The organism is Azospirillum sp. A26, assembly GCF_042604635.1.
GTDB classification, from domain to species: domain Bacteria; phylum Pseudomonadota; class Alphaproteobacteria; order Azospirillales; family Azospirillaceae; genus Azospirillum; species Azospirillum palustre.
The window spans coordinates 348,297-405,967 of record NZ_CP170473.1 but is presented as its reverse complement, the minus strand read 5'-3'; the positions used below and the strand labels follow the sequence as shown (position 1 = coordinate 405,967).

At 68.2% G+C, this 57,671-nt stretch carries 44 protein-coding genes (2 of these 44 cut by a window edge); 31 read left to right on the top strand and 13 right to left on the bottom strand.

All coding sequences use genetic code 11. From position 1 onward, the window contains the following. A protein-coding gene (locus tag ABNQ39_RS16370) for an aldehyde dehydrogenase family protein (RefSeq protein ID WP_376961699.1) crosses the window boundary here: on the top strand, positions 1 to 536 show its 3' portion. Its footprint begins 937 nt before the window's first position; 536 of the gene's 1,473 nt are visible here — the last part of the coding sequence; its start codon lies beyond the left edge, outside the window; its stop codon occupies positions 534 to 536. Positions 537 to 600: 64 nt separating this feature from the next. Then, a complete protein-coding gene (locus ABNQ39_RS16365) occupies positions 601 to 1,062 on the top strand; it encodes a DUF4126 family protein (RefSeq protein WP_376961697.1) in 462 nt (153 codons plus the stop codon). 7 nt (positions 1,063 to 1,069) lie between these two features. Here the strand turns inward: ABNQ39_RS16365 and ABNQ39_RS16360 are convergent, their stop codons facing one another. Both ABNQ39_RS16360 and ABNQ39_RS16355 read right to left on the bottom strand, forming a co-directional pair. Further along, positions 1,070 to 2,836 carry an acyl-CoA dehydrogenase gene (locus ABNQ39_RS16360; protein WP_376961695.1) on the bottom strand — a complete coding sequence of 589 codons (1,767 nt, stop codon included), beginning with the start codon at positions 2,834 to 2,836 and terminating at the stop codon, positions 1,070 to 1,072. Positions 2,837 to 2,846: 10 nt separating this feature from the next. Continuing rightward, positions 2,847 to 4,415, bottom strand: a complete 1,569-nt coding sequence (locus ABNQ39_RS16355) for a fatty acyl-CoA synthetase (RefSeq protein WP_376961693.1) — start codon at positions 4,413 to 4,415, stop codon at positions 2,847 to 2,849. Between the two features lie 218 nt (positions 4,416 to 4,633). On the opposite strand from ABNQ39_RS16355, the gene ABNQ39_RS16350 reads away from it, so the two are divergent. From ABNQ39_RS16350 to ABNQ39_RS16310, 9 genes are all read left to right on the top strand, one after another. Beyond that, positions 4,634 to 5,257 (top strand): TetR/AcrR family transcriptional regulator, encoded by a 624-nt coding sequence (locus ABNQ39_RS16350; protein ID WP_376961691.1) that lies wholly within the window; start codon positions 4,634 to 4,636, stop codon positions 5,255 to 5,257. A gap of 210 nt (positions 5,258 to 5,467) precedes the next feature. Continuing rightward, the gene (locus ABNQ39_RS16345; protein ID WP_376961689.1) at positions 5,468 to 6,829 is read left to right on the top strand and encodes a methyl-accepting chemotaxis protein; all 1,362 of its coding nucleotides are present in this window, start codon (positions 5,468 to 5,470) and stop codon (positions 6,827 to 6,829) included. A 252-nt stretch (positions 6,830 to 7,081) separates the two neighbouring features. After that, the gene (locus tag ABNQ39_RS16340; protein ID WP_376961687.1) at positions 7,082 to 8,062 is read left to right on the top strand and encodes an AbrB family transcriptional regulator; all 981 of its coding nucleotides are present in this window, start codon (positions 7,082 to 7,084) and stop codon (positions 8,060 to 8,062) included. Positions 8,063 to 8,149: 87 nt separating this feature from the next. After that, on the top strand, positions 8,150 to 9,295 hold the full coding sequence (locus tag ABNQ39_RS16335) for a trans-sulfuration enzyme family protein (protein ID WP_376961685.1): 1,146 nt from the start codon (positions 8,150 to 8,152) through the stop codon (positions 9,293 to 9,295). Between the two features lie 191 nt (positions 9,296 to 9,486). Further along, positions 9,487 to 10,761 (top strand): imelysin family protein, encoded by a 1,275-nt coding sequence (locus ABNQ39_RS16330; RefSeq protein ID WP_376961683.1) that lies wholly within the window; start codon positions 9,487 to 9,489, stop codon positions 10,759 to 10,761. A gap of 140 nt (positions 10,762 to 10,901) precedes the next feature. Further along, complete coding sequence (locus ABNQ39_RS16325; RefSeq protein ID WP_376961681.1) at positions 10,902 to 12,386, top strand: multicopper oxidase family protein; 1,485 nt, start codon at positions 10,902 to 10,904, stop codon at positions 12,384 to 12,386. Then, the gene (locus tag ABNQ39_RS16320) at positions 12,379 to 13,665 is read left to right on the top strand and encodes a di-heme oxidoredictase family protein (protein WP_376961679.1); all 1,287 of its coding nucleotides are present in this window, start codon (positions 12,379 to 12,381) and stop codon (positions 13,663 to 13,665) included. The genes ABNQ39_RS16325 and ABNQ39_RS16320 overlap by 8 nt, the downstream gene beginning before the upstream one ends. 49 nt (positions 13,666 to 13,714) lie before the next feature. Continuing rightward, a complete protein-coding gene (locus ABNQ39_RS16315) occupies positions 13,715 to 14,830 on the top strand; it encodes an imelysin family protein (RefSeq protein WP_376961677.1) in 1,116 nt (371 codons plus the stop codon). Between the two features lie 2 nt (positions 14,831 to 14,832). Continuing rightward, a complete protein-coding gene (locus ABNQ39_RS16310; RefSeq protein ID WP_376961675.1) occupies positions 14,833 to 15,993 on the top strand; it encodes a DUF1513 domain-containing protein in 1,161 nt (386 codons plus the stop codon). Between the two features lie 48 nt (positions 15,994 to 16,041). Here the strand turns inward: ABNQ39_RS16310 and fghA are convergent, their stop codons facing one another. Beyond that, entirely contained in the window at positions 16,042 to 16,893 is an 852-nt protein-coding gene (gene fghA, locus ABNQ39_RS16305) for an S-formylglutathione hydrolase (protein ID WP_376961673.1), read from the bottom strand. 84 nt (positions 16,894 to 16,977) lie between these two features. Further along, positions 16,978 to 18,096: an S-(hydroxymethyl)glutathione dehydrogenase/class III alcohol dehydrogenase gene (locus ABNQ39_RS16300; RefSeq protein WP_376961671.1), complete on the bottom strand. Its 1,119-nt coding sequence runs from the start codon at positions 18,094 to 18,096 to the stop codon at positions 16,978 to 16,980. A 180-nt stretch (positions 18,097 to 18,276) separates the two neighbouring features. On the opposite strand from ABNQ39_RS16300, the gene ABNQ39_RS16295 reads away from it, so the two are divergent. Then, the gene (locus ABNQ39_RS16295; RefSeq protein WP_376961669.1) at positions 18,277 to 19,182 is read left to right on the top strand and encodes a LysR substrate-binding domain-containing protein; all 906 of its coding nucleotides are present in this window, start codon (positions 18,277 to 18,279) and stop codon (positions 19,180 to 19,182) included. Positions 19,183 to 19,188: 6 nt separating this feature from the next. Here ABNQ39_RS16295 and ABNQ39_RS16290 read toward each other — a convergent pair whose 3' ends face one another. The 5 genes from ABNQ39_RS16290 to ABNQ39_RS16270 form a co-directional block, all read right to left on the bottom strand. Then, on the bottom strand, positions 19,189 to 19,506 hold the full coding sequence (locus tag ABNQ39_RS16290; protein WP_109049076.1) for a hypothetical protein: 318 nt from the start codon (positions 19,504 to 19,506) through the stop codon (positions 19,189 to 19,191). Positions 19,507 to 19,663: 157 nt separating this feature from the next. Beyond that, positions 19,664 to 21,442 carry a fructose-specific PTS transporter subunit EIIC gene (locus ABNQ39_RS16285; RefSeq protein ID WP_376961667.1) on the bottom strand — a complete coding sequence of 593 codons (1,779 nt, stop codon included), beginning with the start codon at positions 21,440 to 21,442 and terminating at the stop codon, positions 19,664 to 19,666. Positions 21,443 to 21,511: 69 nt separating this feature from the next. Beyond that, complete coding sequence (gene pfkB, locus ABNQ39_RS16280) at positions 21,512 to 22,480, bottom strand: 1-phosphofructokinase (RefSeq protein ID WP_376961665.1); 969 nt, start codon at positions 22,478 to 22,480, stop codon at positions 21,512 to 21,514. Further along, positions 22,477 to 25,017 (bottom strand): phosphoenolpyruvate--protein phosphotransferase, encoded by a 2,541-nt coding sequence (gene ptsP / locus ABNQ39_RS16275; RefSeq protein ID WP_376961663.1) that lies wholly within the window; start codon positions 25,015 to 25,017, stop codon positions 22,477 to 22,479. The genes pfkB and ptsP overlap by 4 nt, the downstream gene beginning before the upstream one ends. A 69-nt stretch (positions 25,018 to 25,086) precedes the next feature. Beyond that, positions 25,087 to 25,278 (bottom strand): hypothetical protein, encoded by a 192-nt coding sequence (locus ABNQ39_RS16270; protein WP_376961661.1) that lies wholly within the window; start codon positions 25,276 to 25,278, stop codon positions 25,087 to 25,089. On the opposite strand from ABNQ39_RS16270, the gene ABNQ39_RS16265 reads away from it, so the two are divergent. The 11 genes from ABNQ39_RS16265 (at position 25,277) to ABNQ39_RS16215 (ending at position 42,486) form a co-directional block, all read left to right on the top strand. Beyond that, positions 25,277 to 26,290, top strand: a complete 1,014-nt coding sequence (locus tag ABNQ39_RS16265; RefSeq protein ID WP_376961659.1) for a LacI family DNA-binding transcriptional regulator — start codon at positions 25,277 to 25,279, stop codon at positions 26,288 to 26,290. The two genes, ABNQ39_RS16270 and ABNQ39_RS16265, sit on opposite strands and share 2 nt — an antisense overlap. A gap of 519 nt (positions 26,291 to 26,809) precedes the next feature. Then, complete coding sequence (locus tag ABNQ39_RS16260; RefSeq protein WP_376961657.1) at positions 26,810 to 28,171, top strand: oligosaccharide flippase family protein; 1,362 nt, start codon at positions 26,810 to 26,812, stop codon at positions 28,169 to 28,171. A 41-nt stretch (positions 28,172 to 28,212) separates the two neighbouring features. Beyond that, a complete protein-coding gene (locus ABNQ39_RS16255; RefSeq protein WP_376961655.1) occupies positions 28,213 to 30,066 on the top strand; it encodes a glycosyltransferase in 1,854 nt (617 codons plus the stop codon). Continuing rightward, positions 30,063 to 32,231, top strand: coding sequence for a hypothetical protein (locus tag ABNQ39_RS16250; RefSeq protein WP_376961653.1), 2,169 nt, complete (start codon positions 30,063 to 30,065; stop codon positions 32,229 to 32,231). The genes ABNQ39_RS16255 and ABNQ39_RS16250 overlap by 4 nt, the downstream gene beginning before the upstream one ends. 60 nt (positions 32,232 to 32,291) lie before the next feature. Then, entirely contained in the window at positions 32,292 to 34,610 is a 2,319-nt protein-coding gene (locus ABNQ39_RS16245) for a GumC family protein (protein WP_376961651.1), read from the top strand. Positions 34,611 to 34,662: 52 nt separating this feature from the next. Further along, on the top strand, positions 34,663 to 35,835 hold the full coding sequence (locus tag ABNQ39_RS16240) for a glycosyltransferase (RefSeq protein ID WP_376961649.1): 1,173 nt from the start codon (positions 34,663 to 34,665) through the stop codon (positions 35,833 to 35,835). A gap of 44 nt (positions 35,836 to 35,879) precedes the next feature. Then, positions 35,880 to 36,842: a glycosyltransferase family 2 protein gene (locus tag ABNQ39_RS16235; RefSeq protein WP_376961647.1), complete on the top strand. Its 963-nt coding sequence runs from the start codon at positions 35,880 to 35,882 to the stop codon at positions 36,840 to 36,842. Then, positions 36,839 to 38,356 (top strand): O-antigen ligase family protein, encoded by a 1,518-nt coding sequence (locus tag ABNQ39_RS16230; protein WP_376961645.1) that lies wholly within the window; start codon positions 36,839 to 36,841, stop codon positions 38,354 to 38,356. The genes ABNQ39_RS16235 and ABNQ39_RS16230 overlap by 4 nt, the downstream gene beginning before the upstream one ends. Beyond that, the gene (locus ABNQ39_RS16225; RefSeq protein ID WP_376961643.1) at positions 38,341 to 39,528 is read left to right on the top strand and encodes a glycosyltransferase family 4 protein; all 1,188 of its coding nucleotides are present in this window, start codon (positions 38,341 to 38,343) and stop codon (positions 39,526 to 39,528) included. Before ABNQ39_RS16230 ends, ABNQ39_RS16225 begins: the two co-directional genes overlap by 16 nt. Positions 39,529 to 39,538: 10 nt before the next feature. Then, on the top strand, positions 39,539 to 40,798 hold the full coding sequence (locus ABNQ39_RS16220; RefSeq protein WP_376961641.1) for a glycosyltransferase family 4 protein: 1,260 nt from the start codon (positions 39,539 to 39,541) through the stop codon (positions 40,796 to 40,798). After that, the gene (locus tag ABNQ39_RS16215) at positions 40,795 to 42,486 is read left to right on the top strand and encodes a hypothetical protein (RefSeq protein ID WP_376961639.1); all 1,692 of its coding nucleotides are present in this window, start codon (positions 40,795 to 40,797) and stop codon (positions 42,484 to 42,486) included. The genes ABNQ39_RS16220 and ABNQ39_RS16215 overlap by 4 nt, the downstream gene beginning before the upstream one ends. A 10-nt stretch (positions 42,487 to 42,496) precedes the next feature. Here ABNQ39_RS16215 and ABNQ39_RS16210 read toward each other — a convergent pair whose 3' ends face one another. After that, positions 42,497 to 43,714 carry a glycosyltransferase family 4 protein gene (locus tag ABNQ39_RS16210; protein WP_376961637.1) on the bottom strand — a complete coding sequence of 406 codons (1,218 nt, stop codon included), beginning with the start codon at positions 43,712 to 43,714 and terminating at the stop codon, positions 42,497 to 42,499. 342 nt (positions 43,715 to 44,056) lie between these two features. Between ABNQ39_RS16210 and ABNQ39_RS16205 the strand changes: the two genes are divergently transcribed. Together ABNQ39_RS16205 and ABNQ39_RS16200 are read left to right on the top strand one after the other, a co-directional pair. Continuing rightward, positions 44,057 to 46,834, top strand: a complete 2,778-nt coding sequence (locus tag ABNQ39_RS16205) for a carbohydrate-binding domain-containing protein (protein ID WP_376961635.1) — start codon at positions 44,057 to 44,059, stop codon at positions 46,832 to 46,834. Between the two features lie 721 nt (positions 46,835 to 47,555). Next, positions 47,556 to 48,365, top strand: a complete 810-nt coding sequence (locus ABNQ39_RS16200) for a LuxR C-terminal-related transcriptional regulator (RefSeq protein ID WP_376961633.1) — start codon at positions 47,556 to 47,558, stop codon at positions 48,363 to 48,365. A 42-nt stretch (positions 48,366 to 48,407) separates the two neighbouring features. On the opposite strand, the gene ABNQ39_RS16195 is transcribed toward ABNQ39_RS16200, so the two are convergent. After that, positions 48,408 to 50,465 (bottom strand): sensor domain-containing protein, encoded by a 2,058-nt coding sequence (locus tag ABNQ39_RS16195; protein ID WP_376961631.1) that lies wholly within the window; start codon positions 50,463 to 50,465, stop codon positions 48,408 to 48,410. 662 nt (positions 50,466 to 51,127) lie between these two features. On the opposite strand from ABNQ39_RS16195, the gene ABNQ39_RS16190 reads away from it, so the two are divergent. Both ABNQ39_RS16190 and ABNQ39_RS16185 read left to right on the top strand, forming a co-directional pair. Next, positions 51,128 to 51,964, top strand: coding sequence for a formate/nitrite transporter family protein (locus tag ABNQ39_RS16190; protein ID WP_174469265.1), 837 nt, complete (start codon positions 51,128 to 51,130; stop codon positions 51,962 to 51,964). A gap of 63 nt (positions 51,965 to 52,027) precedes the next feature. Next, entirely contained in the window at positions 52,028 to 53,794 is a 1,767-nt protein-coding gene (locus ABNQ39_RS16185) for a protein kinase domain-containing protein (protein WP_376961628.1), read from the top strand. A 28-nt stretch (positions 53,795 to 53,822) separates the two neighbouring features. Here ABNQ39_RS16185 and ABNQ39_RS16180 read toward each other — a convergent pair whose 3' ends face one another. Beyond that, positions 53,823 to 54,011, bottom strand: coding sequence for a zinc-finger domain-containing protein (locus tag ABNQ39_RS16180; RefSeq protein ID WP_109049093.1), 189 nt, complete (start codon positions 54,009 to 54,011; stop codon positions 53,823 to 53,825). A 179-nt stretch (positions 54,012 to 54,190) separates the two neighbouring features. Here ABNQ39_RS16180 and ABNQ39_RS16175 point away from each other — a divergent pair, with 179 nt between their 5' ends. From ABNQ39_RS16175 to ABNQ39_RS16160, 4 genes are all read left to right on the top strand, one after another. Continuing rightward, on the top strand, positions 54,191 to 55,189 hold the full coding sequence (locus ABNQ39_RS16175; protein ID WP_376961626.1) for an ABC transporter ATP-binding protein: 999 nt from the start codon (positions 54,191 to 54,193) through the stop codon (positions 55,187 to 55,189). Between the two features lie 4 nt (positions 55,190 to 55,193). Continuing rightward, complete coding sequence (locus tag ABNQ39_RS16170) at positions 55,194 to 56,171, top strand: alpha/beta hydrolase (RefSeq protein ID WP_376961624.1); 978 nt, start codon at positions 55,194 to 55,196, stop codon at positions 56,169 to 56,171. 98 nt (positions 56,172 to 56,269) lie between these two features. Next, complete coding sequence (locus tag ABNQ39_RS16165; protein WP_146255431.1) at positions 56,270 to 56,449, top strand: hypothetical protein; 180 nt, start codon at positions 56,270 to 56,272, stop codon at positions 56,447 to 56,449. Positions 56,450 to 56,599: 150 nt separating this feature from the next. Continuing rightward, a complete protein-coding gene (locus ABNQ39_RS16160; RefSeq protein ID WP_246306903.1) occupies positions 56,600 to 56,839 on the top strand; it encodes a hypothetical protein in 240 nt (79 codons plus the stop codon). A 114-nt stretch (positions 56,840 to 56,953) separates the two neighbouring features. Here ABNQ39_RS16160 and ABNQ39_RS16155 read toward each other — a convergent pair whose 3' ends face one another. Next, positions 56,954 to 57,671 carry the final stretch of a maltotransferase domain-containing protein gene (locus ABNQ39_RS16155; RefSeq protein ID WP_376961621.1) on the bottom strand. Its footprint extends 2,603 nt past the window's final position, so only the last 718 of its 3,321 coding nucleotides appear in the window; its start codon lies off the right edge, out of view; the stop codon is at positions 56,954 to 56,956.

Genomic DNA, 57,671 nt, shown 5'->3' with positions numbered 1-57,671 from the left:
GCGCGCTGGGGGCTTTGCCGGGGGATGAAGGTTCTGCGATGGCACCGCTGATACTTGCCGACGCGAGATCCGACATGGCGCTGCTGCGTGAGGAGATCTTCGCCCCAGTATTGTCTCTGGTGCCGGTGCGGGACATGGAGGAGGCGCTGACGGTTGCGGCCGGCAGTCCCTATGCGCTGGGGGCGTCCGTGTTCGGGCCGGAGGCGCAGGCCCGGGAATTGGCTGGGCGGATCGATGCCGGGACCGTGACGATCAATGACCTCATCGTGCCGACCGCCGACCCGCGCCTGCCCTTCGGTGGGCGGCATGCCAGCGGCTGGGGCGTCACCCGTGGCGCCGAGGGACTGCTGGAGATGACACAGGTGAAGACCGTCTCGGTCCGCAAGGGGCGGCTACGCCCCCATTTCGACCAACCGCGCGCCGGTGACGAGGCGCTGATGCTGGCGGCGCTGCGCCTGTTCCATGGCGGGCCCGGCACCCGCGGCGGGGCGCTGCGGCGGCTGGTGCAGGCGGTGCGCGGACGGTCCGCCGGATGACCGTGGGCCTCACCCGACTGTGGCTCACGACTGACTTTGACCCCAACGAAACACGGATGACCGGATGTTTGCCCTGGCCCTTGCCTTTCTGATCGGCGCCGTCGCCGGCTCACGCACCCTGATCGCCCCGGCGGCCGTCAGCTGGGCCGCTTACGGCGGCTGGCTCGACCTGTCGGGAAGCTGGCTGTTCTTCCTCGGCCACCCGGTGTCGCCCTGGGTCTTCACCGCCATGGCGGTGGCGGAACTGGTCGTCGACAAGCTGCCGACCACTCCCAGCCGCAAGCTGCCCTTTCCCTTCGCCAGCCGCATCGGCAGCGGCGCCATCGCCGGTGCGGCCATCGGGGCAAATGCCGGATTCTGGATCGGCGGTCTGGTGGCCGGCGGCATTGGCGCCGTGGTGGGCACGCTGGTCGGCTATGCCGCCCGCATGCGCATGGCCACCGCCTTCGGTCGCGACCGCCCTGCCGCCCTGCTGGAGGATGCGGTGGCGCTGGTCGCGGCTCTGCTGATCGTCTCCGCCGCGTGAGGAGTGGCTACCCCTCGACACCGTCCAGCCAGCCTGACAGTCTCGCCTCCAGCCCGGCGTAGCCGCTGCGGATGCGGGCCTCCAGCATGGTAGTCTCCGGCAGCAGGCGGGTCATGAAGAAGCGGGCCAGCCCGATGCGCGCGTCGAGGAACGCCGGGTCGTATCCAGCTGGCCGCCGGGCCGCGGCGCCGGCGGTCAGTCCCCACATCCAGCCATAGGCGACCAGCGCCGTCAGCCGCAGCAGGTCGGTCGCCCCCGCCGCGCCGTCGCGTGGGTCGCGATCCTCCTGCCGCAGCCAGTCGGTGAGACCGTGCAGACGGCCGGCGGCAATGCGCAGGGGGGCCGCCAGATCCGCGGTCGCCGGATCGTCGGCCAGAGCCTGCGCCGCATCCTCCACCGCAGCCAGCATCCGCGCCAGCGGCCGGCCGCCATGCAGGCCCAGCTTGCGCTGCACGAGGTCGAGCGCCTGGACGCCGTTGGTGCCCTCGTAGATCTGCGTCGCCCGCACGTCGCGGACCAGCTGCTCGACGCCATTGTCGCGGATATAGCCGTGGCCGCCCATCACCTGCTGGGCCAGCACCGCCGACTCGAAACCGAAATCGGTGCCGGCGGCCTTCACGACCGGGGTCAGCAGCGCCGCCCAATCCTCCGCCTCGTCGGCCAGCGACGGATCCCCGGCGGCGCGGTCGAGCCACAGCGCCACCCATCCCGCAAGCGCCCGCCCGGCATCGGTCAGCACGCGGGCGGTCAGCACCATCCGCCGCACGTCGGGATGATGCAGGATCGGGTCGCCTGCTTCACCGCTGCCGCCGGGCGCCCTGCCCTGCACACGGTCGCGGGCATAGGAGAGCGCCGCCTGCGCCGCGCGTTCCCCCACCCCGATGCCCTGGATACCGACGAACAGCCGTTCATGGTTCATCATCGTGAACATGGCGGCGAGCCCGCGGTGCGGCGCCCCCACCATCCAGCCGACGGCCCCCTCATAGGACACCACGCAGGTGGGCGAGGCGTGCAGCCCCATCTTGCGTTCCACCGACAGCACCGACCAGCCGTTGCGGGCGCCGTCCGGCAGGTGCTTCGGCACCACGAACAGGCTGACGCCGCGGGTGCCCTCCGGGGCGTCGGGCAGGCGGGCCAGCACCAGATGGACGAGGTTGTCGCTCAGGTCATGGTCGGCCGACGATATGAACATCTTCTGCCCGGCCAGCCGGAAGCTGCCGTCGCCCACCGGCTCCGCCCGCGTGCGCAGCAGCCCGAGGTCGGTCCCCGCCTGCGGCTCGGTCAGCGCCATGGCCCCGGTCCAGTCGCCGGCCAGCATCGGCGGCAGGCAGCGCTCCTTCACCGCCGCGTCGCCATGGGCGGCGAGCGCCCGGATGGCGCCCTGGGTCAGGCCGGGGGTGATGCTGAAGGCGAGGTTCGCCGCGCACACCATCTCCGTCACCAGCGTGTCGAGCAGCGCCGGCATCCCCTGCCCGCCATAGGCCGGACTGCCGGACAGCCCGTTCCAGCCGCCGTCGCGCCAATGCCGCCACGCCTCGCGGAACCCCGCCGGCATGCGCACGCCGCCGTCAACGACCCGTGCGCCCTCTTCGTCGCCCGACCGGTCGAGTGGCAGCAGCACCTCGACCGCCAGCCGCCCCGCTTCGGCGAGCACGGCGTCGAACAGGTCGGGCGTCGCCTCCTCCCACCCGGCAGCGGCGAGCGCCTCGGGAGCCTTCAGCACCTCGTTGACGAGGAAGCGGACGGCGTGCAGCGGCGGTTCGTATACGCTCATGTTTCCGCACTCACGCCGTGGTCTCGCTGTAGGCCCGGCGAAGCTCACGCTTCAGCAGCTTGCCGGCGGTGTTGCGCGGCAGGCTGTCGACGAAATGCACCTGCTTGGGCAGCTTGAAGGGCGCCAGATGACCGCGGCAATGGGCGATCAGCCCCTCGGCATCGACGCTCTGGCCGGTGCGCAGCACGACGAAGGCGGTCACCGCCTCGATCCATTTCGGGTCGGGCAGCGCCACCACCGCGACCTCGGCGACGGCGGGATGGGTGTAGATCGCCTCCTCCACCTCGCGGCTGGCGACCACCACGCCGCCGGTGTTGATGACGTCCTTGATGCGATCGACGATGTGGAGATAGCCGGCCTCGTCCAGATAGCCGACGTCGCCGGAATGGAACCAGCCGCCCTGGAAAGCCTCCTCCGTCTCGCGCTCCTTGTCCCAATAGCCGATCATCAGCTGGGGAGAGCGGTGGACGATCTCGCCATGGCTGCCCGGAGCCAGATCGTTCATCTCCAGATCGACGACCCGTGTCTCGACATTCAGCACCGGCCGGCCGGCGGAGGCCGGGCGCTCCTCATGCTCTTCCGGGGCCAGCACGGTGGCGAGCGGGCCGATCTCGCTCTGGCCGTAACAGTTGAAAGGCTTAGCGTTGGGCAGGCGCCGGCGAAGCTCCTGCAACACCGGAACCGGCATGATCGAGGCGCCGTAATAGAGCTTCTCCAGCGACCCCAGATCGTGCACATCGAAATCGGGATGGCGCAGCAGCCCGACCCACACCGTGGGCGGCGCGAAGAAGGAGGTGATGCGGTGCGCCTCGATCAGTTCCAGGCATTGCTTCAGGGCCGGAGCCTGGATCAGCAGGGTGGTGGCGCCGACCATCAGTTGCGGCATCAGGAAGACATGCATCTGCGCCGAATGGTAGAGCGGCAGCGCCGCCAACGCCCGGTCGCTCTCGGCAAAGCGGCAGTCATGGATGGCGCTCTCATATTCCGCCAGCAGGCCGCCATGGGTCATCATCGCGCCCTTCGGCGCCGCGGTGGTGCCGGAGGTGTAGAGAAGCTGGACCACCGTGTCGGCGTCCACAACCACGTCGATGTCCGCCGAGGCGCCCCGATCCTGTGCGATGGCCAGCACGTCCAGATCACCGGCACCGGCGGCCAGGGTCCCGACCCACTCCATTCGTGCCGCGGTTCCGGCATCGGCAAGGGTGCCGGCCAGATCGTCGTCGTGCAGCACCATCCGTGCCCCCGACTGGGTCAGGATGTAGGACAGCTCCTCTCCCGTCAGGGCATAGTTGACCGGCACATGGATGAAGCCGCCGACCGCGCAGCCGAGCCAGGCCACGACATAGGCGTCGGAGTTGCGCCCGAAGGCGGCCACCCGGTCGCCCGGCCGCAGACCCATGTCGTGGAGCCGCCGGGCCACCCGCCTCGCCGCCACATGCAGGCCGGCGAAGCTCCAGTCCCGACCGTCGTAGCGCAGGGCGATGCGGTCGCCATAGCGCCGCGCCGCCCGTGCCAGAGCCCCGCCGATGCTGGTGCCGCGCGCTGCGGCGATGGCGTCCTTGGCAACGTCCATAGGCATCTGTGTCCTCCCGGTTCTACAAGGTTCTGGCGCCGGTGCCGCACACCCTGGTCACAGGCTCGGCTGGCCTTTTCTTTACTGTATGGAAGCTAAGTTACTTGAAAGTAAGCACAGAAACAAGTTTGCTGCACGAACTGACTGTTTGCCGGTCTGGACATGGGCACAGCCAAATGGGAAAGCGATAGGCCGGAAGAATGAGCGAAGGGAGCCAGCACCGCATGTCGGACTCGCCATGGAAGACCGCCGCCGACCGCCGCAGCGAACGGGAGGAGAAGCGGATCGCCGTGCTGCGGACGGCGGCGCAGGCCTTCAACGAGCTTGGCTATCACGCCACCTCGCTGGACGACATCGCCCGGCGGCTGAACGTGACCAAGCCGACGATCTATTACTATGTGAAGAACAAGGAAGAGATCCTGTTCGAGTGCGTGCGGATCGGGCTGGAAATGCTCGACAGCGCTTCCAACGACGTGACCGGTCATGGCGGCAGTGCCCATGACGAGCTGGTGGCGGTGATGACCACCTATGTCGACATCGTCACCATGGATTTCGGCATGTGCGTGATCCGGGTCGGCGAGGAACCGCTGACCGAGGACAGCCGCCGTACCCTGCGCGGCTTGAAGCGCCGCATCGACCTGAAATTCCGCAGCCTGATCGAACGCGGCATCGCCGAGGGCAGCATCGTCCCCTGCGATCCGAAGATTGCCGCCTTCACGCTGTCGGGCGCGCTCAGCTGGGTTGCCCGCTGGTACCGCCCGGACGGCGAGCTGGATCCGGCGGAGATCTCACGCCAGTCCATCGCCCTGCTGCTGAACGGCCTGCGCCCGCGTCCCGACATGGGGTGACTCCGCCGTCGGGGCACACTCGACCATAGGCCCAAAGTGCGCCGGCCGACCTGCCGTCAGCGTTGTATGACCGGCCACTGCTCTCCTTCTTATACATATGTGGGTATGATGAAAATGGGGTAGTGAGTTGCCGTCGATGTGCGATCCAGAAGAGCATTCCTGACGTAGAACGATCCATGTGTGGCCCCGGAACCGAGGATCGTCCAGAAGATGACCGTCGAACTGACAGATGTGCAGGCGAAGAGACTTTCCACCTTCTCGATCACCCACGACGATCTGAACCGGTTAAAGGGCAACCGGGAGTTCGCGGAGCAGCGTCTTCCCGCATTGCTGACCGAGTGGCACCGGCATTTCGATGCATGGCCGGAGATTCAGGCGGCGCTGCAACGTCCCGACGTGCATGCCGCCCGCCTGGATCATTGGATGCGGGCCGTATCCGGTCGGATCGATGCCGGCTTCGGCGACTCCGCGAAACGGCTTGCGACCCTTTTCTATGAGAACGGCGTCCCCGCTTATGCGGTGTCGATCTGCCATTACATCGTCAGTTCCAACATCGCCCGCGAACTGGGACTCACCGGTGGCGAAGAAGGGCTGAGGGCCGACCTGTTCGGCGCCGCGGCCCGCCGCAACCGGACGGCTCAGCTGGAGACGCTGAACAAGATCGCGTGGTTCGACATCGAACTGCTGCTGGAGACCTATCGGGTGGCGGAGGAGGAGAGCAAGCGCGCCACCCTCGACCGGCTCGCCGGCACTTTCGAAGACAGCGTGAAGAGCATCGTGGAGGGCACGGTCGCCGCCTCCAACCAGATGCAGGCCCATGCCCAGCGCATGTCGCAGATCGCCACCAGCACCAGCCGCCGCTCCGCCGATGTCGCGTCGGAGACGGAATTCGCCTCGTCCAGCATGCAGACGGTGGCCGCGGCGACCGAACAGCTCGCCAGTTCCATCACCGACATCAGCCGGCACGTCAACGAATCCTCCCGCATCTCCACCTCCGCCGTCGGTGAGGCGGAACGGACCAAGGGAACCGTCAGCGGTCTGGTGGACGCGGCCCAGCGCATCGGCGACGTGGTCAACCTGATCAACAACATCGCCAGCCAGACCAACCTGCTGGCTCTGAACGCCACCATCGAGGCGGCACGGGCGGGAGAAGCGGGCAAGGGCTTTGCCGTCGTCGCCAGCGAGGTGAAGAGCCTCGCCAACCAGACCGCCAAGGCGACGGAGGACATCTCCAGCCAGATCGCAGGCATGCAGAATGCTGCCGGCCAAGCCGCCGACGCGATCCATGCCGTGGGGCGCACCATCATCCACATCAACGAGATCGTCACCACGGTCGCCGCGACGGTGGAGCAGCAGACCGCCGCGACGCAGGAGATCACCCGGAACGTGCAGGAGGTCGCGGTCGGCACCCGCCGGGTCACCGGTTCCATCGGCGAGGTCACGCAGTCCTCGTCGGAGACCGGCGGCATCGCGCAGGAGGTGCTGGCCGCCGCCGGACTGCTGCACCGGCAGGCGGACGAGCTGAACCGCGGCGTCGGCGATTTCCTGACCAGCATCCGCGCCGCCCGCTGATCCGCCGATCTGGATTCGCCGATCCGCCGCGCATGGCTGCCGCGCCCCCTCGCCCGCTGGACGGACGGGGGCGGCGGCGGGCAGCATGGGGCGGTCGCAAATCATTCGTACAGGTATGGTTTCGTGGTCAGCGCAAGGGATGGCGGCGGGAACGGCCCAGGGAATGGCCCCAGGAATGGCGACGGATCGTGGCTCAGCCTGCGGACGGTCGCACAATGGGCGGGACTGCTCGCCCTGTCCGCGGCAGCGACGATGGGTCTCGATGCGGCCGGGCTGCCGGCGGCATGGCTGATCGGGCCGATGATCGGCGCCATCGCGCTGGGCGTCGGCGGCGCCACCATCCGCGTTCCGGCCTCGGGCTTCACCATGGCGCAGGCGATCATCGGCTGCCTCGTCGCCCATGCCGTCACCTCGTCGATCCTGCTGTCCATCGCGCAAAACTGGCCGCTGATGCTGGGAACCGTCGGGCTGACGGTGCTGGTCAGCGGCATCGTCGGCTGGCTGTTCGTCCGCTATGGCAGCCTGCCCGGCACCACCGCGGCCTGGGGCGTGTCGCCGGGTGCGGCCTCCGCCATGGTCGCCATGGCCGGCGACTATGGCGCGGACGTCCGGCTGGTCGCGGTGATGCAGTATCTGCGCGTCGTCCTGGTGGTGCTCAGCGCCTCGCTGGTGACGCATGCGCTGACCGCCGGTTCGCAGGGCTCCGCCATCCCGGTGGCCCCGGTGGAGGCGCTGGACCTGCGGGGGCTGGCGGCGACGCTGCTGGTCGCCGCGGCGGGCGGCTGGATCGGCCACCGTTTCCGCATTCCCTCCGGCGCCCTCTTGGTGCCGATGGTGCTGGGCGCGCTGGTCCAGACCGGTGCGGGCGTGACCCTGCAACTGCCGCATGCGTTGCTGACCATCACCTACACCGTCATCGGCTGGAGCATCGGCCTGCGCTTCACCCGCGAGGTGCTGAGCCACGCCCTGCGCGCCGTGCCGCAGATGCTGCTGTCGACCGGGCTGATGATCGCCCTGTGCAGCCTGTCGGCCTGGGTGCTGGTCACCCTGCTGCCGACCGACCCGCTGACCGCCTTCCTCGCCACCAGCCCCGGAGGGCTCGATTCGGTGGTGGTGATCGCGCTGGGCAGCGGGGTGGATCTGCCGCTGGTGCTGGCCCTGCAAACCCTGAGGCTTTTCGTGGTGGTGCTGTCGGGGCCGCCGCTGGCCCGTCTGATCGCACGCTACGCCTGACAGCTGCGTGGCGCCATTGCGCCCCGGCGTCGGGCGGACGTATCCTTGTTACCCCCCTTTCATGACCGATCCCGGAGTGCCCCGGCAATGACCGACCGTCCCCACCGTCCCGAAACCATCGCCGCCGGCGCCCTGGGCTTTGAGGATGCGGCCAGCGGCGCGGTCATCCCGCCGATCCACCCGTCCACCACCTATGTCCGCGACCCCGACAACGGCTATGGCCGCGGCCGGGTCTATGCCCGCGCCGACAACCCGACCTTCGACATTCCGGCTAGGACCATCACCGAACTGGAGAAGGGCACCGACACGCTGCTGTTCGCCTCCGGCATGGCGGCGGCGACCGCAGTGTTTCAGGCGTTGGACCCCGGCGACCATGTGATTGTGCCCGACGTGATGTATTGGGCCTTCCGCAACTGGGTCCATGGCCCCGCAACCCGCTGGGGGCTGAAGGTCGAAGGCGTCGACACCAGCGACACCGATGCGGTGCGTGCGGCGCTCCGTCCCGGCCAGACCCGGCTGGTGTGGGTGGAAACCCCGGCCAACCCGCTGTGGACCGTCACCGACATCGCCGCCGTCGCCGAACTGGCGCACGAGGCGGGGGCCTGGCTGGCGGTGGACAGCACGGTCGCCACCCCGGTGCTCACCCGGCCGCTGGAACTGGGCGCCGACATCGTCATGCATTCGGCAACCAAGTACCTCAACGGCCATTCCGACGTCGTCGCCGGCACCCTGACCGCCGCCCGCAAGGACGAATTCTGGGGCCGTATCAAGGCGGTGCAGACCCAGCAGGGCGGCATCCTCGGCAGCTTCGAGGCATGGCTGCTGCAGCGTGGCCTGCGCACCCTGTTCGCCCGCGTCCGCTGGCAGAGCGACGCCGCCATGACCCTGGCGGAGCGGCTGTCCGCCCATCCGCGGGTGGCCGAGGTGCTCTATCCCGGCCTGCCCGGCTTCCCCGGCCATGGCATCGCATCGCGCCAGATGACAGGCGGCTATGGCGGCATGCTGTCCGTCCGCGTGAAGGGCGGCACCCAGGCGGCCATCGACACCGCCGCCCGCGTCGAAATCTGGCGCCGCGCCACCTCGCTCGGCGGGGTGGAGAGCCTGATCGAGCATCGCGCCAGCATCGAAGGGCCGAGTTCGCCTGTGCCGGGCGATCTGCTGCGCCTGTCGGTCGGGCTGGAGTCGCCGGACGACCTCTATGAGGATCTGTCACAGGCGCTTGGACAGGGCTGAGGACCGTCCATCTCCCGCCGCCCGCGGGACAGGGCGGCGGGACATATCGACGCGGCACGGCGGAGCCAGCGCATTTCCGAGTACCCCCAACGCGGATAGGGCTTGACAGTGAGAATGATTCGCGACGTTATTCGCTGAGAATAAGTCGCACTTGCTGTCATTACCGACCACCGACGTTCGAGGAGACCTCCATGTCGAAGCGCGCTGCCGGCTTTGCCGCCGTAGCCGTCGTTGCCCTGCTGCCGTACGGTGCCCAGGCTGCCGGTCCGGCCTACAAGGACGTGGCGAAGAACTACGCCGACATCGCCCATGCCGCCTATGAGGACGCCACCAACGGCGCCAAGGCGCTGAAGAAGGCGGTGGACGCCCTGGTCGCCAACCCGACCGAGGACAATCTGGCGAAGGCGCGCGACGCCTGGAAGGCCGCCCGCGTTCCGTACATGCAGACGGAAGCCTTCCGCTTCGGCAACCCGATCGTCGACGAATGGGAAGGCAAGGTGAATGCCTGGCCGCTGGACGAGGGTCTGATCGACTATGTCGACGAGGGCTATGCCGGTGGCGAGAGCAACCCCTACGCCAAGGCGAACGTCATCGCCAACCCGAAGATCACGGCCGGCGGCAAGACCATCAACGCATCCAAGATCACCAAGGATCTGCTGACCGACAAGCTGCATGGCGCCGGCAAGGTCGAGGCGAACGTCGCCACCGGCTACCACGCCATCGAATTCCTGCTGTGGGGCCAGGATCTGCACGGCACCGGCCCGGGGGCCGGTGAGCGCAAGGCCACCGACTACGGCAAGGGCAAGGACTGCACCAACAGCCATTGCGACCGCCGCGTCCAGTATCTGAAGGTCGCCACCCAGATGCTGGTCGACGACCTGTCGGAAATGACCGCCGATTGGGCCGCCAAGGGCAAGGCCCGCGCCTCCATCGCCAAGGCGCCGGAGAGCGAAGGCGTCGGCCGCATGCTGACCGGCCTAGGATCGTTGAGCTATGGCGAGCTGGCGGGCGAGCGCATGAAGCTCGGCCTCATGCTGCACGATCCGGAAGAGGAGCATGACTGCTTCTCCGACAACACCCACAACTCGCACTATTACGACGAAGTCGGCATGGTGAACGTCTACAACGGCAGCTACAAGCGCACTGACGGCAAGACCGTCTCGGGTGCCTCGCTGTCGCAGCTGGTCGCCGCCAAGTCCGCCGACGCCGACGCCGCGGTCAAGACCGCCCTGGCCAACACCATGAAGGCGATGCAGGCGATCAAGGACACCGCCGACAGCGGAAAGATGGCCTACGACCAGATGATCGCCGCCGACAACGACGAAGGCAACAAGCTGGTGTCCGCCGGCATCGACGGCCTCGTCGCCCAGAAGAAGGCGCTGGAAGGCGCCGTCGCCGCGCTGGGCGTCTCGGTCGAGGTCAAGGGCTCCGACAGCCTCGACGACCCGTCGAAGGTCGGCAAGTAAGCACGCCTGCCCGGCTCCGGTCCCGCGCCCTCCCGCGCAGGACCGTTTCCCCCGAGCTTCCCTTCCGGGCCGACCCGGCCGGGGATGGCGAAGGGACCGGAGCCGGCCCTTTCCTGCCTGAAGTTTTTTGGACCGCCGTCATGCCGCATCGCCCCGCCTCCGCCCTGTCCCGTCGCACCCTCCTGCGCGCCGGGGGTGCCGCCGTCGCGGCGACGGCGCTGGGCGGAACCGGCCTTGCCGCCCCCGATGCCGGTGCACTGAAAGCTGGTCTCGCCGGCCCGACGCCGGTCACTGCCGCCGGCGAGCTGGTCGAGGTCGAGCTGGTCGCCAGGCAGCGTATGCTGCGCATCCTACCGGAACCGGCCGGGCTGTCGCCGCTGATCACCTATGCCGACAGCTTTCCCGGCCCGATCATCCGCATGCGCAAGGGCCAGCGGCTGCGCGCCACCCTGGTGAACGGGCTGGACGAGCACACCTCGATCCACTGGCACGGCATCCGCCTGCCGAACCTTGAAGACGGTGTGCCCTATTTGACCCAGCCGCCGACCAAGCCGGGCGAGCGCCACGTCTATGAATTCACCCCGCCCGATGCCGGGTCCTTCTTCTTCCATCCCCACTGCAACACGGTGGAGCTGCTGGGCCGCGGCCTTGCCGGCGTGCTGATCGTCGAGGAGCCGGACGCGCCGAAGGTCGATGCCGACATCGTCTGTCTGCTCAAGGACTGGCAGCTGGACAAGACCGGCAGCTTCGGCACCTTCATGACCGACCGCGGTGCTTCCCGCGCCGGCACCTTCGGCAGCGTCTCGACCGTCAATGGCGCCATCGAGCCGGTGATCGAGGTCCCCGCCAACGGCGACATCCGCGCCCGCCTCTACAACATCGACAGCACCCGCGTGGTCGATCTGCGGGTGGAGGGGGCCGAGGCCTGGATCATCGCGGTCGACGGCAACCCGCTGCCGCCCCGCCCGCTGGACGGCTGGCCGATGGGGCCGGCCATGCGCATCGACGTGCTGTTCCGTGCGCCCGCCAAGGCCGGCCAGACCCTGCGGCTGACCAACGTCTATTCGGCGGAACCCCGGCCGCTCGCCACCTTCCGCGCCGTCGGACCGAGCCTGCCCAACAAGCGCTTCAAGCCGCGCGCCCTGCCCGCCTCCGCCATTCCGGAGCTGGATTTGAAGGACGCGCCGATCATCCCGATGGCCTTCTCCGCCACCGCGGTGGCGCAGAGCTTCGACGCGGCGGCCCTGCCCGGCCTGCCCTATGCCGACGCGCTGTGCCTGTCGGCGAAGACCTTCTGGGCGATCAACCAGCAGAGCTGGCCGGAGGGCGGGCACGAGCGCCTGCCGCCGCCGCTGGTCACGCTGGAGAAGGGCCGGAGCTACATCTTCGAGCTGGCCAACCTGACGCCGCACCTGCACCCGATCCACATCCACGGCTACACCTTCAAGGTGCTGTCCTCCGACGCCCGCAAGGTGGTGCCCCACCATGCCGACACGGTGCTGCTGGAGCCGAAGGAACGGCTGCGCGTTGCCATCAAGGCCGACAATCCCGGCGACTGGATGTTCCACTGCCACATCATCGAACATCAGGACACCGGCATGATGGGATACATCCGCGTTGCCTGATTTTATCAATATCCGCAATGCTCTGGCGGCTGCGCTGCTCCTTGCCACGCAGATTGCCCCTTTCGCCGCCCAGGCTGCCGACAGCCTCGACAACCGCATCGGCGAGGCGCTGTTCCGCCGCATGTGGGTCGCCGCTCCCACCGCGACGCAGGCGGCGGACGGGCTCGGTCCGCTCTACAACGCGCGCTCCTGCGCCACCTGCCATCCGCGTGGCGCCGGTGGCCGGCCGCCCGATCCGGCGGTGAAGGACGACCAGGGCGTCGGCTATGCGATCAAGCTGAACGCCGATCCGGTCTATGGCCGGCAGATCCAGTCCAACGCCATTCCGGGCCAGCTGGTCGAAGGCCGCCCCCGCGTCGCCTACCGCGAGGAGACGGTCCGCTTCCCCGACGGCGAGACCGTCCGGCTGCGCCACCCGACGCTGGTGGTCGAGGATCTCGGCTATGGCCCGCTGGCCGAAGCGACGGTGATGTCCGCCCGCGTGCCCCCGCGCGTCCATGGCATGGGCCTGCTCGACCGCATCCCGGCCGACGCCATCGAAGCCGAAGCCGCCAGGCAGGCGGCCTCCGGCGGTCCGGCCGCCGGCCGGGTGAATTATGTGACGGTGGACGGCGAGCGGCAGGTCGGCCGTTTCGGCTGGAAGGCGATGCATCCCACCCTGGACCACCAGGATGCGGAGGCCTTCAGCCTCGACATCGGCATGTCGACCCCGGCCTTCCCCAAGCCCTGGGGCGACTGCACCCCGGCACAGACCGTCTGCCGCAATGCGCCGCACGGCGATTCCAAGCAATTCGAGGGGCTCGAGATCCCCAGCACCGTCATCGGTCTGATCGATGGCTACCTGCGCGACCTGCCGCCCGACGGCAGCCTGGAGGCGCCGAAGGATAAGGCTGGCACCGCCCTGTTCGCCGACACCGGCTGTGCCGCCTGCCACCGCCCGTCCTGGCGCACGGGGGAGGATGCCGAGCATCCGTCGCTGTCCAACCGCGACATCTTCCCGCACAGCGACATGCTTCTCCACGACCTCGGCCCCCGGCTGGGCGACCGGCTACCGATGGGCGAGGCGAACGGATCGGACTGGCGCACCACGCCGCTGTGGGGTCTGAACCGGCTGGCGGCCAAGGATGGGCAGCTGTCGCTTCTGCATGACGGCCGCGCCCGCAGCGTTACCGAGGCGATCCTGTGGCATGGCGGCGAGGCGGAAGCAGCGAAGGACCGCTTCACGTCTCTGCCGGGCGAGGACCGGAAACGTCTGGTGCGTTACGTGCTGGGTTTGTAAAGGAAGGGCGGGGGTTCGCTCCACGTCACAGGCAGAAGGGATTGATCGTATGCGACGCCGCATAGTGCTCGGACTGATGTCGGCCGCCGCCGCCGTGGCGGCCCTGCTGCCGCGGACGCCGGCCTTCGCCGCCCGCCAGCCGGACAAGGATGCCGCCTTCCTGGGCGGCATGGTCCGCACCCATGCCCTGCCCCGCTTCGATGCGCTGGTGACGGTGGCCACCGCCTATGCCGATACGCTCGACCGCTTCGCCGCCGGCCCTACCGCCGCCGGGCTTGAGGAGGCGCGCGCCGCCCATTTCAAGGTGACCGACGGTTGGGCCGCCGTGCAGCATCTGCGCCCGGGCCCGCTGACCATGAATCTGCGGGCCGACCGCATGTCGTTCTGGCCGGAACGGCCCGGCGTGGTTCAGCGCCAGATCGGCCAGATCCTGCGCGACCATGACCCCAAGCTGCTGGAGCCCGGCGCGCTGGCCCGCCAGAGTGCGGCCGTCCAGGGGCTGACCGTGCTGGAGCGGCTGCTGTTCGACGAGGGCGTCACCGCCGACGGCTTCACCGGCAGCGATGCCAAGCTGTATCGCGCCAAACTCGCCGCCGCCGCCGCCCGCAACGTCGCCGCCATCGCCACCGATGCGCGCGACGGGTGGAAGGAGCTGGAGGCGCCGCTCGCCGCCGGTCAGGCGACCGTGCTCGGTCCGACCGCGTCCGAAGCCGTGAACACGCTCTATGCCTCCGCCATCACCGCGATGCAGGTGGTGATCGACCAGAAGCTGATGGCCCCGCTCGGCGCGAGCATCGAGGATGCCAAGCCGACGGTGGTGGAGGCGCTGCGCAGCGGCCGGTCGCTGCGCAATGTCGTGCTGAACCTGGAGGGGCTGCGCGCCCTGCTGATGGGCGAGCATGGCGGTCCTGGCTTCGTTTCGCTGCTGCCCGCCAACGACGACGGCGCCACCGCCAAGCAGGCAATCGACGAGAGCTTCGCCGCCGCGATCAGCACTATCGAGGCGATCCCCGGCCCGCTGAACAAGGCGGTGACCGACCCCGCCACCCGCAAGAAGACCGAGAGCGCGCTGCGGCTGGTCAAGGCAGCGCGGGTGGAGATGCTGGGCACGCTGGCGCCACTGCTGGACATCACGCTGGGCTTCAACGAACTGGACGGAGACTGACGATGGCGGTCGACCGCAGGAACATCCTGAGCATGCTGGCCGGGTGGGTTTTCGGGGGACGTGTGCTGTCGGGCGCCGGCCTGTCGGGCGGACTGCTGGCCGTGCTGACGGGCAAGGCCCATGCCGCCGAAGCCGGCACGCTCTACCTCAACGCCTATGCCACCGCCGGGGCGGAGCCGAGCTTTGGCGTCGCCGCGCTCGACCGCACCGGCAAGGTGCTGTTCACCACCGCCACCCCCGGCCGCGCCCACGGCATTATGCCCCGGCCCGGCATGGCGGAGGCCGCTGTCTTCGCCCGCCGCCCCGGCCGCTGGTTCCAGACGCTGTCGCTGGCCGACGGCACCCCCGGCCCGGTGGTGCGCGCGCCGGACGACCGCCGCTTCACTGGCCATGGCGACTATTCCGCCGACGGGCGTACCCTCTTCGTCGCCGAGGACGATGTTCCGCGCGAAGAGGGCGCCATCGGTGTCTATGACGCCACCGACAATTACCACCGCATCGGTGCCATCCCGACCCACGGACTGGGACCGCACGAGCTTATCCTGATGCGCGACGGCACGACGCTGGCGGTCGCGAATGGCGGCGTCATCACCCACCCCGACACCGGCCGGGCCAAGCTGAACCTCGACAGCATGGACAGCTCGCTGACCTATGTCGAGGCGGTGACAGGCAAACTGCTCGACAAGGTGCGGCTGCCGGAAGAGCACGCCAACCTCGGCATGCGCCACATCGCCCTGCTCGACGATGGCGAAAATGCTGGCGGGATCGCCTTCGGTGTCCAGGACGAGCGGCCCATCGGCATGCTCCAGCCGCTGACCGGCGCCCACCGTCCCGGCAGCGGCGCGATCCGCCTGTTCGATACGCCGGAGGATGTGCTGTCGCGCATGCAGGGCTATATCGGCAGCGTCGCGTCGGACGGCAGAACGGTGGCGGCCAGCTCACCGATGGGCGGGATCATCGGGCTGTGGGATGCGGCGAGCGGGGCATGGCTGGGCTCCACCGCGCTGGCCGACGGCTGCGGTCTGGCGCCCAACGGCGACGGCTATCTGGCGACCAGCGGGCTTGGCGTGATCGAGCCGGTCTCGGCGAACGCCGAGGCGGGACCGGAGCGCAAGGCGCCGGCCTTCCGGTGGGACAACCACCTGACGCGGCGGGTGGCCTGACACGAAGCGTCGAAGCGGGGGACATCTTGTGTCCCCCGCTTCGGTATCTCACCCCAGCAGCGCCGCCGCATGGTGGCGCAGATGGTCCTCGATGAAGGTGCTGATGAAGAAATAGCTGTGGTCGTAGCCCGGCTGCATCCGCAGCGTCACCGGATGACCGACCGCCTCCGCCGCGGCGACCAGCGCCTCCGGCTTCAGCTGTGCTTCGAGGAAGCCGTCGCGGTCGCCCTGGTCGATCAGGATCGGCAGCCGTTCGCTGGCGGTCCCGATCAGTGCGCAGGCGTCCCACGCCAGCCAGCGGTCGCGGTCGGGGCCGAGATAGCGGCCGAAGGCCTTCTCGCCCCAGGGCACCGCCGCCGGGTTGACGATGGGGGCGAAGGCCGACACCGCTTTGTAGAAGCCCGGATGCTTCAGCGCGCAGACCAGCGCGCCATGCCCGCCCATCGAATGGCCGGCGACCGACCGCTTGTCGCTGACCGGATAATTCGCCTCGATCAGCGCCGGCAATTCCCGCGTCACATACTCGTGCATCCGGTAATGGCGTGCCCACGGTTCCTCGGTCGCATCGACGTAAAATCCGGCGCCGAGCCCGAAGTCCCAGGAATTGTCGGGGTCACCGGGCACCCCCTCCCCGCGCGGGCTGGTGTCGGGGGCGACGATGGCGAGGCCAAGCTCCGCCGCGACGCGGAAGGCGCCGGCCTTCTGGGTGAAGTTCTCGTCGGTGCAGGTCAGTCCCGACAGCCAATAGAACACCGGCACCGCGGCACCGGACTCCACCTGCGGCGGCAGGAAGATCGCGAAGGTCATCTCGCAATCCACCGCCGCGGACTGGTGCCGCAACCGCTTCAACCGGCCGCCGAAGACGCGGGTTTCCGACAGGGTGGTGAGGGGATCGGTCATGGAAACGCCTTTTGAAAAACGATGGCCGGAAGGCTCCCTCCCCCGGTCCCGGCAAAGGGAGCGAGGGAAAGAGCCGCCGTCACCTCACTGGTTGTACAGGATGACCGAGCGGATGCTCTTGCCCTCATGCATCAGGTCGAAGGCGTGGTTGATGTCCTCCAGCCCCATGGTGTGGGTGATGAAGGTGTCCAGCTCGAACTCGCCACGCAGGTAACGCTCCACATACTCCGGCAGCTCCGACCGGCCCTTGACGCCGCCGAAGGCGGAGCCGCGCCAGACGCGGCCGGTGACCAGCTGGAACGGACGGGTGGCGATCTCCTCGCCGGCGCCGGCGACGCCGATGATGACCGACTCGCCCCAGCCCTTGTGGCAGCATTCCAGGGCGGCGCGCATGATCTTCACATTGCCGATGCACTCGAAGCTGTAATCGACGCCGCCGTCGGTCAGCTCGACCAGCACTTCCTGGATCGGGCGGTCATAGTCCATCGGGTTGATGACGTCGGTGGCGCCGAGCTGCTTGGCGATCTCGAACTTCGACGGGTTGATGTCGACGCCGATGATGCGGCTGGCCTTCGCCATGGTGGCGCCGATGATGGCCGACAGGCCGATGCCGCCCAGGCCGAAGATGGCGACGGTCGAACCCTGCTCCACCTTCGCGGTGTTCATCACCGCACCCATGCCGGTGGTGACGCCGCAGCCCAGCAAGCAGACCTTTTCGAGCGGCGCCGCCTTGTTGATCTTGGCGAGCGCGATCTCCGGCAGCACCGTGTATTCGGAGAAGGTCGAGGTGCCCATGTAGTGGGCGATCTCCTTGCCCTTCAGCGAGAAACGGCTGGTGCCATCCGGCATCAGGCCTTTGCCCTGGGTGGCGCGGATCGCCTGGCACAGGTTGGTCTTGCCGGACAGGCAGAATTTGCACTTGCCGCATTCCGGCGTGTAGAGCGGGATGACGTGGTCGCCGACCGCCACCGACGTGACGCCCGGACCGACCTCCACCACCACGCCGCCGCCCTCATGGCCGAGGATGCAGGGGAAGACGCCTTCGGAATCCTTGCCGGACAGCGTGTAGGCGTCGGTGTGGCAGACACCGGTGGCGACGATGCGGACCATCACCTCGCCGGCCTTGGGGGCCGCGACCTCGACCTCTTCGATCTCCAGCGGACGGTTGGCTTCCCAGGCGACGGCGGCGCGCGACAGAACCATGTGGGTTTCCTTCCCCAAGTCGGATTGGTCCCGAGAACGGGTTTCCCCCGCAGGCGGGTTTGCCAATGAGGATTGGCATTTGATTTCCGCAGTGTAGACCGCGACCGGCCATTGCCAGAACGGCGATTTCGGGAATAGATTTTTGCCGTGTGGGGATAATGGCCGGAAGGCCCTGGGAGAATGACCGTGAGCGGCTGGGACGGCATCGACGAATTCGTGGCGGTGGCCGAAACCGGCAGCTTTTCCCGCGCGGCGGAACGGCTGCGCGTCTCCTCCTCCCATGTCAGCCGCAGCGTGGCCCGGCTGGAGGACCGGTTGCAGGCCCGCCTGTTCTACCGCACCACCCGCAAGGTCAGCCTGACCGAGAGCGGACGCGCCTTCCTGGCCCGCTGCCAGCGGCTGGCGGAGCAGCGTGAAGACGCCTTCCTGGCGGTGGGCGCCTTGCAGGGCGGCAGCGACAGCGACGTGAAGGGGGTGCTGCGCATGACCTGCGCCACCGCCTATGGCGAGCAGTTCATCATGCCGCTGATCAACGACCTGATGGAGCGCCATCCGCAGCTGAGCATCGAGGTGGAACTGACCAACCGGCAGCTCGATCTGGTGCAGGAAGGCTACGATCTGGCGATCCGGCTCGGCCGCCTCAGCGAATCGAGCCTGGTGGCGACGCGCATCGCCCCGCGGGTGATGCATCTGTGCGCCGCCCCGTCCTATCTGGAACGCCACGGCAGTCCGGACAGCCTGACCAGCCTCGGCAGCCACCAGTGCCTGATCGGCACGTCCGACCATTGGCTGTTCGACGACAACGGCCAGGACTGGCTGTTCCGTCCACGGGGCCGTTGGCGCTGCAACAGCGGCTTCTCGGTGCTGGACGCGGCACTGCGCGGATTCGGGCTGTGCCAGTTGCCGGATTATTATGTGCGCGACCCGGTGGCCGAGGGTCGGCTGGTGTCCCTGCTGGACCGCCACCGGCCGCCCAACACGGCGGTGTGGGCGGTCTATCCGCAGAAACGGCACGTGCCGGCCAAGGTTCACGCGGCGATCCGGCACCTGAAGGACGGTCTGGCGCGCCGGCAGGAGTACCGGTGACCGCTCTCAACCATGATGGCGCAGATAGGCGCGCGGGTCGCAGTCCTCCCCAAGCGCCATGGCGCGGGCGCGGTGGATATGCTGCATCAGCACGTCGCGGAACTCCTGGGCCGTCAGGTCGCTCCACTCCGGCGTCTCGTTGGCGAAGGTCATCTGCGCGGCGGTCGCCTCGAACAGGCGCAGCCATTCATCCGCCTTGCCGGCCGGATCCTCGTCCTTGCGGAACATCTCCGCCATCATCTTGGTCATCAGCGTGCCAAGCGCCAGCAGGTTCACATGCAGCAGCATGTTGCCCAGCATCACATCGGGCTTTTCGTCGAGCATGGATCGGTCACTCCAGGCGATGTCATGACCGATCCCACGGGCGGCGCCGCGAAAGCTGGCGCGGATTCTTCGGATAGATAGAAAAAGAAAGGCCCCTCCCCGCGGATGCGGAGAGGGGCCAGTTTCGGGAGGACGCCCGAGAAGAAAGGGATGACGGTCAGGCGTGCGCGCCGGCCTGCTGGACCGCCTGCTTCGGCGCCGCAACAGTGGCGGCGACCGGCTTCTTCAGGATGCGAAGGGCGACGGCGGTCACCACCGTGCCGACCACCAGGGCCACGACATAGCCGAGCAGATGCGTCACCGCGTTGGGGATCGGCAGGACGAAGACGCCGCCATGGGGCACCTTCAGCTCCGCACCCACCGCCATCGACATCGCGCCGGTCAGCGCACCGCCCAGCATCAGCGCCGGGATGACGCGCAGCGGATCGCGGGCGGCGAAGGGAATGGCGCCTTCGGTGATGAAGGCGATGCCCAGGACAGCGGCGGCATTGCCGGCCTCGCGCTCCTCCGCGGTGAAGCGGTCGGCGAACAATTTGGTGGCGAGCGCCAGACCCAGCGGCGGCACCATGCCGGCGGCCATGGCGGCGGCCATCGGGGTGTAGACCTGGGAGGCGATCAGGCCGGTGGAGAAGGCGTAGGCCGCCTTGTTGACCGGACCGCCCATGTCGAAGGCCATCATCGCCCCGATCAGCAGGCCGAGCAGAATGGCGCTGCTGCCCTGCATGCCCTTCAGCCAGGCGCTCATCCAGGCCAGCGCCTCGGCGACCGGGGTGCCGACGACGTAGATCATCAGCAGGCCGGTCAGCAGCGAGCCCAGCAGCGGCAGGATCAGCACCGGCTTCAACCCTTCCAGGTTGCGGTGCAGCTTGATGTGCCGGTTAAGGAAGGCGGTGCCGTATCCAGCGATGAAGCCGGCGACGATGCCGCCGAGGAAGCCGGCACCGATGCTGCCGGCCAGCATGCCGCCCACCATGCCGGGAGCGATGCCGGGGCGATCGGCGATGGAGTAGGCGATGTAGCCGGCCAGCGCCGGCACCATCAGGGCGAAGGCACCCTTGGCACCGATCTGGAACAGGGCATAGCCCAACGTGCCGGCGTTGGATTCCTCGTAGACGTAGATGCCGCCCAGCGCGAAGGCCAGAGCGATCAGCAGGCCGCCCGTCACCACGAACGGCAGCATGAAGGACACGCCGGTCATCAGATGCTTGTAGGGGCCGGTGCGCTGGGCCGAGCGCTCGGCCTTGCCGGCGGCGACGGCATCGGCCAGCGGGGTCGCGCCACCGGCGGCGCCATGCGTCTTCGCCTCGGCCAGGGCACGGTTGACCAGGGCCTTGCCGTCATTGATGGCGGGCTTGGTGCCGCTGAGGAACACCCGCTTGCCGGTGAAGCGGGACAGGTCGATCTGGGTGTCGGCGGCGATCAGCACGACGTCGGCCTCGCGGATCTCCTCGTCGGTCAGCGTGTCGCGCGCACCGACGGAGCCCTGGGTCTCCACCCGGACCTTGTGGCCCAGCGCGGTCGCCGCCTGCTGGATGCCTTCGGCCGCCATGAAGGTGTGGGCGATGCCAGTCGGGCAGGAGGTGATGGCGACGATCCGGCGCGGGCCGGCCCCGGCGGGTGCAGCCGTGGACGCGGCGGAGGACAGCGCCTTATCCAGCACGGCGGCGGGATTGCCCAGCACCTCGTCGAGCGAGGCGGTGCTGCGCTTCAGCGCGGCGAAGCGCCCGTCGTCGAAGTCGCCGCTGCCGACCAGGATCAACCCGTCAGCCGTGGACGGTGCCGCGGCGTCGAGCGGAGACTGGATGCCGAGGCTGGTGCGAATCTCCACCTGGATGCGGTGACCGGCCTTCGCCGCCGCCTTGCGCAGGGCCTCGGCCGCCAGAACGGCCTGGGTGGTAAGATCGCCCGCCGCGATCACGGCCAACAGGGTCGCCATTGTTTCCTCCTGGCGGGTTCAAGCCCGCGCCTGTCACTGCGTTGATTTCAGTCCGATATCTCGGAAATCTCAGTCGATTGGGGTCAGGGCCACCTGGGCGGCGAGCGACCGCACCGTCGCCGGATCGGGCAGGTTGGGGCCGAAGCAGCCGAGCTTGGCGGCGGCGAAGGCCACCGAGAGCCGGGCGACATCCTCCAAACCACCATCCTGCTGAAAGGCGGCGATCAGCCCGGCCACCATGGCGTCGCCCGCCCCGACGGTGCTGAGCGCCTGGACCGGCGGCAGCCGGCCGTGCAGGGCGCGGGCGCCATCGACGAACAGCGCGCCGTCCGCCCCCAGCGACACCACCACCACCGACACGCCGCAGCGATGCAGATCGCGGGCCGCATCGAGCAGGTCGGCGGTCGTCGGCAGAGGCCGGCCGGCCCAATCCTCCAGCTCATGCCGGTTGGGCTTGATGCAGTGGGGCAACGCACCGGTGGAGGCCAGCGCCGCCGCCAGCGGCGCCCCGCTGCTGTCCAGCACGACGCGGGCGCCGGCCGCCGCCAGATCGGCGGTCAGGGCGGCGTAGGCGTCGGCGGGCAAGCCTTCCGGCAGGCTGCCGGCCAGAAGCACCGGCGTGCCCGGCTCCACCAGCCTCAGCACGGTCTCGCGGACGCGGCCGACGGCGCCCGCATCGGCGCTCAGGCCCGGCAGGTTGATGTCGGTCGTATCGTTGGCCGCGAGGTCGGCGATCTTGATGTTGACCCGCGTCTCGCCCGGCAAGCGGATGAAGGCATCGGCGATGCCCTTGTCCTGGAACAGCGCCTCGAACGGCGCGGCGTTGCCGGTGCCGAGCAGGCCGGTGGCGGTCACCGGCGTCCCCCAGTCGGCGAGGCAGCTGGCGACATTCACGCCCTTGCCGCCGGCATTGTGGCGGACCGCCTTGGCGCGATGGACGCTGCCGGGCTTCAAAGCCTCGACCGTGATGGTCTGGTCGATGGCCGGATTCAGCGTGACGGTGACGACGGACCGGGCCGTCTTCGGCTGACCGCTCATGACGCTTCCCCCTCCAGCGCCCGCACCTCGTCGGAGGATTCGCAATCCAGCGCGCGCTGGGCCAGCGCCCGCAGGCCGGCGAGGTCGCTGTCGCGCAGCTTGTCCTTGACGCCGGGGATGTCGCGCGGGGTCATCGACAGCTCGCGCACGCCGAGACCGGCCAGCAAGGCGGCGCCGAACGGATCGCCGGCGATGCCGCCGCAGACGCCGACCCAACGGCCATGCTTTTCCGCCCCTTCCACCGTCAGGCGGATCAGGCGCAGCACCGACGGGTGCAGGCTGTCGGCCTCCGCCGCCAGTTCGGGATGCTGGCGGTCGATGGCCAGCGCGTATTGCGTCAGGTCGTTGGTGCCGATGGAGAAGAAATCGACATGGCGGGCCAGCACGTCGGCCTGGATGGCGGCGGCCGGCACCTCGACCATGATGCCCAGCGGCACCGCCGGAGCGTCCAGCTCGGCCCGGATGCGGTCGCAGACGGCACGCAGCGTCTCGATCTCGCGCAGCGTGGTGATCATCGGGAACATGATCAGCAGCGCGCCCGGCTTCGCTTCCTTCGCGGCGCGGTAGAGCGCGCGCAGCTGCGGCTCCAGCAGTTCGGGATGGCGGAGCAGCAGGCGGGCGCCGCGCACGCCGAGGAAGGGATTCTCCTCATGCGGCAGTTGCAGATGCGGCACCTGCTTGTCGCCGCCGATGTCGAGCGCGCGGACGATCAGCGGACGGCCATCCAGCGCCTCCAGCATGGCACGGTAGGTCTCGTACTGCTCCTCCTCGCTCGGCGCATCGCCGCGTTCCAGGAACAGGAACTCGGTGCGCATCAGGCCGACGCCCTCGCCGCCCTGCGACAGGGCCATCGCCACCTGATCGGGACGGTTGACGTTGGCGCCGATCTCCACCGTGTGGCCGTCGCGGGTGCGGGCGGGCAGGCTGCGCCGCTCCTCCTGCTGGGCCTTCCTGACGCGCTGCTCCTCGATCCAGCCATGGGCGGCGGCGAGGTCGGCCTCGGAGGGCTCCAGATAGAGGCGGCCGGACTGGCCGTCGAGGATGGCGGTGGTGCCGTTGGCGAGCCCGGTCAGCGCGGCACCGCCGGCGACCATCGCCGGCAGGCCCAGCGTGCGCGCCAGGATGGCGGTGTGGGAGGTCGGGCCGCCCTGCGCCGTCGCCAGACCGATGACGCGGCCCATGTCGAGGGCGGCGGTGTCGGACGGCGACAGGTCGTCGGCGACCAGGATGCAGGGGGTGTCCGGCAGGTCGCGGATCGAGCCGCCGCGCAGGTCCGGATCGATGCGGGTCAGCACCCGGCGGCCGACATCGCGCAAATCGGCGGCGCGGCCGGCCAGCACCGGATTCGGGTTGGCGGCGAGCCTGGCGGCACTGCGCTCCACCGCCTCGTTCCAGGACCAGCCGGGACCATGTCCCTCGACCATCAGCTGGCAGGCCAGCGTGATCACGTCGGTGTCGTTCAGCAGCTCGGCCTGGGCGGCGAAAATGCCGGCCTCGGCCGGTCCCAGCCGGCGGGCGGTGTCGTCGGCCAGCGCCTTCAACTGCTGGCGCGTCAGGTTCAGCGCCTCGTGCAGGCGGTTGCCGCCCTCCAGCAGCGGAGCGGGACGGTCGGGAACGGTCAGGTCGGCCTTTGGCATCACGTGCACCGGACCGATGGTCAGGCCCGGGCTGGCGCCGATGCCGGCAATCGCGGGCATCTCGCGGCCGCCATTCGTTCCGGCGGCCGGCGGGGTCCAGCCCTGCACCACAGCCTTCGCCTTGCGCGCCGCGGCGGCGGCATCCGCCTTTTCCCGCGCGCTGAGGCCGGTGATGGTGGCGCGCAGCCGGTTCAGCACCGCGCGGGCGTCTGGCCCGTCGGCGGACACGGTGATGCGGTCGCCCGGACGCAGGCCCAATTGCAGCAGCGCCACCAGCGTCTTGCCGTCGGCGCTCTCTTCGCCGTGACGGACGCGGACCCGGCCGGACGCGGCACGGGCGCTCTCGACCCAGGCGGCGGCTGGGCGGGCATGCAGGCCGGTTGGATAATCGACCACCCACTCGAAGCTCTCGGCAAGATCGCCAACATCGGCGGCGGAGGGGGCCGGCGATGCGGTCTCGTCGGACAGCGCGGCAACGAGGTCGGCGGGGTTGCCGGTGGTGAACAGGGCAGCCAGCCGCGCCTCGTCCTGCATCAGGCGGGTAAGGCGGCGCAGGATGGCGATGTGGGCGTCGGACTGGGCGGCGATGGCGACGACGAGCCGGGCGGTCTGCCCGTCATTCCACACCACGCCGTCCGGCACCTGCAAAATTGCGATGCCGTTGCGGCGGACCAGATTGCGGTCGTCCACCATGCCGTGCGGGATGGCGACGCCATGGCCGAGGAAGGTGTTCGCCACCGTTTCGCGCCGGATCATGCTGTCGGCATAGGCGGGATCGATGCAGCCCGCGGCGATCAGCAGCTGCGCCGCCTCACGGATCGCCGCCTCCTTGCCCGCCGGAGCGGCACCGAGGCGGATCAGATCGGGGGGAAGGCTCAAGGGGTGCGTGTCGGTGAGCATGGCGACCGTATCCTCCGCGGGCTTTTGTTTGTGCTGTTGAACCAAGTGAAAACGATTACAGTCCGGCTGTCAACGCTTGTTGCGTTGCAGCATATGGACTTTTCTGGATGAACGGCTTGTCAGGCGGACAAAAATAAAGGATGTTTTGCCGAGACTGATGGAAACGTTTTCAGAAAATTCCCCGCCCTGGTCATCGTCGGCCCATGCGGCTAAGGTCCCCTCCCCAATCGGGGCATCCCTCCACACGATCGGTCTGGACATGAGCGTCTCGGGAAAAACCGCCGGTATCAAGGACGTGGCCCTGGCCGCCGGCGTATCGGTCGCCACCGTGTCACGCGTGCTGAGCAACGGTCCGGTCAGCGACGCCCTGCGCAGGCGGGTGGAGGATGCGGTGCGCGCCACCGGCTACCGCCCCAACCTGTCGGCGCGGCGGCTGCGCTCGCAGCATTCGCAGACCATCGGGCTGGTGGTGTCCGACATCCGCAACCCCTTCTTCACCGCCGTCAGCCGCGCGGTGGAGGATGCGGCCTACCGTGCCGGCATGCGCGTGATCCTGTGCAACAGCGACGAGAATCCCGAACGGGAGGAGCTGTATCTCCGCCTGATGCAGGAGGAGCGGATCACCGGCCTGATCTTCGCCCCGACCCGGGCGACGCTCGACCGGCTGGACGGGCTGGATCTCGATTTCCCCGTCGTGCTGATCGACCGCAACGCACCGACCGGCCGTCACGATGCCGTGGTCCTCGACAACCCGCGTGCCGCGGCGATGCTGGTGGAGCATCTGCATGCCCAGGGCTATCGCCGCATTGCCGGCCTGTTCGGCAACACCAGCACCACCGGGCAGGAGCGTCATGAGGGCTACCGCGCCGCAATGACCGCCCGCGGCCTCGTCCCGGCGGCCCGCTTTCTCGCCCCCCATGCCGATGCGGCGGAAGAGGCCGTGGTGGCGTGGATGGCGGAGCGCGAGCGGCCGGAGGCCTTTATCGTCAGCAACAGCCTGTTCCTGATGGGCGTGGTCAAGGCCGCCCGCCGGCTCCATCTGCCGATTCCCGACGGGCTGGCGGTCGCCGGCTTCGACAACGAACCCTGGACGGAACTGGTCGGTCCCGGCCTGACCGTCATCGAACAGCCGGTTCAGGACATCGGCCAGTCCGCCATGGCCCTGCTGTTCGAACGGCTGGAGGCGCCGGACCGTCCCAGCCGCCGCCTCATCCTCGGCGGCACCTGCATCGTGCGCGGCTCGACCGCCGCGCGGATGGCCGCGGCCGACTGAAGACACCCATCAATGGCGTCAGGCGGCGGTCCGACGACGCCATGCGGCGGGGCGCAACGGCGCCTCCCCCTCCCCTCCCGTGTGCGACCGGCCCGGCAACGGGCTAATCCCGATGCCGGAAAATGGGCGTCGCCGATAACCGATGCCCGAAAGATACGCTAGGACTCACAATCCCCGCCAACGGATGTTCAAAGAAAAATACTCCCCTGGTGTGTGGGAAGAACAGTTCCGAAAGCGGCGTTGACCCTGAACCAACACCCCACTACCGTCCTGTTTGCAACGCACAACAAAAATGCGCGTCGGATCAAAATAACGGCGACATTTTAAGATTGTTCCTCTTCCCGATAACTTTTGAATTCGTCGGACAATGTTGGTAGAGCCAACTATTTTTCGCCCGCAAAAGTAGGCAAGTGAAAGCCGCTTCAAATCGGGAATGGGGCTGCAATCAAAACAGGAGTTCCAGAACGGCAGGTTACGCAGTGCGCGGATTTCAGGGCCATCGATGGGGGTGAGGGCGCGATGCTGAAGGGTTTGACCGGACGGAAGGCGGCGGCAAAGCGGAACAGCTTCGCCCGGCAAGGCGTGGCGACGGTGCTCGTCACCGCCGCGACGATGGCGCTGGGGCTGCTGACCGGGATCCTGGTCGCCCGCACCATCGGCCCGGACGGCCGGGGGGCGCTGACCGCGGTCCTGACCACCGTACAACTGCTGGGCTGGCTGTTCGGCATGGGCTGCGGCAAGGCGGTCACCTATGCGCTGTCGCGGGACCATGCCGCCGGTGGCCGCCTGCTGAGCACCTGGGCCCTGATCCTGCTGCCGGTCGCAGCGGTGGCGATCGGTGTCGGCTACCTGCTGCTGCCGACGCTGCTGGCGGCACAGCCGGCGGAGACGCTGGCGCTGGCGCGGCTCTACCTGCCGATGATCGCCATGGCCCTGCTGTCCGAGCTGATGCTGGGCCTGATCCTCGGCGATCAGGATTTCCGCAGCTTCAACGCACTGAATTTCCTTCAACCGGCCGGCGTCGCCCTCATCTATGCCGCGCTGTGGGCCACCGGCCGCTTCACGGTGGAGGCCGCCGTCATCGTCCAGGCGGCGATGAGCACGCTGGTGCTGGTGCTGGCGACCGCTCTGCTGGTCCGCCGCCACGGCGTCGGCCGGCCCGACCCGGCGCTCGGCCGGCAGACCGTCTGGTATGCCCTGCGCACCCACGGCGACGTGGTGGGCGGCGTCATCACGCAACGGCTGGACCTGCTGATCATCCCGGCTTTCCTGTCGGCGACGCAGGTCGGGCTCTATGCGCTGGCGACCAGCCTGTCCTGGCTGATCGTCAGCCTGTCCGGGGCGCTCGCCACCGTCGTCATGCCCGCCGCCACCCGGCGGGGACAGTCGGGGCGCGAGCTGGTGCTGAACAGCCTTCAGGCGACCTTCGCCATCGGCGGCCTCCTGGGCGGCGGGCTGTTCGTCTTCGCCGACATCGCCATCGGGCTGGTCTATGGCCCGTCCTTCGCCGACAGCGCGCTGCCGCTGCGGCTGCTGCTGCCGGGCGCCATCCTCTATGCCGCCGCGTCGATCCTGCTGAACGGGCTCTATGCGGAGAACCGGCCCTTCACCGCCACCCTGGCCAATCTGCTGGGCATGGTGGTCACGCTGGCCGGACTGCTGCTGTTCCTGCGCAGCGGCGGGATCCTGGCGGCGGCCATCGTCTCCACCGTCGCCTACACGCTGGTGTTCGCCACCGCGGCGACGCTCTACCGCCGCGCGACCGGACTGCCCTGGCGCGTCTTCCTTCCCGACCCGGCAATGCTCGCAGCCTTGCCGCGGCGCCTGTTCGACAAGCCGGCCCCGGCGACAGCCACCCCGGCCAGCCCTACAGGCAAGTGACCGAACCCATCGGACATTCTTTAGGAATCGAGGAAACCGCAATGCGACTGTCGCTCTTGACGCCCGAATACCCACCCGGCGAAAAGCTCGGCGGTATCGCCACGCACACCCACACGATGGCCCGCGCGCTGGCGCGGCTGGGCCATACCGTCCAGGTGGTGACCCCATGGAAGGCCGGCGGCCTGCCGGCCGGCACCACCATCGAGGACGGGGTGACGGTGCAGCGCGTCGATCCGGGTCCGCACAGGCATGCGGTGATCGACCGCTTCCGGACCAACCGCCGGCTGGCCGACGCCGTCCGCGCCTTCGGTCCCGACGTGGTCCATGCGGCGGAGTTCGATGCCGACGCATGGTGGCTGACACGCTTCAGCACCATTCCCGTGGTCACGCGGCTGGCGACCCCGACCGGGCTGGTGATGGACACCAACACCCAGCCCTGGGTTCCGCACACCCATCTGCTGAACGCGTTGGAGCGCGACCAGACCAAACGCAGCGCCGCGATCTACGCCTCCACCCGCGCCATCGCCCGGCGGGTGGCCGATTACTGGCGCATCGCGCCGGAGCTGATCCAGGTCATCCCCAACAGCATCGACGTTGCCGCGGTGGCGGCGAACCGGACTGCCGAGCCGCCGATCCCACTGCCGAAGCGCTTCATCGCCTTCTTCGGCAGGCTGGAGGGGCGCAAGGGCATCGCCACGCTGGGCCGCGCCATTCCGGGCGTCCTGGCCACCAACCCCGACCTGCATCTGATGATGATCGGCGGCGAGGATTCGGCGAGCGCCGCCGTCATCGACCAGTTCCGCCGCGACGTCGCCCCGGTCGCCGACCGCGTCCATTTCACTGGTGCCCTGCCGCGCAACGACGCGCTGGCCGTGGTGGCGCGGGCCGAAATGGCGGTCGTCCCCTCCCTGTGGGAGAGCTTCGGCTTCGTGGTGGTGGAGGCGATGGCGCTGGGCGTGCCGGTGGTCGCCAGCGACTGCGGCGGCTTCCCGGAAATCATCGAGCATGGCCGCACCGGCTGGCTGGTCCCGCCGGGCGAAGCCGAACCGCTGCGCGACATGCTGATCGCCCGGCTGGCCGACCGCGAGGGGCTGAAGACGGTCGCCGCGGCGGGGCTTGAGCATGCGAAGACCTTCGACGTCGACACCGTCGCCGCCCAGGTCGCCGCCCTGCTGGAGAATGCCAAGGCGGAACGCACCCAGGCTGCCGGCTCCGGCATCTACAACAACGGCTACCGCCGCCATTTCCGCCCCGACCACCCGACCACCCCCTTCTACCGCATCTATGACGAGAAGCGGCGTGCGGTGGCGGCGGAGCTGGAACGGCTGCCGCGGATGCGCATCCTCGACGTCGGCGGCGGCTACGGCCGCATCACCGGCCCCTTCGCCGGCCGTCACGACGTAACGCTGGTCGACATCTCGCACGAGATGCTGGCGGAGGCGAAGGAGCGTTTCCCCGCCCTGACCGTCCAGCAGGCCGACGCCCGCAAGCTGCCCTTCCCCGACGACAGCTTCGACCTCGTCATCGCCATGGACCTGCTCTGCCACCTGCCGGATCTGGAAGCCGGCGTGCGCGAGTTGCAGCGGGTGGTCAGGCCCGGCGGCCGGATCGTCTGCGACACCACCAACGCTAACCCGCTGTGGGTGATCGCCTATCCCCGCTATTACCGCTGGCGGCCCGACCGGCTGTTGGCGACCATGCGCTGCCACGGCGTGCTGCCGGAATGGAAGGCGCTGGTCCGCCACCATTGGGCGCCGGAAATGCGCAAGGCCATCGCCGCCACCGGCCTGACCCTGCAGAAGACCGATCACTTCGGCCCGCCAGGGGTGGCGAAATGGCACCTGTGGTGGTGCCGGCGCGGTGGCGGTGGCGGGACGGAGGGCCACGCATCGTGACCAAACCGCCCCTTCTCCTCTTCCTCGCCCATGGCGGCGATCCGCACCGCGTCGCCATGGCGCCGGTGCTGGCCGCCGCGGCGGAACGCGCCGGATGGACCTTCGACCTCTATTATGACGGGCGCCGCAGCGGCCGCCATTTCGGCGGCTGGGAGGACGGCAACCGCACCGAGGCGACCGGAACCGGCAGCCTGATGGCCGGCGGCCGGCACCTAGACCATGCGCTGTGGCTGACCACCTGCTTCCGCGTCGTGGCGCTGGGCGACCCGGCCTCTCCGCTTTGGCCGGTGGTGGAGGCAGGCGGCGAATGCGCCCTGCGCAGCACCGATCCGGCTGCCCTGTATGACGCCGCCTTCCGTCTGCTGGGCCAGTTGCTCCCGCAGGAGGTCGCGGTGCTGGACATGGCGCCGCAGACCCCGCTCGGCATCGTCGCCGCGCCGTTCCTCTATCCGCGTCTGATGGCGGAGCCCTGCCTCGGCATCGACGCCAGTGCCGATGCCGGGCTGCGGCAGAGGCTGGAGGCGCTGGGCGCCCGCCGCTTCACCGGCCACTGCGTCGACCCGGTGCGCGCCCGCGCCTTTCCCGGCGGCCTCGATGCGGTCGAGGGCAAGGTGGCGGGGGAGAGCTATGCCAGCTTCAGCGTGGCGCTGGCCCGCCGCCATACCGGATGGGGACGCGGCACCCTGCTGGGAGACCCCGACCTGATCGCGGCGCAACTGCCGCTGGCGGCGGCCAAGCGGCTGCTGCCGCTCTATGGCCGGCCGCAGACCGACGTGATCGAGCGGGCCGCCGACCTGATCCAGGCCGGGGCCGATCCGGTCTATGGCCGGCAGTTCGACGATCATGACTTCTTCGCGCTCGGCCGGCTGGGCCGCGGCTTGCAGATCGTCGATCCCGACCCGCCCTTTGCCAGCACCGCCGCGGTGCCGCTGCGCATCGCCGAGCCGCCGCGCCCCTTCACCGATTTCGAGCCCGACGACGCCACCCTGCGCCGCTGGGCGGCGGAGGGACGGGTGCTGACCACGCTGGTGCTGTGGTCCGGCATGATCCGGGAGCTGCACTGCATCCCGCGCATTCTCGATCTGGTGGCGGCGACCGGCCTGCGTTGCGGGCTGGTGGTCACCGTCGACAGCCTGACCCAGTCCAGCCCCGCCGACCTCGCCCTGCTGTCGGTGCCGGAGGAGCGCGGCGGCGTGCTGGGCCGGGTGGAGCTTCTGCTGGGCAGCACCGGCCGCGGCGTCTGCGCCGAGGGAGAGATGCCTGGCCTCGAAAATCAGGGCGGCGAGCTGACCCGCCTGCTGGCCGACGCCCGTGCGGAGATCGCCACCATGCTGCCGCCCGGCCTGATGCCGCGTGGCTGGTGGCCGCTGGTCGACTCGCCCCTGGTGCCCGGACACACCCCGCGCCTGCATTGGGAGGAGGGCCGCCCCGTGCTGCGCATCTCCCCGCGCCCCCGCCCGGCAGAAACTCCCGCAGCCAGCGTCGAGGCGGCCCCGGAAAGCACGCCGCGCACGGCACCGCGGACCGGCGCGCCGGCGATGGACGCCCGGCGCCTGATCGGGAACGCGCTGCGCCGCTACCGGCTCGACCGCTTCTACGAGGCGTGGCGGCCCTACGACAGCGCCCGCCCCGGCCCGCTGCGGCCGGAGGTCGCCGCCGCCGTCCGCTCCGCCGGCTTCGACTACATGTGGACCAAGTCCGGTTTCGGTGCCGCCGAGGCGGTGGTGACGGACGGCGGGGGTGGCGACGGCTTCGTGGCGCTGCCCTTTACCGCCGGGGATTGGGACGGTTGGTCGCCCTTCTACACCATCCGCAACACCGCGCAGGTCCGGTCGGCTGAACGCCGCCTGACGCGCAGCGGGAAGCCCGGATGGCTGGCCTCCAACATCGATTCCATCCTGTGGATGCTGCCCGGAGAGGTTCTGGAAAAGGGACGCGCGCTGTTCCAGGTCGCCCAACTCGTCGCCAATGGCGGCGGGACCGGAATGCTGGTCAACGTCACTCCCAACACCGTCGCCCGCTATGCCCGCATCCTGGACGAGGTCAAGGCCGGATACGGGGCCTCAGCGCCTCCCGCGATCCCACCGGAAGTCGGCGGCACGCGGGCACAGGATGAAGCGCCGGAAACCCGCCAGCCCAGCCGCGACCCGGCAGAGGTCGCCTGAGCCACCACAGCCGTCTTGCAACGCCGCGCACCGTTCGCCCGCTATGAAGGAGTTGAGCCCATGGACGCACCGGAACACCGATTGCCGTCAGGCACGTCCGGTCTCGCCGCCGGCTTTGTCGCACCGCCGGTCGGAACGGGCGCCGACAAGGTCGACGTCAGCCGGCTGGTGCAGATGCTGTGGCGCCAGAAATGGCTGATCCTCGGGCTGACCGCGGTGCTGTGGCTGCCGGCGGTGCTTCTGATCAACGGCATGACCCCGCTCTACAGTTCCTCCACCGTCGTGGTGATCGACCCGCATCCGAACCGCGTCATCAACATTCCCTCCGTCTCCGAGCCGATGGGGATCTATCTCGACACCGTCAACACCGAGGTCGAAATCCTGCGCTCCCGCGATCTCGCCGCCCGCGTGGTCGAGGCGCTGAACCTGGGGCAGGAGCCGGAATACGCCGCACCCACCAACAAGCCCGGCCTGTTCAGCCCGCTGATGGAGGAAGGCCGTACCCTGTTGACGGACGTGACGGCGATGCTGCCTGAGTCTCTGGCCGTGCTGCTGACGCCGCCGCCGCGCCCGGCCGCCCCGACCGGCAACGCGCAGGACAGGGAAGCCGACCGCCTGACCGAGGCGTTCCAGAAGAACCTGCGCATCAGCCCCGGCGTGCAGTCCCGCGCGATCCGCATCACGGTGGAGGCGAAGGACCCGCAGCTTGCCGCCCGCGCCGCCACCGCCGTCGCCGACGCCTATCTCGCCATCCAGGTCGAGGCGAAGCGCAAAGCCACCCAGAACGCCAGCGAATGGCTGCAAAGCCGCCTTGACGAACTGCGCCAGGACATGACCACCACCGGCCGCGCCGCGGTCGAGGCGATGCGGTCCGAGACCGGCATGGTGAAGGGCCGCGACGCCCCGCTGGTGAACGAGGAGATGTCGGCCCTGAACGGGCAACTGGCGGAGGCGCGCACCGCCCATGCCAATGCCCAGGCCCGGCTGCGCCAGTTGCAGTCGGTCAGGCCCGGCAACCCGGAATCGCTGACCGGTGCCGACATCGGCGGCGATCCGCTGATCACGACCCTGCGCCAGCGTCAGGCGGCGCTGAACGCCCAGCTCGCGGAATTGCGGGCCCAGTACGGCGACCGCCACCCGGCGCTGAACCGGCCGACCGCTGAACTGCGCGAGCTGAATGCCACCCTCGCTACTGAGGTCGACCGCGTGGTCCGCAGCCTGCGGGGCGAGGTGGAACAGCAGGTCGCCAAGATCCAGGATCTGTCGCGCCGGTTGGAAGGCCTGCGGGCGGAATCCTTCGACACACTCCAGGCCGACGTTCGGCTGCGCGACCTTCAGCGACAGGCCGATGCGTCGGACGACAACTACCGCCGCGCCGTCACCCGCCTGAAGGAGACGCAGGTGCTCCAGGCGCTGGAGATGACGCCGGACGTGCGCATCGTCTCGGCCGCCGCCGTTCCGGGCGGCCCGGTCGGGCCGGGCAAGGCGGTGCTCGCCGGGCTGGCCGCGGTCGTCTGCGGCGCCATCGCCACCGGCGTCGCCCTGGTGCGGACTATGCGGCAGCGCGGCGTCTACAGCTCCCATCAGGTGGAGGCGCTGCTGGGCCTGCCCGCGGTCGGCATCGTGCCGCTGCTGGGCCGGGCCAAGCGGTCGGCGCGCGCCGACGACGACCCCTATTCCAACACCGGCGGCGGCGATTTCGCCGAGGCGGTCTGGCGGCTCTGCGCCCGGCTGCATCTGGTCCGCACCGGGGCCGAGCCCGCCAGCGTCAAGGGCGGCGAGGTGGTGATGCTGACATCGTCGGTGTCGGGAGAGGGCAAGACGACGCTGGCCGTAGCACTCTCCGCCTTCCTCGCCGACACCGGCCGGCGCGTCGTCATCGTCGATTGCGACACCCGCCGTCCGGCGGTGCACCGGCTTCTCGGCGGCGTCCGCCCGCCCAAGGGGCTGACCGACCTGCTGGAAGGCGACGCGACGCTCGATCAGGTGCTGCACATCGACGACCGCCGCCGTGTGTCGGTGATCGCCGCCGGCCGGCCGGTCGACCGTCCGCAAATCCTGCTCGGCTCCAAGGCCATGCTGTCGCTGCTGGTCGAGCTGGCCGAACGCTACGACGTCGTCGTCCTCGACACGCCGCCGGTGCTGTCGGTGTCGGACGCGCTGATCCTGGCGCCGCTGGCCGACCGTGTCCTCTACGTCGTGCGCTGGGCGCGCACCGCCTCCAGCCTCGCCAGCGCCGGCATCAAGCAGGTGCGGCAGGTCGGCGGGCGGATCGGCGGAGCGGTGCTGTCGATGGTCAACGCCCGCGAACACGCGAATCTCGAATATGGCGCCCGCCCGCCCAGCGGCCGCTCCTATCGCCTGCGCCGCATCGCCTGAGATCGAGCCCTTGGGCTCAGGCAAGCGCCGGTCCCTTTCTGGAGAACCCACCATGAAAGTCGCGATCGTCCATTACTGGCTCGTCGGGATGCGGGGGGGCGAGAAGGTCGTCGAAGCCCTGTGCGAGCTGTATCCGGAGGCAGACATCTTCACCCATGTCTACCGACCGGAACGCATGTCGCCGATCATCCGCAGCCACCGGGTCACCACGACCTTCATCGACCGGCTGCCGATGGCCCACCGGATGTACCAGAAATACCTGCCTCTGATGCCGCTGGCGCTGGAGCAGCTGGACCTCAGCGCCTACGATCTGGTCATCAGCAGCGAATCCGGACCGGCCAAGGGCGTGCTGACGCGGCCCGACGCGCTGCATGTCTGCTACTGCCACACGCCGATGCGCTATGTGTGGAGCGGTTATCACGATTACCTGCACTCGGCCGGCCCAATCGTCCGGCCGCTGATGCCCTATGCCATCCACCGCCTGCGGCAATGGGATCTGGCGACGGCGGCGCGGGTCGACCGCTTCATCGCCAATTCGCACACGGTGGCGCAACGCATCTGGCGGGTGTACCGCCGCGACGCCACCGTCATCCATCCGCCGGTGGAAACGCAGCGCTTCGCCACCGTCACCTCTCCTAACGGCGGCGACAGGAGCGACCATTACCTGTTCGTAAGCCAGCTCGTCTCCTACAAGCGCGCCGACATCGCCATCGAGGCGTTCAACCGCATGGGCCGCAAGCTGGTCGTCGTCGGCGAGGGGGAGGAGTTCCGGCGGCTGAAGCAGATGGCCGGACCGACGGTGGAGCTGGTCGGCCATTGCTCCCCTGCGGACCTCGACCGCCACTATGCGTCCTGCCGGGCGCTGATCTTCACCGCCAACGAGGATTTCGGCATCGTGCCGGTGGAGGCGATGGCCGCCGGACGGCCGGTGATCGCGCTGAACCGCGGCGGCGCCACCGAAACCGTGCGGGACGGCCTGTCCGGCCTGTTCTTCGACCAGCAGACGCCGGAGGGGCTGATCGAGGCGGTGGAGCGGTTCGAGGCGCAGGAGGCGCGCTTCAACCCCGCCGCCATCCGCGCCCATGCCGCCCGCTTCGACCGCGACGTGTTCAAAATGCGCCTGCGCGAGACCATCGACAGCTGGATGAACGGCGAGGAAGCCTCCCTGGCGCCCGACCGGGCCACGGCGATCAGCCGCCGCGGACGGGAGCTGGCACCGGCATGAGCGGCGGCCTGACTCCTTCCAGGACGAACCGTCCGATATCGCTGGTGCCGATAGATCCTACCGCCACCGAGCGGCTGGGCGTCACCGTGATCGTCCCGACCTATCGCCGGCCGGACCAGCTGGCCGGTTGCCTGGACGGGCTGGTCCGCCAGACCCTGGCGCCAGTCCAGGTGGTCGTCACCGTGCGCGACAGCGATCCGGAGTCCGCCGAGGTCGCCCGCCGCTACCGCCCCGCCCTGCCCGTCCAGGTCGTCGGCATCGACGTGCCGGGGCAGGTCGCCGCCATCAACCGCGGAATGGACCATGCCATCGGAGATATCGTCGCCATCACCGATGACGACGCCGTTCCCCATCCCGACTGGGTGGAGCGGATCGAGGCGTGGTATCGCACCGACCCCCGCATCGGCGGGGTCGGCGGCCGCGACCATGTCTTTCACGGCGACGTGCCGGAGACCGGGGAAGCGGAAATCGTCGGTCGGCTGCAATGGTTCGGCCGCGTCATCGGCAACCACCATCTGGGCGTTGGCCCGGCGCAGGACGTCGATGTTCTGAAAGGCGCCAACTGGAGCTTCCGCCGGGCGGCCCTCGCCGGCCAGCGGCTGAACACCCGGCTGCGCGGCAGCGGCGCCCAGGTCCGCAACGAGGTCGATTTTTGCCTGCGCCTGTCCCGCCAGGGCTGGCGGCTGGTTTACGATCCGCTGGTCGCGGTCGATCATTTTCCGGCCGTCCGCTTCGACATCGATCAGCGTGGTACGGATCATTTCCACCCGCTGGCACAGGAGAACGCGACCTTCAACGACACGCTGGCGTTGATGGCCCATTTCGGCCCGGCCAACCGCGCCGCCTTCGCCGCCTGGGCCATGCTGGTGGGAACCTGCGAGTTTCCCGGACTGGCGCAATGGGCAAGGCTGCGGCTGCGCGGCGACCGGCATGCCGGGGCGAAGCTGCGCGCCACGCTGCGCGGCCGGCTGACGGGGATGCGTGAGTGGCGGGAGACAGCGGCATGACCTTCGCCACCGCCGGCCAGGATCAAAACCATCTGGCGCAAAGCCATCTGGCCCACACCCATCACGGTGTGGGCGGCCTGCCGTCCCTGGGCAAGCTTGCCGCACCGGTCTTCTGGTTCCTGGTTCTGATGCCGGTGCTGGTCGGCAAGGCCGGCCTGCTGGAGATCATCTTCCCGGTCGGGGCTCTGGCCGTCGGCGCGCTGCTGGTGACGCGCGATCCGGCCCGCTTCGCCGCCTTCACCTGGTGGCTGTGGTTCCTGACGCCGGAGGTGCGCCGGCTGGTCGATTACCAAGCGGGCTGGAGCGTCATCAGCCCAGTCATGGTGACGCCCTTCGCCGTCGGCGCCATGACCTGGCTGGTGATCGCGCAATATCTGCCGATGCTGCGCTACCGCGCCTATTTCGGCTTCGTGCCGGTGATGCTGGGCATCTTCTACGCCTACTTCAACGGCATCACCCAGGCCGGCATGGCGGCGGCGACCTTCGCGTTGCTGAACTGGCTGGTGCCGGTGACGCTGGGGCTCTATGTCGCCCTGCACTGGCCGCTCTACCCGCAGATGCGCGACGCGGTGCTGCGCGCCTTCGTTCTGGGGCTGGCGCTGGTCGGCGGCTATGGGCTGATCCAATACTTCTTCATGCCGGCCTGGGACGCGCGCTGGCTGATCAATGTCGGCATGACCAACCAGGGCATGCCGTTGCCGATGCAGGTGCGGGTGTTCAGCACCCTGAACTCCTCCGGCCCGCTGGCCTTCCTGCTGGTAACCGGGCTGGCGGTGTTGCCCGCGGCCCGCGGCATCCTGGTGCCGATTGCCGGCGCGCTGGCGCTCGGGTCGCTGCTGCTCAGCCTCGTGCGGGCGGCGTGGCTGGCCGGGCTGTTCACCTTCGCCTGGCTGCTGCTGACGATGCCCGGCCGGCACCGGCTGCGGCTGGTCGCGGTCGGCGTTGGGCTGATCCTCTGCTCCCTGCCGCTCCTCAGCGTGCCGTTGGTCAACCAGGCCATCGTCTCCCGCTTCGACACGCTGAATTCGATGGAGAACGACCGCAGCTATCAGGAACGGCAGGAGTTCTACGGCCGCTTCCTCATCCAGGCGCTGACCGAGGTGCGCGGCGCCGGGCTCGGCACCATCGACACCGCGACCAAGCTGACCAATGAGGACGGCCAGTTGGGCGCCATGGCCTTTTTCGACAGCGGCATCCTGCGCGTGCCCTACGAACTCGGCTGGCCCGGCACGCTGGGCTATGTCGCCGGGATCATCGCGTTGACGGTGGGTATGCTGCGCCGCGGCGGGGCGCCGCCCGAACCCTTCGCCCGCTGCGCCGAGACCGCGGCGCTGACGATCCTCCTCTGCATGGTGTTCGAGCACACGCTGGTGAAGGTCACGGGCGTCGGCTTCTGGTTCTTCCTGGGCATGGCGATGGCCGCCAAGAACCATGGGCTCGCCACCCGGCAGGCCACCGTCCAGCAACCCGCTGCACGCGAATTCCAAGAGGACAAGCAATGGACGGAAGCCTGATCCTGCCCGGCGCCCTGCCGGAGGAGATGCGGGAGGCCAGCGTGCTCCAGCTTGGACTGGGCTGGTTTCCGGAGACCCATGGCGGGGCGGAGAACATGTTCTATAACCTCGCCCGCCATCTGCCGCAGCAGGGCATCGCCTTCTCCGGGCTGGTGTTGGGCACTGTTTCCGAAACGCTGGACAATGGCGCCCGCATCGCCAGCTTCGCGCCGCCTTCGGCCTCCCTGCCGCGCCGGATGGTGGCGGCGCGGACCGCCATCGCGGAGGCGCTGCACCGGCAGGCGCCGGATCTCGTCGCCTCGCATTTCGCGCTGAACACGGTGGGCGCCCTGCCGGCCCTGCGCAACCGCCCGATGGTCGTCCATTTCCATGGCCCCTGGGCACTGGAAAGCGCCGCGGAGGGCGCCGGCCCGCTGGCGGTGCGGCTGAAATTCATGGTGGAGCGGCTGGTCTATCACCGCGCCACCCGCTTCATCGTGCTGTCCCGCTCTTTCGCAACCGTCCTGGCCGAGCGCTATGGCGTGCCGCCGGAGCGCATCCACCGGGTGCCGGGCGGCGTCGATGCCGACCGTTACGACCTTCCCGACAGCCGGCAGCGGGCGCGCGTGCGGCTCGGCTGGCCGCAGGGCCGCCCCACTGTGCTGACGGTGCGCCGGCTGGTGAAGCGCATGGGGCTGACTGCACTGGTCGATTCCATGGCGGAACTCCGCCGCCGGGTGCCGGACGTGCTGCTGGTCGTCGCCGGACGCGGGCCGGAGGCGGCAGCCCTTCAGGACCGCATCGGCGCGCTGGGGCTGGAGGAGCATGTGCGGCTGCTGGGTTTCGTACCCGATGCGCATCTTCCGCTGGCCTACCGCGCCGCCGATTTGTGCGTGATGCCGTCCCAGGCGCTGGAGGGATTCGGCCTGACCGCCCTGGAATCGCTGGCCGCCGGCACCCCGGTGATGGTCACCCCGGTCGGCGGGCTGCCCGAGGTGGTGGAGGGGCTGGACGGCGATCTCGTCCTGGCCGGGACCGATGCACGGTCCATCGGCATCGGCCTTGCGGAGGCGCTTACCGGCGTCCGCCGCCTGCCAAGTGGCGATGCCTGCCGGGCCCTGGTCCGCAGCCGGTTCGACTGGCCGGTGATCGCCGCCCGCACCGCCGCGGTCTACCGCGGCGCCCTGCAATGAGTATCCTGTTATGAGCACGGTGGTCATCCTCTGCGACCATGCCCACCCCAGCGGCGGGCTGGCGAAGGTCGCCATCGCGAGCGCCGTCGGGTTGGCCGGACGCGGTCACCGGGTCCAATTCTTCACCGCCGTGCCGCCCATCGATCCGGCTTTGTTGACCGACGGCATCACCGTCCATTGCCTGGAGCAGGCCGATCTGAAGGGCAATGCCGACCGTGTGCAGGCGGCGCTGCGGGGGCTCTGGAACCGCGAAGCGGCGCGTGCGCTGGAAAGCCTGCTTGCCGGCTGCCCGGCCAACGACACGGTGATCCATATCCATGGCTGGGCCAAGGCGCTGTCGCCCAGCGTCTTCCCGGTCTGCCGGAAATCCGGCCTGCCGGTGCTTCTGACCCTGCACGATTATTTCCCGCTTTGCCCCAACGGCGCCTTCTTCATCTTTCCCGAGGGCGTCAACTGTCCGCACCGGGCGCTGTCCGCCGGCTGTCTCGCCACCGACTGCGATGCCCGCGCCCTGCATCACAAATGGTGGCGGGCGGCCCGCCATGCGGCAGGGGCGCTGGCCGGCGGCTTCACCGGGGGCATGGCGCTGGTGACGCTCAGCGACCGCCAGCGCGCGGTGATCGCCCCCCACCTGCCGCCCGGCACCATGACCCTGCCGATTCCGAACCCGGTCGAGGTGCCGGACGAGATCAGGACTCGCGGTCCGGCTCCGGTCGCCGACAACCGCCATGTGTTGTTCGTCGGCCGCCTGTCGCGCGAGAAGGGCGCCGCCCTGCTGGCAGACGCTGCGGCCGAGGCCGGCTGCCCGGTGCGCTTCGTCGGCGATGGCGACGAGATGGAGACGGTCCGCCGGCTGAACCCGGAGGCGGAGCTTGCCGGCTGGCTGCCGCCGGATCGGGTGCTGGAGGAGGTGCGGGAAGCGCGCGCCCTGGTGGTTCCGTCGCTGTGGTACGAGACCTTCGGCCTCGCCGCCTATGAAGCGCTGGCGAACGGTGTTCCCGTCATCGTCAGCGACAATTGCGCGGCGGCGGAGGCGGTCCTGTCCGGCGAGAACGGTTTCCTGTTCCGCAGCAGCGACACCGCCGACCTCGCCCGCTGCCTGAAGCTGTTTTCCCACGATGCGGAGGTGACGCGGTTGGGCCGCAATGCCTACGACCGCTATTGGCAAGCACCCTTCACGCTCGACCGCCATCTCGACCGGGTGGAGGAGGTTTATCGCGCCGCCCTCAGCGGCGGGCTCCAGCAACCGGCGCGGGTTCGTGTCCCATGAATGATCGAACCGGCAGCCGCATCGGCAGGCGTGCGCTGCTGGCCGCGGCTCTGGCACTGCCGGCTGCCGCATCCGCCGCCAGCACCGCCTTGGCCGCTCCGGATAAGCCATCGCGCCCGTCCCCCTACCCGCCCCCCGGCCCGCCGCCGCGGAACGGCCCGGCCCTGTCGATCCGCGACCGCGGCGCCATCGGCGATGGGCGCAGCCACCCCCTGTCCGAACGCTACAAGACCCTGGAGGCGGCGCGGCGCGTCCATCCGCATGCCCGTTCCCTGGACCAGGAATGTGACTGGGCCGCCCTGCAAGGCACTGTCCTGGAACTGTCGCGCAGCGGCCAGGGCGGGACGGTGCTGGTGCCGCCGGGGCAGTATCGGCTGGATGGCGAGATCGTCCTTCCCAACCTCGACCGCTACGACGATGCCTTCAACGAGGTCGAGATCGTCGGCGCCGGCATGCGGGCCTCGCTGCTGTTCTGGCCGGAGGATCTGGGGCCAGGCCGTTTCGCCATCCGTGCCGGCAGCCGGCAGGCCGCCCGCGACGACAACAAGGGCTATCAGCGCAGCCGCATCGCGCATCTCAGCCTGCGCGGGCCGAAGCCCGGCAACCGGCCGGGCGACGCGCCGCCGGGCATGGGCGGGGTAGCCCTGACCTCCCGCTTCCTGCTGGAACGGGTTGGGATTTACGGCTTCCGCGCCGGGGTGGATGTCTGGCGCGACCATTCCTCGCTGATCTCCTGCCAGCTGACCAAGAACCACATCGGTGCCTACTGGTCGGCGGGAACCGACAGCTTCGGCGATCATCTGTTCCTCGACACCGATCTTGCCGGCAACACGCTGGCCTCCATCGCCGTGGCTCCGGAAAACGGCATCGACCATGCCAGCTTCATCTCCTGCCATTTTGGTTTCTCGCCCTACGCCATCCTGGCGGAGGACGGGGCGCCGAAGCGGACATTCCTGTCCAACAACAAGTTTCTCGACTGCGCCTTCGAGGCCTGCGGCAACGGCTGGATCCAGGGGCCGATGGCGGAGATGTATGGCAATGTCCTGATCGGCTGCAGCGGCTCGCTTCTGCCCGACTATCGTCTGGCCGGGCGCCCTGTCACCGGATTGATCGTGGTGCGGTCGCTGGAGCGCAACCGGTTCACCGGCGGCAGCGCCAGCTTCGGCGACGGCACCAACGACCGCGCCGCCGACATCGAGACCGCGGCCGTGGTGGCATCCTCGGCCGTCGGCAACCGGTTCGAGGATGCGGAAAGGCTGATCCGCCTCGGCCGCGACGGGTTCGCTCCGGCGCTCAGCATCTCCGGCGCCTGCCGCGCCAACCGGTTCGAGGCGGTGGACTGCGCCGGCGAGTTCCGCAGGGTGGGCTCCGGCGGCGTCGATGCCGGCAATCTGGTGCAGCGCGATTACGACCGGGTGCGCCGGTTGGAGCAGGACCGCCCGGCCGACGGCGTCGCCCTGACCTCGGCCCCAGCCGGCGGCGTCGTGCCGGTCGCCACCAGCGGCACCGCGCCGGTCGGCAAGACCCGCCCCGCCATCCGCATGGGCAGCCTGTTGCGCCCCGCCGGCGGCGTTCCACAACGGGTCGACTCCTCTGCCGGCCCCGCGGTTGCGGTGGGGGTGGCCGTGGCGGACGCCCCGGCGGGAAGCGACAGCGTGATGATGGATTTGCGGCTGGGCGTGCGCTGACGGCACCCGGTCAGGGGGCCGATCCGGCCAACAGTCCCCGCCCCTCGACCGCCCGACCCGAGAATCCCCCCGCCTCCAGCAGATCGGCATACTGCCCGGCCGTCACCGACCAGTCCTGGCTCTCGGCGATGCGGCGCCCGGCCTTGCCCATGCGGCGGCGGAACGCCGGGTCGGCCGCCAGACTGCGCATCGCCCGCACCAGCTCGGCATGGGCGTCCGGGCTGTCCAGCAAAATGGCCGCCCCGTCTTCCAGCAGCCGGCCGGCGCCGGCCAGACGCGTGGTGACGACCGGCAGGCCGCTCGCCGCCGCTTCCAGCAGGACGAGGCCGAAGGGCTCGTAGCGGGTCGGGAAAACGAACAGGTCGGCCGCCCGCATCAGCGCCGCCACGTCGCGGCGGTGGCCGAGGAAGCGGACCCGATCCTCCATCCCCAACGCCCGCGCCATCGCCGGGAATGGACCGCCCCGCTCGTCGCCGACCACCGCCAGCGCCAGATCCGGCACCTCGGCCAGCGCGCGCAGCACCCCGTCCAGATTCTTGCGGTCGCTGCGGGCATCGCCGACGAACAACGCCACCGGCCGGCCGGGCGGCAGGCCGAACAGCGCCGGATCCGGCGTTCCCGGATGGAATTCATCGACATCGACGCCATTGTCGATCACGTTCAGCCGCCCGGGCGCGATGCCGTCCCGGCGCAACTCGTCCGCCACGGTGCGCGACACCGCCACCAGCCGGCCGGCACGGCGGAAACTCCAGCGCTCGAACCCGACATTCAGCAGCGTGTAGAGCGCCCGGTAGAGCGACAGGGGCGAAACGCCCTTGCGGATCGGGTGGGTGGGGGAGCGCATCCAGGCGGAATGGACGAAATGCACCGCATTCACGTCAGACCGCGCCCAACTGACGAAGCCGTTCACCACCACCCGGTCGATCCCCGGTCCGTCCTTGCCTGACCGGTCTTTCCCCTGGCGCCTTTCCCGTGCCAGCGCCCGGCTGGCCCGCCATGCGAACAGCTGGTCCTTCGCCAACTGCGTCGGCACCCCTCCCCCGTCGATGCGGACCCAGCGCAGGCGCGGATGACGCGCCAGCTCCTCCGCCAGTTCCGCTGCGATGGCGACGACCTCGTGCCCGCGGCGAAGCAGTTCGTCGACCACGACCGCGTTCACGCGGCCCTGGCCGTCATGGCGGACGATCTTCTGCGTAACGACGGCGATGCGCAGGGATTCGGTGCGCATGGGGAGATCTCCTGCCCTGCCTAATCTGCGGTATCGGCGGCGGTTCGTGCCGCAGTGGACCATGGAGGCGGAGCGGACACCAAACAAACGAAAGATACGATCCCCACACAACAGGCTTAAGACTGCCGATGTCGGATTCAGTCTTTCAGCGTCTAAAGCATTCGCGGACTCAAAATCGATTTCTTTGGAAGAGTCAAAGATGAGTCAGAGTCATGTCCCAAGATTGACTCTCTCAATTACATAAACTTTCGTGCGACTACTCCCAACGAGAAGGGTAATCCAACCGATACGGGTAACCCCGTTTTGGAAGATCTTAATATCCGATTAATAGGAGTCGTGCCGATGTCGTCCACCGAGTCCAATCTCATCGATGTCACCTTTGCGATAGACGCTTGGGGACAGGCTGCCGGCGGCATCTGGCCGCATCTGGCGCTCAAGCTCGATGGTGCGACCATCGGTCAGGCGACGGTGAACAGCAGCACCGCAGGCCGTTACACGATCACCGCCAAGGTCGCCGCCGGCAGCGCGCACAACCTCCAGCTCGTCTATGACAATGACGGAATGGTCGGCGGCGCCGACCGCAACCTGTTCGTCCGCGCCGTGGCGGTGAACGGCACCTCGATCGCCGTCACCGATCCGTCGGTCACCTATGACAAGGGCGCGGTCGACGGCAAGGACGTGGTGAAGGGGCAGGAGGGTCTCTATTGGGGCGGCGCCCTGAACATGCCGCTGCCCGCCTCGCTGTTCCCCGCTCCCACGGCGACCGATCCCGCCGAGGCGGTGGTCGCGAGCCCGGCGGCGACCAAGTCCTTCAGCGTGGTCGTCAACGCCTGGGGCGCCAGCGCCGGCGGCGTGCCGCCACACTTCAAGCTTTTGGTCGACGGCAAAATGGTGGGCGATGCCAAGGTGGCCGCCACCAGCCAGACCGCCTACAAGTTCACGGTCGATCTCGATCCGGCCCTGGCGCACAAGGTCCAGGTCCAGTACGACAACGACGCCGTCGTCAACGGCCAGGACCGCAGCCTCTATGTCGGCTCCGTCGTGGTGAACGGCCACAGCGTCGCCTCGACCGCCGCCGGCGTCACCTATGACCGCGGCGCGCTGGACGGCAAGGACGTCATCGCCGGCCAGCAGGGCCTGTGGTGGAACGGCACGCTCAGCATTCCCGTCAGCAAGGACATGCTGGCGAGCGGCACGACGACCACCCCCACGGCGCCGACCACTCCCACCACTCCCACAATTCCGACGGCGCCGGCCGCCACACTGCCGAAGAACGACCACAGCGCCAGCGCCGGGGTCAGCAGCGATCGTCCGCCGCTGATGTCGGACGTGTCGACAATCTCCTGGGGCGCCGACCGTGGGCTGGCGCCGCAGCACCTGTTCTGGGAATCGGTGCCCGATTACGCGAATGCCGCCCATCTGAAGGAAACCCGCGACGTCGCCGCCGGTCATCTGGCCGACGGGGTGATGCCGCTGATCGGCATGCAGCTGTGGGAGGACACCTTCGAGTTCTCGCAGAACGGTGGCGAGTTCGCCAATCTGGGCGGCCACAAGGCGTGGGTGTCGTGGGTCAAGGCCCATCCGCAGTATCTGGGACGTGACGGCGACGGCAATGTCCTGAACTCCGACAGCAGCAACCCCTATGGCTGGGGCTATGTCAGCCCTCTGATGCCGCTGGACGCCAAGGACGCGCCGGCCGGCTGGACCGGCGGCACCGCCCATTATGCCGACTGGATGGCCGACAAGCTGGGCCGCCTGTCCGCCCTGACCGGCACCCGCGGGTATGAGCTGGCCGACTTCTTCGACGGCAGCCCGCATTCCGGCGTGATGGACTTCTTCAATTCCCGCATGATCGCCGAGTTCAGCAGCAAGACCGGCATCAAGGTGGCCGGCAGCACACTGGCGCAGCAGGCACAGGACATCGTCGACAACCACCCGACCCAGTGGCTGGATTACTTCGTCGACGGCTGGGCCTATGGCTGGAAGGCGCTGGACGACGCCATCGTGAAGAACACCGGCAAGGCGGCCTGGCTGACCACCCAGGTCTCCTTCACCCCGGCGGCGATGCGCGAATTCGCCGGCGTCGATGCCCGCGTGATCGCCGGCACGATGAACGAGAAGGACATCCTGTTCAACGTACAGACCCTCGAACGTTTCGAGATGCAGCACAAGCAGGCCCCGGCCTCCTACGAGCAGGCGATGCTGGGCATCCATGCCGCCCGCGCGCCGGACGCCCATTTCGGCCACATGATGTCCTCGTCGGAGGACGATTACTGGGGCGCGGTGAACAGCCTCTACACCGGCGTCTCCGGCACGGTGCGCGACGAGCTGGGCTGGGGCCGGCTGGAGCAGACCTGGCTGCAGAGCGGCTGGACCATGATCGCCGACGACCAGGGCGGCGTCCGCCGGGCGGCAGAGCAGTGGTCGCGCAGCTATCACGATTGGGGCGAGGTGAAGCAGCCCTGGCTGGACATGCTGCGCGACATCGTGCCGACCCGTCCCTTCGGCCCGGCGCTCTATTACAGCGCCAACGCCGAAAAGGCGATGAATGCGCTGGAGCCGGCCGGCAACTCCATCGGCAATGCCTATCTCGGCGAATTGCTGGAGCCGATCACCAAGCTGCACGATGCCGGCGTGCCCTTCGGCTATTACGTCAGCGATGCCGCCCTGCAATCGATGACCAAGGCTAGCGCGCCCAGCGCCTTCATCATCCCGCAGGCCACATATGAGGGGCACAACCTGTTCAGCGATGCCGAGATCGCGGCCCTGAAGGCCAAGGCCCCGGTTCTGATCGGCGACGAGGCGCTGAATTACCATTATCCCTTGACCTTCACCGACAAGGATCCGGATGCCCAGATCACCGGCTACGGTTTCTACGACCAGAAGGACCGGCTGATCGTCGTCGCCTCCGACCGCGTCGATTTCAACGACACCGCGGCGCGCAAGGCGGTGGCCACCCATGTGGAACTGCAGCTCGCCAACGGCCACTACACGGTCCAGGACCTGATGCACAACACCACCCAGGGTTTCGACGTGGTGAACGGCGTCGGCGGCTTCGACACCACCATCGCCCGCTGGGACACCGGCGTCTACGCCATCACCCACGATTTGGCGGCATAAGGCGACGGCCAAGACGCAGCTAACCGGAACGAAAATGGAGCCCCGTCCAGGAGGGGCTCCATTTTCGTTTCCATGGTCAACGAAGATTCTCCTGGCAACCGCTGTTTAAGAGTCTATATTATCGATGGTGAACTGGCGCAGATCGAACAGATGACAAGTCAATCCATCTAATATAAGTTGCTTTAGGATGGTTTTTTTCTTCTTAGTATGGCAAAATCGTTTGGCTCCCTTCCCTTCGGACTCGTCACGATTGGCGATATCCCTTGGAGCCCCCACTGTCTTTGTCGGGTAATCATCTCTATCCTCGCACACGAGGATGGTTTATTACTGCCGTCCTTCTGACATGAGGCTCCGCCCTGACAGGGTGATTCTCCCTCCCACTGAGCCTGGAACAATTCCAAAAGTGCAGCAGACAATGCCGTGAGTGCCGGATCATAGTTTGATCTAAATTCGAACGGGCGAGCACGACACCAGCGATACAACGTGCATCGTCCATCGGAATTGCGGCATTGCGCGGCCAAGCGCGGCGGCATCGGAGACTGCGGAGGCAACGGTCCGAACGGGGGCCGAAGGTCGGACGCCGGGCATCAGAATCCGGCAAACCTGAATTGCCACGCACCGGCACCGCCGACGTCCAAGCACAGCGTCCAGGGGGGGAAAAGCCTGCCTTCCGGCCGCGCAATGCCGTCCACCAATTCGTCTATTCCTGGGGGAGACGGACATGTCCGATCGCATCCGTGTGATTGTTCACAACCAAAGCCGATTGCTGCGCGAATCCATCCTGAACATTCTGGATGACTGCTTCGAGGTCATCGACCCGCAAAGCCGGCTTGCAACTGGACTTTCACCCAAGACGATGTGGAACGGCAGGACGAACGGCGCCGCCGACCGCTATTCCGACGGGTTCTCCGCCAGGGGGGCCGTGGCCACGCTGGAGGCGCCGCCTGGAAACGGCTCCGGAAACGGCAATCCCGACCGATCCGCCGACATCGTGCTGTTCGATCTGGCCTCGCTGAAGACCGACGCCTGGAACTTCCGCAGCTGGTACGGCGAGCAGGCCAGGCTTGCGATGATCGCCGACGAATTTTCCGCCCACCACATGCGGATGGCCCTGCGCTTCGGCGTGCGCGGCTATCTGCTGAACCGGATGGCGCCGGCCGCTTTCGTGCTGTCCCTGCGCCTGATCCATGCCGGCGAGCCGGTGGTGCCGGAGGAATGCTTCGATTACTTCTCTCCCACCGCGCTGCGCCGCGGTGGCGAGGATGGGGCGATGGCCCAGCATGAAACCGAACTGCTGGGTTATCCCGGGCTCTATCCGCGTCATGCCCGCATCCTGAAGCTGATCATGGACGGATGCAGCAACAAGGAAATCGCGCGCGAGATGTTGATGACGGAAGATCTCGTGAAGCTGCATGTCCGTCACATCATGCAGACCATCAACGTCCGCAACCGCACCCAGGCCGCCCTGTGGGCCGCCCAGAGCGGCATCATCCAGGAGATGGAGTATTTCCTGGAGCGGACGGCGCCGTAAGCCGGGGTATCCCCTCTCCCGGCGGGAGAGGGGGGACAGGCGTCAGGCCGGAACCACGCTGTTGCCGAGGAAGGCTTCGAACTGGTCGATCGGCAACGGCCGGCTGATCAGATAGCCCTGGATGCGGGTGCAGCGCTGCTGGCGCAGCATGTCGGCCTGCTCCTGCGTTTCCACCCCCTCGGCGATGGTGTCGAAGCCCAGGCTCTCGGCAAGATTGACGATGGTGCCGACGATGGCCGGATCGGTGGTCGACTTCACGATGTCGCGGACGAAGCTGCGGTCGATCTTCAGCGTATCGATGGGGAAGCGCTTCAGATAGGCCAGCGAGGAATAGCCGGTGCCGAAATCGTCGATGGACAGGCGGACGCCGATGTCCTTCAACCCGTTGAGGATCGTCACCGCCTTCTCGATGTCGCCGATCATCGCACCTTCGGTCAGCTCCAGTTCCAGCCGCTCGGCCGGGATGCCTGCCGATTCCACCACGCTGCGCACGAAACCGACGAGGCGGGCGTCCTGGAACTGGCGCGGCGACAGGTTCACCGACACCGAGGGGATCGGCAGGTCGCGCCGGATCCAGTCGGCCAGCCGCCGGCAGGATTCGATCAGGGTCCAGGCGCCGATTTCCCAGATCAGGCCGGTTTCCTCGGCAAGCGGGATGAACTCCGCCGGGCTGACCACGCCGCGGACCGGGTGGCGCCAGCGGATCAGCGCTTCCGCCCCGATGGTGCGGTTGCCGTCCAGATCAATCTTGGGCTGGAAATGCAGTTCGAACTCGTCGCCGCCGCTGGCGCGGCGCAGGTCGCTCTCCAGCCCGAGCGTGAAGCCCGACCGTTCGCGCATCCCGCTGTCGTAGAAGACGTATTTGTGCTCCGGATTGCGCTTGGCGTGGTACATCGCCAGATCGGCGTTGCGCAGAAGCTGGTCCGCCGTCTCGCCGTCGTCGGGATAGAAGGCGATGCCGATGGACGCGCCGCAGAAAAGCTCCTGATTGTGGACGCTGAACGGCTCCGACATCGAATAGAGCACTTTTTCCACCAGCCGGGCTCCGGCGGAGCGGTCGGCGGCATCGGGCGCCACGATCAAGAACTCGTCCCCGCCCAGCCGGCCGACGGTGTCGGTCATGCGGGTGCAGTTGCGCAGGCGCCGGGCCACCAACTTCAGCAACTCGTCGCCGGCATGGTGGCCCAGCGTGTCGTTCACCTGCTTGAAGCGGTTGAGGTCGAGGAAGGCGACGGCAACCTTGCTCTTGGTCCGCTGGGCGCGGACGATGGCCTCCTCCAGCCGCTCGCAGACCAGCCAGCGGTTGGGCAGGTCGGTCAGCCGGTCGAAGCTGGCCTGATAGCGGATCTGGTGTTCCTGCGACTTGCGCTGGCTGATGTCGGCGATGGTCAGGACGTAATGTTCCAGCACACCGTTCGGCGCGCGGACCGAGGTCACCGACAGGGCGGCGGCGAAGGCGTCGCCGGAATGGCGGAAGCTGGTGACCTCTCCCTGCCAGCGCCCGGCCTGCCGCGCCGTGGTCCAGATGGCGTCGACGAATTCCCGTTCGTGCGAGCCGGGGGCGAAGAGCACCAAAGGCTTGCGGAGCAGTTCCTCCCGCTGGAAGCCGGTCATGATCTCGTAAGCCGGGTTGATCGCCTGGACGGTCAGTTCGGGATCGACGATCAGGATGCCGTCGGCGACGCTGTCGAACACGGTGGCGAGCAGCCGGATTTTCTCCTCATGCTGCTTGCGCTCGGTGATGTCCTGGACGGTGCCTTCGTAATAGCGGATGCGGCCGGCGGCGTCGCGCACGCAGCGCGCACTTTCCGAAATCCAGATGATGGAGCCGTCGCGGCGGAAGACGCGCGCCTCGAAGCTGAGGACGCGGTCCTGGCGGGCCATCAGGTCGGCGAAGGCCTCGCGCTTGCCCGGATCGACATAAAGCTGGCAGGCGATGTCGGTGAGGTTGGCGATCAAATCCTCTGGCGAAGCATAGCCGTAGATATCGGCAAGCGCCGGATTGACCCGCAGGTAACGACCGTCGACGGTGGTCTGATAGATGCCTTCGACAGCATTCTCGAAGATGCTGCGATACTGCTCTTCAGTGTCGTGCCTCATTGTACGCGCCTCATCCGACGCCGATCCCGAACCGCCTGGAAACAACATAGGCCTGCAACTCAAACAACGATTGTGGAACTGCCATCTTTCCGCAATGCGGCAAAGTAGACGCCGGTTCGATGAAGCCCGTCAAGCGACATCGCCTATACTGTCTCATAGTACGAAGGGAAAATATAACAAAAAGGTAACCGTTCCTGACCATTACCGGCACATCCGACCCGAACCATTGCTCAGAGCATTGATTCGCAACGATAGTATTGCGAGTGACGGTTAAAATTCTGAAAGATTTCTCCGCCATGGCGCTCGCGGTGACGGCCGCTCTCTTGTCAGGTCCCACAATCGCTCTTGTCCAAATGACTGATTTTTATTCAGCGCTGCCCGGTCTTTAAGCAACACCGTTTCCTCTTTGCGTTTCAGCCTCGTCGCGGCGGTCGCAATGCCGCTGATTTGCTGCATTCCAGCGTTTGGCACATCCCGTGCAAAGTGGCTTCCCGTTCAAGCCAACGGCGGTTTGACCAGCGCGGGCCCAAAGACTGCGGCCCGCACCCAAATCACACGCAACGCGTCCTTCCTCCTCCCGCCCCGCACCGGACCGGTGCCGCGCGGATCGCACCGGACGCTGCCGTGCCGTTCTTTCAGCGCTTGTTCCAAGGGGACTTGTCATGTCGTATCTCGTGCCCTCCGAGTTCGTCACCAAAATGGTGGACGCCGGTGAATCCAAGATTTTCATGTCCACCCGCGACACGGTCATCCGCGCCTACATGGCTGGGGCGATCCTTGCGCTGGCGGCGGTCTTCGCCGTCACGGTCACGGTCCAGACAGGGTTCCCGATCATCGGCGCCATCCTGTTCCCCGTCGGCTTCTGCATGCTGTATCTGCTGGGCTTCGACCTGCTGACCGGGGTGTTCGTACTCACCCCGCTGGCGCTGATCGACAAGCGGCCCGGCGTCACCATCGGCGGCGTGCTGCGCAACTGGGGGCTGGTGTTCGTCGGCAATTTCCTGGGCGCGCTGACGGTGGCGGTGATGATGGCCGTGGTCTTCACCTATGGCTTCTCCACCCCGCCGGACAAGGTCGGCACCGTCATTTCCCACATCGGCGAGAACCGGACGCTGGGCTATGCCCAGTATGGCGCGGCCGGCATGCTGACCATCTTCCTGCGCGGCATGCTGTGCAACTGGATGGTCTCCACCGGTGTCGTCGGCGCCATGATCTCCACCTCGGTCAGCGGTAAGGTGATCGCGATGTGGATGCCGATCATGCTGTTCTTCGGCATGACCTTCGAGCATTCGGTGGTGAACATGTTCCTGTTCCCGTCGGCGATGCTGATGGGCGGCAACTTCTCGGTCATGGACTACATGATCTGGAACGAGCTGCCGACGGTGCTGGGCAACCTGATCGGCGGGCTGGCCTTCACCGGCCTGACGCTCTACGCCACCCATGTCCGCACGGCACCGAAGCGCCGCCTGCCGCAGCCCCACCTGCAACCGGCCGAATAAGCCACCCTGCCCGTCCGTCCGCTTTCCCCGGTCCTCCCTGGACCGGGGAAAGCGGAGTTTTCCTTGAGCGGGGCCGGTATCGTGAAAGAGCTGCGGATCTCCATCGGCCAGTGGTCCGACAAGGGACGGAAGGATACCAATCAGGACTTCCATGGAGCGCTGATCCCGACCGCGCCGCTGCTGGGCATGAAGGGCATCGCGGTAGCGCTGGCCGATGGCATCAGCTCCAGCCGGGTCAGCCACATCGCCAGCGAATCCGTGGTGAAGAGCTTCCTGACCGACTATTATTGCACGCCGGAAAGCTGGTCGGTCAGGACGGCGGCGCAGCGGGTTCTGGCGGCGACCAATTCCTGGCTGCACGCCCAGAACCGGCGCAGCGAGTACCGCTACGACCAGGACCGCGGCTATGCCTGCACGCTGAGCGCGCTGGTGCTGAAATCGGCCACCGCGCACCTGTTCCATGTCGGCGATTCCCGCATCTACCGAATTGCCGGCCGGTCGCTGGAGCAGCTGACCGACGACCACCGCGTGGTGGTGTCGTCGGAGGTCAGCTATCTCGGCCGGGCGATGGGCGTGGTGCCGCATGTCGAGATCGACTGCCGAGAGTTGCCGGTGGAACCCGGCGACGTCTTTCTGCTGGCGACCGATGGCGTCTATGAGCATGTCGATGCCGAATTTTTAATCAGCACAATCGACAGGCACTCGGACGACCTCGACCTTGCGGCCCGAATCGCGGTGGAAGAGGCATTGCAGCGCGGCAGCACCGACAACCTGACCCTCCAGATCGTCCGAATCGAGGCGGTTCCCGACGCCGATGCCGGCGACCTGTTCCACCGGCTGTCCGACCTGCCCCTGCCGCCCCTGCTGGAGCCGAGGACGGAGTTCGAGGGCTACCGCATCCTCCGGGAGCTGCACGCCAGCAGCCGCAGCCACGTCTATCTGGCCCAGGACGCTGCGGGCGGCTCAGCGATGTTCCCGGCGGCGGCCCCGGCGGTGGCGCTGAAAGTGCCGGCCATCGACCGGCGCGACGACCGCGCCCACCTCCGCCGCTTCCTGATGGAGGAGTGGATCGCCCGCCGGCTCAACAGCCCCCATGTGCTGAAACCGCCGCCGCAAAGCCGGCCGCGCCGCCACCTCTATGTCGTCACCGAGTATATCGAGGGGCAGACGCTGACCCAGTGGATGCGCGACCATCCAGACCCCGACCTGCCCGCCGTGCGCGCCATCGTCGAGCAGATCGGCAAGGGGTTGCAGGCCTTCCATCGGCTGGAGATGCTGCACCAGGATCTGCGGCCCGACAATGTGATGATCGACGGCACCGGAACGGTGAAGATCGTCGATTTCGGATCGGTCCTGGTCCCCGGCATCCTGGAGACCATGCCCGACGCCGACCGCGGCGAGATTCTGGGCACGCTGCAATACACCGCGCCTGAATATCTGCTGGGGGAAGGCGGAACGCCGGCGTCGGACCTCTATGCGCTGGGGGTCATCGCCTATCAGATGCTGACCGGCCGCCTGCCCTACGGCGCCGATGCGGCGACGGCCACCACGCGGGCGCGCCAGCGCAAGCTGGTCTACCGCACCGCCCTGGACGACCGGCGGGCGGTTCCCGCCTGGATCGACGGGGTGCTGCGCAAGGCGGTCCACCCGGACCCGGCCAAGCGCTATCAAGAATTGTCGGAGTTCCTGTACGACCTGCGCCACCCGCGCAAGCAGGCGGCGGGCATGCGGCGCCGGCCGCTGATCGAGCGCAACCCGCTGGCCTTCTGGCAGGGGCTGTCGGCGCTGCTGGCGCTGGCCGTGCTGATCCTGCTGGCCGGCCGGGTCTGACCGGCCGGCCAGCAGGAAGAACGGGCTGTCAGTGCCCGTGGGCGACCTTGGCACCGTCCTTCAGCTTGAACAGGCGCGAGCAGTAGGGGCATTCGACCTGCCCTTCGCGATCCAGCGTGAGATAGACCAGCGGATGGCCCAGCGCGCCGCCGCCGCCGTCGCATCCGACGGTCGAGGTTTCAACAAGGATCGTCTCGGTCGGCTGCATAGCAGTCATCCTCTGTTTTGACAGGCGCGCCGGTTCACGCCATCGTGGACACGCCCGCTGTCCGGGTCCCCGATCAGGGTTCCGCGCGCGCGGGCCGGATGATACCCATCGCGCGCCGCGGATCAACGGGGGAAACCACCGGACGCCGGGGCTTTTTCGCAAACCGCAAACATCATGGTTCAGGATCAATGGCCGCGCCAACCGATACCCCCACGCCCGTCTCGCTCCCGGCCAACGCGGTCGAACTGCGCGGCCTGACCAAGATCTACCAGCCGACCGGCAAAGCCGGGCCGAAGCACGCGCTGAAAGGCATCGACCTCGTCATTCCGCGCGGGTCCCTGTTCGGGCTGCTCGGCCCCAACGGCGCCGGCAAATCGACGATGATCAACATCCTCGCCGGGCTGGTGAACAAGACCGGCGGCACCGCCACCATCTGGGGGCATGAGGTGGCCGACCATCCGCGCCGCGCCCGCGCCTCCATCGGCGTGGTGCCGCAGGAACTGAACATGGACCCCTTCTTCACCCCGCGCGAGATGCTGGAGCTTCAGGCCGGCCTCTATGGCGTGCCGAAGAAGGAGCGGCGGACGGACGAACTGCTGGACGCCGTTGGCCTCGCCGACAAGGCCGACGCCCATGCCCGTTCGCTGTCGGGCGGCATGAAGCGCCGGCTGATGGTGGCGAAGGCGATGGTCCACACCCCGCCGGTGCTGATCCTGGACGAGCCGACCGCCGGCGTCGATGTCGAGCTGCGTCGCCAGCTGTGGGACTATGTGCGCACGCTGAACAAGTCCGGCACCACCGTCCTGCTGACCACCCATTACCTCCAGGAGGCGGAGGAGCTGTGCGACACCATCGCCATCATCAACCACGGACAGGTGGTGGCGTGCGAACCGAAGACCACCCTGCTGCGCCGGGTCGACAACAAGGCGCTGTGCCTGACGCTGGAGCGCGACCTGACCGCCGCCCCGCCCGCGCTGGAAGGCTATACGGTGGAACTGCCGGAACCGCGGCGGATGGTCGTCCGCTATCAGCCGAGCCGCCAGCGCGCCGGCGCCATCCTGTCCGCTCTGACGGCATCCGGAATTGGGATCGTCGATGTCACGACCGAAGAGTCGGATCTTGAAGATATATTCCTCCAACTGACGGGTGGTGCTCACAGCGACACAGGGGTAATCCATGCGGCATAGCGGAATGGCGGCTGTTCTCGGGCTGGGGCTTCTGCTTGGCGGCTGTGCCGCGGATTTCCAACCGATGGGGATGGCCGTCGTCCAGCCGCAGCTGAACGACAAGGTGCTGATCGCCGCCGACGGCTTCGAGCTGCCCATGCGCTCCCGGCTGCCGGCCGACGGCAAGGTCCGGGCCGCGGTGGTGGCCCTGCACGGCTACAACGATTATTCCAATGCCTTCGACGGTGCCGGCCGCGACTTCGCGACTGCTGGCATCGCCACCTACGCCTATGACCAGCGCGGTTTCGGTGCCACCCGCGAACGCGGCGTGTGGGCCGGCACCCCCACGCTGGTCAGCGACGCCCGCACCGCGGTGGAGATGGTGCACAAGCGCCATCCCGGCGTGCCGGTCTATCTGATGGGCGAAAGCATGGGCGGTGCCGTCGTGCTGACCGCGATGACAAACCCCAACCCGCCCAAGGTCGACGGCACCATCCTGGTCGCACCCGCCGTTTGGGGGCGGCAGGCGATGGGCTTCTTCCCGCGTGCCGCGCTGTGGATCACCTACACTCTGGTTCCCGGGATGGTGGTGCATCCGCCAAAGGACCTCGACATCCACCCGTCCGACAACATCGAGATGCTGCGGGCTCTCGGCCGCGACCCTCTGGTCATCAAGGGGTCGCGCGTCGATGCGCTGGAAGGGCTGACTGAGCTGATGGGGTCGGCGCTCGACGCCTGCCAGCATCTTCAGACGCCCTCGCTGGTGCTTTACGGCGCTCATGAGGAAGTCCTGCCGCCGCGGCCGGTCGAGCGTGCTTTGAAGGATTTCGAATCCGGCGGGCGGCATGTCGTCGCCGTCTATCCCGACGGCTACCACATGCTGCTGCGCGACCTGAAGGGCAAGCTGGTGGTCAACGACGTCATCGCCTGGATCGGAAATCCCAAGGTGCCGCTGGCCAGCGGGGCCGACCGGGCGCCAAGGGCCTTGCTGGCCGCCAAGTAAAGACCGGCCATTTTTTATCACAGACGCCTGCGCGATTGCCGGTGCGACGGATTGTTCTTTATCCATCGTAACCTTTGGCAATGGTGGAGGACTGCCCGGTGAGCAACAACCCCGCTCCCGATTTGCGTCTGTCGCCGGAGGAAGTCCGGGAGATGGCCGCCGAATACAAGCTTTCACCCCTGTGGGTGCGACTGGCCCTACTGCTCCGCCCGGCCAACCGCGCGGCGCTGGTGGCTTTCCTGGGCTGGGCCAGCGGATTGCCGCATCCACCTGCCTGAAAGGGGCGGCCGGGGCATGGGATATTTGCAGCCAAAGGTATAGTACCCGTTAGCACCAAAGCCACTCTGCCCCTTCCAGCGGTTGAGAGCTAAGGTACCGCATAAGCGGACACCGCCAGTCCCCATTGGCAGTCCCCGTTGGGAGGAACCATGCACAGCGTCGAATCTCAGGTTACCCCGTCCGGTGCCACCCGCGCCGCGGCGACCGCCCAGACGACCATGTCCTCTACCATGGATGTTCAGACCATCGCCGACCGCTACGGCTGGACCACCCCGATGGCCCGGTGGTGGATGGCGTTCGCCGCCTCGTCGGTCGGACCGAAGCCGGATACCATGATCGACTTCCTCGACAAGACCGTCGGCGGCGTGACGATGATCCGCCGGCGCTGATCAGCGCATCGACGGAATTTAAAAAGCGGCCCTGATGGGCCGCTTTTTTATTGGGGAATTTCTTCAGCTGCAGATGTGGGGCGGCAGAGTGTATCTGCCGCCGAAATCCCTTCCTCACACCCCCGGCGGCACGATCCGCCAGATCGCCGCTGGATTGCGGTGGGGATCCAGCCAGACATGCTGGAACTTGCCGATCCAGGTGAAGCGGTGGCCGCTGAACAGGTCCTCCACCTGGACATGGGCACCGTCAGGCAGGCCCAGTTCCCACAGCGGCACCTCGATCGTCCCGCCATGGCCGTTGTGCGGATCCAGGTTCACCGCGATCAGGATCACATTGTCCTTCGCCGCCGTCATCTTGCCGTACAGCAGGATGTTGTCGTCGAAGGCGTTGTAGAATTTCAGGTTGGTGAACTGCTGCAGTGCCGGATTCTCGGCACGGATGCGGTTGATGGCGGTCACATAGTCGCGGATGTTGCCGGGCCTGTTCCAGTCCCAGTGACGGACCTCGTATTTCTCCGAATGGTTGAATTCCTGCTTACCGGGATAGGCCTCCGCCTCGCACAGCAGATAGGGACCGTAAAGCCCATAGACGCCAGCCAGCGTCGCCGCCAGAACCGCCCGCATCATGTGCGCCGGCCGGCCGCCTTGAGTCAGGATCGGCGGCAGGATGTCCGGCGTGCTGGCGAAGAAGTTTGGCCGCATATACTCGCGCGACTCACTCTGTGTCAGTTCCGTCAGGTATTCGGTCAGTTCCGCCTTGGTGTTGCGCCAGGTGAAGTAGCTGTAGGACTGGGTGAAACCGACCTTGGCCAGACGCTTCATCAGCTTCGGA

Excerpts from the sequence above, each read along its gene's own strand:
- ABNQ39_RS16365 (WP_376961697.1), top strand. The coding sequence starts at position 601 with ATGTTTGCCCTGGCCCTTGCCTTTCTGATCGGCGCCGTCGCCGGCTCA.
- ABNQ39_RS16360 (WP_376961695.1), bottom strand. The coding sequence starts at position 2,836 with ATGAGCGTATACGAACCGCCGCTGCACGCCGTCCGCTTCCTCGTCAAC.
- ABNQ39_RS16355 (WP_376961693.1), bottom strand. The coding sequence starts at position 4,415 with ATGCCTATGGACGTTGCCAAGGACGCCATCGCCGCAGCGCGCGGCACC.
- ABNQ39_RS16350 (WP_376961691.1), top strand. The coding sequence starts at position 4,634 with ATGTCGGACTCGCCATGGAAGACCGCCGCCGACCGCCGCAGCGAACGG.
- ABNQ39_RS16345 (WP_376961689.1), top strand. The coding sequence starts at position 5,468 with ATGACCGTCGAACTGACAGATGTGCAGGCGAAGAGACTTTCCACCTTC.
- ABNQ39_RS16340 (WP_376961687.1), top strand. The coding sequence starts at position 7,082 with ATGGGTCTCGATGCGGCCGGGCTGCCGGCGGCATGGCTGATCGGGCCG.
- ABNQ39_RS16335 (WP_376961685.1), top strand. The coding sequence starts at position 8,150 with ATGACCGACCGTCCCCACCGTCCCGAAACCATCGCCGCCGGCGCCCTG.
- ABNQ39_RS16330 (WP_376961683.1), top strand. The coding sequence starts at position 9,487 with ATGTCGAAGCGCGCTGCCGGCTTTGCCGCCGTAGCCGTCGTTGCCCTG.
- ABNQ39_RS16325 (WP_376961681.1), top strand. The coding sequence starts at position 10,902 with ATGCCGCATCGCCCCGCCTCCGCCCTGTCCCGTCGCACCCTCCTGCGC.
- ABNQ39_RS16315 (WP_376961677.1), top strand. The coding sequence starts at position 13,715 with ATGCGACGCCGCATAGTGCTCGGACTGATGTCGGCCGCCGCCGCCGTG.
- ABNQ39_RS16310 (WP_376961675.1), top strand. The coding sequence starts at position 14,833 with ATGGCGGTCGACCGCAGGAACATCCTGAGCATGCTGGCCGGGTGGGTT.
- fghA (WP_376961673.1), bottom strand. The coding sequence starts at position 16,893 with ATGACCGATCCCCTCACCACCCTGTCGGAAACCCGCGTCTTCGGCGGC.
- ABNQ39_RS16300 (WP_376961671.1), bottom strand. The coding sequence starts at position 18,096 with ATGGTTCTGTCGCGCGCCGCCGTCGCCTGGGAAGCCAACCGTCCGCTG.
- ABNQ39_RS16295 (WP_376961669.1), top strand. The coding sequence starts at position 18,277 with ATGACCGTGAGCGGCTGGGACGGCATCGACGAATTCGTGGCGGTGGCC.
- ABNQ39_RS16290 (WP_109049076.1), bottom strand. The coding sequence starts at position 19,506 with ATGCTCGACGAAAAGCCCGATGTGATGCTGGGCAACATGCTGCTGCAT.
- ABNQ39_RS16285 (WP_376961667.1), bottom strand. The coding sequence starts at position 21,442 with ATGGCGACCCTGTTGGCCGTGATCGCGGCGGGCGATCTTACCACCCAG.
- pfkB (WP_376961665.1), bottom strand. The coding sequence starts at position 22,480 with ATGAGCGGTCAGCCGAAGACGGCCCGGTCCGTCGTCACCGTCACGCTG.
- ptsP (WP_376961663.1), bottom strand. The coding sequence starts at position 25,017 with ATGCTCACCGACACGCACCCCTTGAGCCTTCCCCCCGATCTGATCCGC.
- ABNQ39_RS16265 (WP_376961659.1), top strand. The coding sequence starts at position 25,277 with ATGAGCGTCTCGGGAAAAACCGCCGGTATCAAGGACGTGGCCCTGGCC.
- ABNQ39_RS16270 (WP_376961661.1), bottom strand. The coding sequence starts at position 25,278 with ATGTCCAGACCGATCGTGTGGAGGGATGCCCCGATTGGGGAGGGGACC.
- ABNQ39_RS16260 (WP_376961657.1), top strand. The coding sequence starts at position 26,810 with ATGCTGAAGGGTTTGACCGGACGGAAGGCGGCGGCAAAGCGGAACAGC.
- ABNQ39_RS16255 (WP_376961655.1), top strand. The coding sequence starts at position 28,213 with ATGCGACTGTCGCTCTTGACGCCCGAATACCCACCCGGCGAAAAGCTC.
- ABNQ39_RS16245 (WP_376961651.1), top strand. The coding sequence starts at position 32,292 with ATGGACGCACCGGAACACCGATTGCCGTCAGGCACGTCCGGTCTCGCC.
- ABNQ39_RS16240 (WP_376961649.1), top strand. The coding sequence starts at position 34,663 with ATGAAAGTCGCGATCGTCCATTACTGGCTCGTCGGGATGCGGGGGGGC.
- ABNQ39_RS16230 (WP_376961645.1), top strand. The coding sequence starts at position 36,839 with ATGACCTTCGCCACCGCCGGCCAGGATCAAAACCATCTGGCGCAAAGC.
- ABNQ39_RS16225 (WP_376961643.1), top strand. The coding sequence starts at position 38,341 with ATGGACGGAAGCCTGATCCTGCCCGGCGCCCTGCCGGAGGAGATGCGG.
- ABNQ39_RS16220 (WP_376961641.1), top strand. The coding sequence starts at position 39,539 with ATGAGCACGGTGGTCATCCTCTGCGACCATGCCCACCCCAGCGGCGGG.
- ABNQ39_RS16215 (WP_376961639.1), top strand. The coding sequence starts at position 40,795 with ATGAATGATCGAACCGGCAGCCGCATCGGCAGGCGTGCGCTGCTGGCC.
- ABNQ39_RS16210 (WP_376961637.1), bottom strand. The coding sequence starts at position 43,714 with ATGCGCACCGAATCCCTGCGCATCGCCGTCGTTACGCAGAAGATCGTC.
- ABNQ39_RS16205 (WP_376961635.1), top strand. The coding sequence starts at position 44,057 with ATGTCGTCCACCGAGTCCAATCTCATCGATGTCACCTTTGCGATAGAC.
- ABNQ39_RS16200 (WP_376961633.1), top strand. The coding sequence starts at position 47,556 with ATGTCCGATCGCATCCGTGTGATTGTTCACAACCAAAGCCGATTGCTG.
- ABNQ39_RS16195 (WP_376961631.1), bottom strand. The coding sequence starts at position 50,465 with ATGAGGCACGACACTGAAGAGCAGTATCGCAGCATCTTCGAGAATGCT.
- ABNQ39_RS16190 (WP_174469265.1), top strand. The coding sequence starts at position 51,128 with ATGTCGTATCTCGTGCCCTCCGAGTTCGTCACCAAAATGGTGGACGCC.
- ABNQ39_RS16180 (WP_109049093.1), bottom strand. The coding sequence starts at position 54,011 with ATGACTGCTATGCAGCCGACCGAGACGATCCTTGTTGAAACCTCGACC.
- ABNQ39_RS16175 (WP_376961626.1), top strand. The coding sequence starts at position 54,191 with ATGGCCGCGCCAACCGATACCCCCACGCCCGTCTCGCTCCCGGCCAAC.
- ABNQ39_RS16170 (WP_376961624.1), top strand. The coding sequence starts at position 55,194 with ATGGCGGCTGTTCTCGGGCTGGGGCTTCTGCTTGGCGGCTGTGCCGCG.
- ABNQ39_RS16160 (WP_246306903.1), top strand. The coding sequence starts at position 56,600 with ATGCACAGCGTCGAATCTCAGGTTACCCCGTCCGGTGCCACCCGCGCC.